This is a genomic window from Lysinibacillus sp. G1-3, from assembly GCF_056322905.1.
In genome coordinates this window covers 1-57671 of record NZ_JBWHYQ010000024.1, presented here as the reverse complement: position 1 = coordinate 57671, position 57671 = coordinate 1, and the positions used below count along the sequence as shown (strand labels likewise).

Genomic DNA, 57671 nt, shown 5'->3' with positions numbered 1-57671 from the left:
ACGATGAAGATTCGGCAAGAACATATGATTCCATTAATTATACTTTCTGCTAAATCGGAGGATCATGACAAAATACTCGGATTAAATATCGGAGCAGATGATTATATAGCCAAACCGTTTAATCCTTTAGAACTTGTGGCGAGGGTGAAATCCCAGCTAAGAAGGTATACGACATTTGGAAGTCTTGAGAAGAGTAGCACTGTATTGCAAACGGGTGGGCTTACGATTGATGATGAACAGAAAGTCATTACTGTTGATAAAGAAGAGGTTCATTTGACACCCGTGCAGTATAAAATTTTAAAGCTTCTTACAGCAAATGCTGGGCGAGTATTCACAATTGAAGAGATCTATGAAAAGGTATGGAATGAAAAAGCCATCAATCCAGAAAATACGGTTTCGGTTCATATTCGAAAGATTCGAGAAAAAATTGAAATTAATCCGAAAGAGCCAAAGTATTTAAAAGTGGTATGGGGAGTTGGGTATAAAGTTGAGAAATATTAGTCATGCACTCATTACGAAAATTATTGTGTTTTTAATTGCCGTTGTTTGTATAACGGGTACTACGAAAGTAATTATTGATTTGGAAGTAAATGAGGTTCATCTTAGTAGTATCAATCAAGAAAGTTATTTTGAAAGCCGAGCATTCGCTGATGAAAGTTACAGTATACTTTCATCCTTAGTGCAATTAATTGGAACATACAAGAGTGAAGAACATATTTTAAGCGGTAAGACCTTAAATGAAGAGGAAAATAATCGCCTCTACCAAGAAAAATATGCAGATGACATAAATCTTAAAAAAGAACAAATCAAGAAAGAACAAGTAAGAGAGTTCTATCGGTTACTCAGCACACTAGAAGCAAATGAAGGAATTGCGTTTTATGCAAGCGACGGAGAGCATGTATTCTCTAATAGTGAACTAAACAAGAAAGAGCAATTTGAATCATTTAAAGCATATATATTATTTGAGGATTACCAAGAAAAGCTTTATCCAAATGAAGTGAAAGAAAGTAATTACTTAGATTATATTACAAGCAGCATTGAAGAGTTGAATCCAAAAAAAGACGTCCTATATTTGGCGTTTAGAGAGCCGTTCATAGAACAAAAAATTGCGGAATGGGAAAAAGACAAGGCGATTGCCAAAAGTAGTTTAAATGAATTTATTGTGTTTCTAGCAGGTTTTATTGTATCTTTTGTTTATTTAATGATTGTCATTGGAAGAACGTCATTTGAAGACAAAGAAATTAATTTAAATGTCATTGACAAATTATATAATGATCTCAATATTGTAATAATGGGTTTTTCAATTTCATTGTGGATAGCAATACTTATTGAATTTGGAGTACCGAATGCTATGTATATGCTTATTACAATACCAATTTTTATCATTGCTTTACTGATGGTTTTATCGCTCGTAAAGCATATTAAAAATAAAACATTACTTCAGCATACACTCATCTATCAAATTCTAAAAAAGATTTCTCTTTGGGTAAAAAGTGTATTTGATAATGGTAGTATCGGTGTGAAAGTTGTACTGCTTGTCATTGGCTATCCAATAGTAGTTGCGGCAACGTTTTTCGTTTTTCCTATTACGATAGGCCTAGCTGCTTGGTTTACACTAAAAAAGGTAAAATCGTTTAACAGTATTAAAGAGGGCGTAGAGCAAATTAAGAACGGAGATCTTCAGCATCGAATTGAAGTAGAAGGTAAAGGGGAGTTTAGCCAATTTGCAGCGAGTATTAATAGTATTACCGATGGGTTAAAAAAGTCGGTGAATAGTGAAATTAAGAGCGAGCGTTTAAAAACAGAGCTCATTACGAATGTTTCACATGATATTAGAACACCTTTAACGTCAATAATTACGTATGTTGATTTATTAAAAATAGAAAAAGACCCTGATTTAATTGCTGAATATATAGATGTGTTAGATCAAAAATCGAAAAGACTTAAGCTTCTAACAGATGATTTATTTGAAGCAGCTAAAGCGTCAAGTGGAAGTATCCCTGTTCAATTAGAACGGATTGACATCGTGTCATTACTTACACAAGGAATAGGAGAAATGGATGAAAAAATTGAAGCGTCTGCATTAGATTTTAAGTTAGCCTACCCAACAGAAAAGGTCTATGTAAAGGCTGATGGGAAACTCCTATGGCGCTCTATCGAAAATTTATTCTCGAATATTTTTAAATACGCACAGCCTGCATCAAGGGTATATATTAGTGTTGAAGATTTAGGGAATGAAATACTCGTGACATTTAAAAATATTTCAGCATATGAATTAAATATTTCAGTCGATGAACTAATGGAACGCTTTAAACGAGGAGACGAATCCAGATCAAGTCAAGGTAGTGGATTAGGGTTGTCAATTGCTGAAAGTCTTCTTCACATCCAGCACGGAAAGTTCTTAATTCAAGTTGATGGCGATTTATTTAAGGCAATGATTTATTTACCGAAATTTCCAAATAAATAGTGTAGAAAAGGAGTAGGATATTTTGAGGATCCTATTCCTTTTTTATGTAAAGGAGGAACTTAATTATACTTCAGCGTAAATAATCAATTGGACTTTTAATATCGGTATTCAAGGTTTTCATCTGGATGATTATAGTCATATCTCTTACTAATAATAAAGGCTCTGTTATTAATGTTGTTATTAAGAGTACTTATTTAAACATATACCATCGTATGACGATTTGTTTAGTGCTTTCATCGAAGTTTGTAATATTTTTGTGCAGATATGAATGCATCAACATAATTCCATTGCTTTTTCCTCTTACTCTAATAACTTCTTTTGTTTTTCTTTTGTCAAAACTTTCACCTTAAATTAAAGTGTCCTTATTGCCGTGAACTACACTTTTAACTTTTAATCAATGTTACATAGACGTATAAATCGACTTAAAACGACCAAAATATAATTGCGTAGTGTCTCACTACTTAAAGAGCTACAGAGATTTCACTCTCTGCGGCTTCTTAATAATAGACCGCCTATCATACTCGAATGTATACATAAGATTAAGGAACCTACCGTAAAAAACATCTTGAATGTATATAAAGGTACCTGTCACACCTAGTTATTAATGTGTTTTTTTAACTTGATCACTTTCTTAAAGTAATAAAAAAATGTAAAAAGTGAATGCTATTTCTTTTTCTACTCATACTATCTTTGCTTTAGCTAAAAAAAAGAAGAGGAAGTGTTAATAATGGGTATTCTTGGTGGAAATCCAAAAGATGAACCATTGCATTATGGTGAAGTATTCAGTGTTTGGTCAAGCTTGATTGTTGATTATGGTATGATTTCTGGCTATCAAACGTTTTATAATCATGCTGGTGACGATGATCTTAAAAAAATTATTGAAGATATCATCGAAACATGTAGGGAAGAAGTAAAGCAATTAGAGAAAATTCTGAAAACAAATGGTATTGCATTACCTCCATCTTCACCTGAAAGACCTTTAGCAAGATTGGAAGATATTCCACCAGGTGCGAAGTTTAATGATCCAGAAATAAGTGCTGCTCTTACAGCAGATGTAGCTGCTGGATTAGTTGCATGTAGCCAAGCAATGGGTACTTCTACTCGTGAAGATATCGCATTAATGTATGGACAGTTCCATACAGCAAAAGCGCTACTCGGTGCCAAACTATTACGTTTGAACAAAAATAAAGGTTGGCTTGTACCACCTCCATTACATGTTAATTATCCTGAAAAATAAAATAAATTCCCCAGAATCGAGGAATATAAATGTATTACTATAAAGAAGAGCTAATTAACATTATTAAACCTGACAAACCAGATCCACAAGCAGCACGTGTTATGCAAGAAATACTAGGTGGTCATTATGGTGAAATGAGAACCATGATGCAATACTTTTTCCAAAGCTCCAACTTCAGAGGGAAAGAAATCCAATATCGTGACTTACTTCGTGGCATTTTCTTAGAAGAAATTGCACACGTAGAACTCGTACAAAACACAATTAATCAATTACTAAATGATTCTGGGGAATCTTCAGCACCTGGTAATAATGGTATGGATCAATCTCCTTTAGATGATGCGGTTAGACATGCAAACCCACACCATTATATTGTTGGAGCACAATCATCTTTACCTGTCGATGCTGCAGGTAATCCTTGGAATGGCTCGTGGGTATATGCACACGGCAACCTCATAGCAGATTTATTAGATAATCTAGTGCTTGAGTCAACTGGTGTACTTCAAAAAACACGGATTTATGAAATGAGTTCTAATCAGACCTTCAGGGAAACACTTGCCTTTCTAATAGTTCGTGACAATGCTCACCAAAATGCATTTGCAAAAGCGTTAGAAACTTTAGGTGTAGACTGGGGAAAACTATTTCCTGTACCGAACTACGATATCAACAAATATCCTGAATGTAGAAAGTTCGTTGAAATGGGTTATCATAATGCACAGTTTAACTTTAGATTAGATCCCACACGTATCGGTGAAATTTTCCAGGGTCAAACTCCAAGTAGAAATGGTGGAGAACTAAATGTGACCCCTCCACCTGAAGGATTCCCTGTACCACTTATGCCAGAGATGCCAAATGAACATAGTCCTGGTCTTAAAGATATGAATAATTAATATAAATTAACATATTTTCAGCTGTAGCGTGCAACGACGTTACAGCTTCTGTATTGTTGTATAGTCACGTTAAATTGCATACACTATCCCTATGAATATCCAATAAGAAATTAAGAATCTAATTGATTTTAGGAATAGTTTCATATATTACTCCGAAATATTTCAGGATCTCTCTAAATAAATAAAAATAATATGCTATATTCATATCTTTTCTTTCATGAAAACCCGAAAATCTCTTTGGCATTTCATTATTGTAATCGTCTTAAGATTGAATGCATATTGTTTTTTACACATTTCTGTTCCACAATCCATAATATTCCCCTCTGCTAATTAAAATCAGATTTTGATATAATATAGTTATATGAGGTTCCGCAATGTATAAAATCACCACATTAAAGATTAAAAAAATCACTCTGGTCTCTCTAAGTGTAGGTTGCATCCACCTTCTTCTTTTTCATTAAAGAGAATCTCATATAAATAAGTAAAGAGGTAAGGTTAATCAATTTGAAAACAAAAAATAAGTTTTATCAGAAAAAACGATGGAAGATCCCTGTCTATATTATTGTCATTCCTATATTGCTTATATTTATAATTGGACAGTTTACACCTATACTTAATACCTTTATTATCAAGCAGCTTTTCGAAGCGGATTCTTTTGCATCCCCTAAAAACATTGAAATAATAAAAAGACAAGTCCGTGTTGAAAAAGATATTATTTACGATAAACATGGAATTGAGAATAGTCTATTAGATATTTATTATCCGAAAAATATTAAGAATGAACTCCCTGTTATCATGTGGATACATGGTGGCGCATTTGTATCGGGTAGTAAAGAACAAACGCAAGAATATGGAATGGCATTAGCTAATGAAGGATATGTAGTAGCAAATATAAACTATGCTATTGCACCTGGACAAAAATATCCTGGACCAATCATACAAACTAACCAGGCTCTTAAATATTTACAGGATAATGTCGCTAAATATGGCGGTGATATGAATCAATTATTTATTGGAGGCGATTCAGCAGGAGCTCAAATTGCCAGTCAAACAATTGCATTAATATCTAATGAGACACTTGCAAAATCAATGGATATTCAACCTTCTGTTGATAAAGAACAATTAAAAGGTGCTCTTTTATTCTGTGGTGTTTATAATATGGACAAAATAGGGACTCAGTCATCTCCAATAATAAAAAAAGGTATCCAATCAGTATTTTGGGCATATACAGGAAAAAAAGATTTCAAGTCCTTCTCCAGACTTGATGAGATGTCTACAGTCAACCATATGACACCTAATTACCCTCCAACCTTTTTGACAGTTGGAGATGCTGATCCACTAGCACCACAATCAACAGAGCTTATTGATGTTCTCAAAAAGAATGGTGTGGAAGTAGAAAGTATTTTATTTGACGGAACAAATACTGACTTAGGCCATGAGTATCAATTTGATTTTACTACTACACATGCTGAACACACACTAGGAAAAACGCTTGCCTTCTTAAAAAAGCATAGTGGGAAATAGCCCAATTATGTACACAATGTTTGGTTATATGCTATAACGTATAATACAACTTAGTATTTCACATGGTATTTCTATCCTCGAAATAAAAGTATGCTTACCTATTTTAGTTATCAATTTAAATCAATAAAACCGATTCCCTATTTCCAAACTATATAGGGAATCGGTTTTTTATATAAAATAACTTATCCTTAGAACTCCTATTTATTAAGTACATCATCTATTGATGACCTGACCTTTCCCTTTTATATCTATCTGAAATCAATATGGAGTGAGTGAAAATTTTATTTAGAGATATAAGGAAGTTTATTTGAGTCAATAATAATTAAATAATAAGACATGTCCGTTTAGATTAGATGGCAACAAACATGGAGAGGATTGTTTGGAGGAGGTTTAAGATAAAATGAACAAAGTTATACAACCAATACATGTATATAGTTTGCTATTTTTATCCGTTAGTTTTTTAACACATTTCATTTTAATTCCAACGATTTTCACGGTAGTTGAACGAGAAGCATGGATAAGTGCCTTGGCTAGTTTAATTCCAATATTTCTTTTTGCATTATTTATTTCTAGAATTACATCTTCATTAAACCAAGTTCCATTCCTTGAGTTAAGTTCATTCCAAATTAGACCACTCTATTTTGTAATAATTACTTCATGTATATTTTATTTAATTTCATCAACTTTCGTCTCCCTCAAATTTACAATTATTTGGGCCGAGGAAAGTTTTAACTCTGATTACCCATATTTTATAACAGTTATTTTATTTATATTAATATGCTATTATTGTTCTCTAAAAGGTATCAAAACCATAGCTATACAGTCATTGATTATTTGTACACTATACATTTTTTTGTTTGTACTCCTCAATTTAGGGAACTCAATGAATAATGAATACGATCTAATATTACCAGTAAATACAAGTAATACTCCGTCCATTTTATGGGGAATATTATACATATGTATCGGTATTTTAGAAGTGGGATTTATTTTAATTCTTTTAAATGGTTATGTAAAAGCGAGGATGAATAAAGGAATAATCGTTTTCTCTATACTATTTGTATTTTTGGTTTTTATTACGATTGTAACTACTATCTCAGAATTCGGCATTTATGTAACACAGAAAATGGTTTTTCCTATAAACGAACAATGGAGGGTTTTGTCATTCGGTAAATACTTTACAAGAATGGATTCTTTATCTGTTCTCCAAATATTATCAATGGCTTTTATTCGCATATGTTTATTTATGTATCTTGTTTCTTCCTTTTTCAAAAACCGAAAATTAATATTATTCATTTTCTATCTATGTTTAACAATAGGATTATTAATCCCTTGGTCTGTTACTGATTTTTTATCATTTATAAAAAACTTTTATCTTCTTTTTATTTTTGTGTTTTTATTCTTATTCATTACAGGTATCTATGTATTAGAAAAAAAGCAAAAGGGAGTTAAAAACTTTGACTGAAGTTAGTAATAATAAGGATTTTTTTTATAAAGAATTTAGTCATCAATCAAATGTATCGATAAGTAGTAAATACTTTATTTTTAACAACGAAAAACACGAAGTAATTTTTATATACTGCCATAGTTTAATTGACAGTGTTCTTTATTTCAATTCTTTATTACCGAATATTAGACTCCTGGCTGAACAAGGAAATTTATATGATGTAGATATAATAAATCGTTATTTAGAGGTAAAGGAGATAAAAGCGTACTCAACAGATGAAATAAATAGCAAAATTTTCACAGGAATTTTATATTTTTATCATGTTCAATCAAATAAATTATATTCAACCAATATAGCTAAACTACCTGAACGATCAATTGAAGAATCAAATATGGAAGTTTCATTAAGAGGACCACGAGATGGTTTTGTTGAAAATATAGATACAAATTTTTCTTTAATAAGAATGAGATTAAAGAGTAAAAATTTATCATGCGAAAATTTCACAATTGGAGATGCGAGTAAAACAAAAGTTTTATTACTCTACATTGATAACTATATTGATCAAAACACCTTGAGAAATGTACAAAACAAACTAAATAAAATAAAAGTAGATAATATTGCAAGTAGTTATCATATTGAAGAATTACTTTATGATAAGTTGAGCCTCTTTCCCCTCCTTGATTATTCAGGAAGACCAGACTTTGTAGTAAATTCTCTCAATAAAGGTCGTTTTGTCATATTGGTAGATGGAAGTCCAAGCTGTTTAATTGGACCAGTAAATTTATTACTTATTTTGAAAGCAGCCGAAGATGATCAAACTAATTTTTTATTTGTGAGTTTTTCACGCATGTTAAGGATTACATCTTTACTAACAAGTATATTTTTACCTGGTTTTTGGATTGCATTAACTGTCCATCAACTTAACCAGATACCATTTCCCTTATTAATATCGATATCTGCATCTAAAATTGGACTGCCCGTCTCTTCTTCGTTCGAAATTCTTATAATGCTCATTTTTTTTGACCTCTTTCGAGAAGCTGGAATACGTTTACCTAAAGCTGTAGGTCAAACCGTTGCAGTCTTGGGGGGGTTAATAGTTGGTGATGCTGCCATAAGGGCAGGATTTACATCGCCATCGACGTTAGTGATTGGAGCACTTACAGTTATATCTAGCTATACATTAATTAATCAAAATATACTAGGGAACGTATTTTTAATAAGAGTCGCTACGTTAATAATTGCCTCCTTTTTTGGAATGTATGGCTTTGTTTTAAGCGTCTTATTTTTCTTAACATATATCTCTTCATTAGAAAGTTTCGGACATCCTTACCTTTCTACATTAAATAAAGTTAATATACCCAATCTTATTAAAGGTTTTTTTAAAATGCCCTTTAGAATCAAAATAAAAGACTGACTGCTTTTTAGAAGGGAGATTATAAATGTCCCATTACTATACTTCCACATTTAAAATAATATTAATTTTTCCTTTATTATTTGTTCTAGGCGGTTGTTTAGGTACCAAGGAAATACAAAGTGAAGTTTATATTACCGCGCTTGGTATAGATTTTTCTAATGATAAGTATCATTTATATTTTCAAGCTTTCGGATTTACAAATGTTGCGGGCTCAGATCCTGGCATTGCGTCTGAGCCTGCTCCAATTGTTGTTGGTCATGGAGAAGGTGAAACAATTCAGGGAGCAATTGATGATATTGAAAAGAATTCTGTGAACCCTTTGTATTATGGACATATACAAACTTTCTTTATTTCCAAAAATGTATTGGATGGTCATTTGGATGAGTTTTTTGATTTTTTTAGTAGGGATTATTATTTACGTTACAATACTTTAGCTTATGGATTTGAAGATGATATTAAAGAAATAATGAATGTACATGGTCTTTTTTATAAACCACCTATATTAACTTTTCCTTATGATCCAAACGAACAATTATTCTTTAATTCATTCATCTCAACCAGTACTGTACAAGACATGATTAAAAGATATTATGAACCAGTTGGATCAATTATGGTTCCTTCCATAAAAATTAGTGAAGATTATTGGATGGAGGATAATAAATCTAAGAATATATTAAAAATAAGTGGTGCCTATTTTCTTTCACAACAAAATTTAAATGGGTGGATAAACGAAGAAGAACTATCAGGGCTCGATTGGTTTAATAAGGATTTTAACAAAATGAAGTTATCAATAAAGGATAAGTCTGTTTCTATGTTTATTGAAAATATAGATTATCATATAAAAATTGAGGATAATACAATTCCTAAATATATTATAAATTTAGAAATAAAAGCTTCAATTAGAGAAAATCCAAAAAATATTGGAAAAGAAACAATTGAAAATGATATTAAAAATATTATTTTATCACAGTTTCAAAGTACATTTAATAAAGGGTTGGAAATAAACTCCGATATCTTCAATTTTTCAGAAAAGGCTTATCGTTTTAAATCACAGTCATGGACTATAGATGAATTAAATTCCATTACGGATAATTCTATTCAGAAATTTAATATAAATGTTTTCATAAAGGATGAAGGAGCTAAAAAATAATAAAGTGTGATTCTAATAAGATTTTAACAAATAATAAAAACCTAAATACCAATTACTAATTGTGTATCTGAATTAAATATTATACAATTTAAGTTCATGAAGTACCAAGTAGAAGATGAGGAAATGTAATGATCAAATTAGAAGAAACAACAAATGAATTACTTCAGGCAGGCTATACAATTGAGGAAATTAAAGAAGCTTTTGATGAAGCGTTTAATAAAGCTATACAATCAAAGACTAATGATGAAACAGATAACTAATATTAGTTGTCTGTTTTTTTATGGTACTTTCAGAATTTCCCTTATAACCATCCCTATTTTTGTCTATGCTAAAAGTAGCTACTTTTAAATTAAAAATACCAAAAAAGCAGGGATTTAAAATTGAAGAGAAAATTTATTTTAATCATAAGTTTAACCGTATTATTGCTCTCTGGATGCTGGGATGTTTCTGAACCGCAGAGAATGTACTATGTTCATGGAGTGGGAGTAGATTTTAAAGATGATCAGTATGAAGTTTTTTTGCAATTAATTAATTTTTCTGATGTTGCAAAATCCGAATCGATGAATACGCAAGGAACAAAGGCGGAAATTGGACGCGCTAAAGGGAAAAACTTGGAAGAAGCAATTTATAAATTATATAGATCCATTGATCAAGAAGTATTTTGGGGACATATGGCTTATCTAATTCTTACAGAAGACGCTATGAAAAGTGAACATGCTATTGCTGTAATCGATAGTTTTTTGCGTTTTAGAGAAACAAGATATCAAATGTATATACATTGTACACAAGAACCGCTAGAAGAAATTCTTTTAATATCTCCAGTATTAAATAAATCACTACCTAATGCGAAACTTACTAGTCCATTAAACACCAGATCATTGGAAGCATATATTGAACCCGTTACTTTTCGGAATCTAATTCTTGACTTAAATGAACCAAGTCATGAAGTTGCGTTACCCCTAATATCTATAAACAGGGCATGGGAACCCTCAGAAAAAGAAACCACAAATGAAACTTACTTACAGGGTATCGGCATACTTTCAAAAGATGGATTTAAAGGAACGATAAAAGGTGATAAAGCTAGAGGCGCTCAATGGTTGCAAAAAGAAACAACCCGGGGGGATTTAACCTTTAAATTAGACAATAGTGAGGAATATTTAACAGTAGATTTAAATAAACGTGGTCTTGATGTAAAAACAATTGTAAATGGTAATAAAGTGCAATTTAAAATAGATATCCAAGTTGATGCTACACTCAATGGTTTTAAAGGTAAAGTAACATCAGATGAAATAAGAAAAGGAATTATCAAGGAACTGACAAAAGAAATTAATACAACATATGAAGCAGGACTAAATTTAGACGTTGATATCTTCAGGTTATCCGAATACCTTTATCGAGACAATGTTAAAGCATGGAAGCGATTAGAGAAGGATGGAAAAGTACCTTTAAATAAAGAATCGATTAGTAAAATAAATGTAACTGTTAACAAAATAAACCCAGGTAGAAAAACATTTCAAGAAACGATTAAAGAATAAGCGCAAAAATGCCAGGTACTCACCTTTAAATGAGCGCCTGGTCATTTGTTTATATAGATTAATCAAAATCATTTTCTTCTTCTATTTTACGAATTACCCCTGTTTTTGCATTTACTTCTACCTCATATATCTTATTTTGAGAAGTTAAAATGAAAATTTCATATACTAAAGTACCGTTTTCCATATCCATACCATAATGTATGATTTGACCTGGTACTCTTTGTACAGCAATCTGCATTGCATGTTGGGGAGAAATCCTCTGATTATAAGATGGCATTACCATAAATACATCCTCCTCGTTCTACATACTTGCTCCTATATTATGCAAGAATGAAGATATAGGTTATTATTTCTATTTACTACGTCTTTGCTGAATGAAATACAATCCAATTTAACAGTCTGTGGTCATTATGCAATTCTGAGCCCCCTTTAGATGAGAAGCTAAATTAATACCCTCCCTTTCTGCCTGCCCGATTTATTTACTTCCAATAATTTATAAAATTAAGTGCAACAGTTGCTCATTAGATGCCTCGTTTGCAGTTTTCCAACCAAGACATTTTCTTGGTCCCTATAACAGAAGACTGAATTTCAGGATAACCAACACTATTAGCCTTCGTTTGTTTAATTACATTCCTTCACAATCTCTTCTAATTTCACCGAAATGGAAAAACCCTGGAAATTTAAAAGTCTTATATCTGTATCCATTACCTTTTACAGTATTTCTACATATTTTTGCTTTGTTGTAGAAATTTAGATTCCCCTGTCAGTTCCCATTCTTCCACTATCTCATATGCCTTTTCTGGAGAATATCCTTTTCCTACTAGAACCCCCTTCAGAATAAATTCCTGAAGAATGTGTGTTGGATTTATTCCTCTTTGAACATACTTTAATTCTTCATTTACCAAGAATTCCGTGTACCGCAACCATTCATCTGGAGTCTTGCCAAAAATAACGGAATTTCTATTGTTGTTATTTTCACCCTTTTATTCAGCCGTTGCTGCAGCTTTAGTAGGGTGAACTGTTCCAAACGGATGGTTAGGCGGGGCATAGATAGAATAAAGTTTTAGTGGAAAACTTCCTGTATTTGTTAAGTTATGCCATGTTCCGGCAGGGATAAAAATGACAATATCATCATGGACATTTCTTTTAAAGGTTAAATTATCTTTACTTTTGCCCATTTGAGTTACCCCTTGCCCTTGCTCTATACGTAAGAATTGATCGACATTAGGATGCATTTCTAGTCCAATATCTTCTCCGGGATTTAGACTCATTAATGTTAGCTGTAAATGCTTTCCTGTCCATAATGCTGTACGATACGTATTGTTTTGCTTTGACGCCTCGTTAATATTAATGACAAATGGGTTAGCTCCATAATCTTTTAACAGTATTTCATTATTACCATTGGAAGCATGATAAGGATTTAATTGATTTGCAGGAATTGCCCCATAAGGGTATGTCCAGTAATTCGGGTATTCCATATAATTATGCATTAATGCATTTCCATAATAAGGGGTTTGATATGGATACCCGTTGGATTGATAATACATTTATTTCATTCCCTTCACAGATTCATCGTATTATCATATGCAATCGTTTTAGAAACGTGTTTCATTGAAAATTAGTTTTATGTTTATTCGCATAAAATAAAAATTTTTTTCAAAGCAGCAATGATTACTGTTTAAAGAAAAATTTACCAATTAATCTATTAGCTCTATTTCTCCACAATCTGGTCCTTTCCATGAATAAAGACGCTTTCCTAATTTCAGAAAAGCGCCCTATTGTGGAATATAATAGCTATGTTTCTCATTTAACTAATACTAATATTTGATTAGGCCCTGTACGCTCTAGCACACGATAGCCTTGAGTTGCATTTGTTCCAATTCCCTCGTCGTTAGGTTTGCAATAGCCATTTATTTCACAGGTACCATCATCTCTAAGTAACAGTTTTCCTAATAATCCAACAGCCACCCATTCAGGTCTTTGGGTACGAGGGATATAATCTTTTTTAGCATCCCATTTTGGGTTCAGTATTGGTTCAGTCTTTGTAAATCCAGGCTGAATAACCTTGCCTTCTGTATCTTTTATTTCTGGTACTTCAACATCGAGGTATTGAACTCTCCCCCATTCATCTGTTACAAAAAGATTTTTCCATCTAAGTTCACAACTGTCCGCAAGAACCGCAGGAGTAGCACTTGTAACTCCTAAAATATAATCATCACTTGAAATAGCTTTACGAATTTTTTTACCATCTAAAGTTACAAAATAACCTACATCAATTAAACTTCCATCAATCGTCTCAAACATTTCAGCATAATCAGCTGCAGAAGGCATAAATATAGTGCCATCTAAAAATAGATTTCCTGTAGATCCTTGAATGACAGCAGAATTCAATGTTGGGCCAACTGCAAGACCATTCGCCAAATGCCATGAGAATGGGAATCTAGTAACTCCATTTTGTCCCATAATATGTGCCCCTGTATGAACTGCAGCTGTATTAACCCCTTCTGCATGACCAAAATCACTTAAGACATCCGTCATTGATCCTTCAGTATGGGAAGCAAATCCACCTGCATTGGTACTTGAACCCTCTGCATGTGATGCAAGTCCTGCAGCAATTGTCACTTGCCCTTCTGCATGGGAAGCTAGCCCACTTGCAGTTGTGAGTGTCCCTTCAGCATGAGCAAAACCTCCACTCGCGTTAGTACCAAATCCTTCTGCATGGGAGGCTACTCCCGAAGATATGGAATTTTGCCCTTCTGCATGCGCTGCTCGGTTACGTGCTTCTGTTCCTTCTCCCTCCGCATGAGAATTAGGAGCGAGAATGGAAGTGATAGTTCCCATTCCTTCAGTATGAGAGTTATCTCCTATAGCTTGGGTACCAGCTCCTTCTGCATGCGCAAGATTTCCTTGCGCTCGAGTCACTTGAACAATAGTACCTGCGGAATCTCTTATAGGTCCCCCTTCTGCATGAGACGATACTCCGCTTGCTATTGTAGAATCTCCTTCTGCATGGGATTGAGGCTGAATAGCAGATGTTCCAAAACCTTCAGTATGTGAGTTCCTCCCTAACGCTACTGTTCCTTCACCTTCTGCGTGTGCATTTGTTCCTCTTGACGGATCGAATTCATCCCCAGTTCTTGTTTGGAACCCCTCTGCATGTGAATTTACCCCAAATGCTCTTGTTCGATCTCCTTCTGCATGGGATTGAAGGCCATTAGCAAGTGTTCTAAATCCCTCTGTATGACTATTTGCTCCATTTGCTATTGTTAATTCACCTTCTGCATGGGAGGCTGGACCAGATGCTGTCGTTTGAAATCCTTCTGCATGAGCATCAGCACTTATAGCTTGAGATTGAAATCCTTCTGCATGAGATTGAGGACCGCTAGCTAAAGTACCATGTCCTTCTGCATGAGAAAAATCCCCACTAGCAACAGATCCTGGTGATGATGCAATATCTGATGTTCCCCCTTCTGCATGGGAGCCAAATCCAGATGCAATTGTCCCTACCCCTTCTGCATGAGACGCTCTTCCACTTGCTGTTGTCACTTCTCCTTGTGCATGGGAAGTGTTACCACTAGCAGTTGTACCTAATCCCTGAGCATGGGAAACATTACCACTTGCCGTAGTTCGAGAACCCTCTGCATGAGCATTCGTACCTCTTGATGAATCAGATTCAACTCCAGTAGTTGTTTGAAAACCTTCTGCATGAGAATTTACTCCAAATGACCTTGTTTCTCTTCCCTCAGCATGAGACGCTCTTCCAATTGCTGTAGTCCTAAATCCTTCTGCATGAGATCCTCTTCCACTAGCAGCTGTTCCTTCTCCTTCCGCATGAGAGATAAATCCATTAGCAATCGTATTCAACCCTTCTGCATGAGATACAAACCCACTCGCAGTAGTATTTGATCCTTCTGCATGAGAGCCCCTACCATTAGCGGTTGTTGTTTCTCCTTCCGCATGTGATGCTAATCCACCTGCTGTAGTGTTTACTCCTTCTGCATGGGAAGACCTTCCACTAGCAGTTGTACCACTTCCTTCTTCTACCGAGCATCCGTTAGTAGGATTCGTATTAATACAGCCATCACAACATTCTGCCATAAATTAATTCTCCTTTTTTTAGATTAATAAAAACTAAAAAATGCAAATAAATCCTTAATAGGAGGACTTAAATTTATGTTATGTTCCAACAACACATTGATATAGTTAAATTCATTAACTAATAGCCAGATATTTCTGGTTGATCATTTTTTTTGGGTTTTATTATAGCAGTGGCCAGGGTAGAACGTAACTACTCGTGGGGCCATTGTTTTCCTCCTCCAAGAATCGCTGAAGGATCAGCGTTGATTCTTATTTATAGGTCAATTAACTATATAAACTTAGTTATCGAATCGCTTAACATTCTCACAAAATCACTCCAATTATCATAAAATTTTAGCCGTTTCCTACCGTTGAGATGGTTCTTTTTTCATCTTTTCCACATAATTTTATAGATTTATAATCTGTTACATACATTAGATTCGGGATAGCAACCTGTAGTATGGCATCACCCCAAGTTGTTATTACATAAAGCTATCCCATCTTTACATAAATAATTTCCTCAAAGTGTGCAGTAATTGAAACAATCCATATTTTCAAATATCTCCTAATTATGTTATCCTTTTATAAGTTATTGACCTATTAGGAGTTGTTATGCATTGAAAGCACATTCTACAGTCGTATTTATTTTTGGCATCATTTTGCTTATAAGCGGATTGGGGAGATTATCTAGTTTCTTCGAATACGATTCATTTATTTCAAATAAATCTGTTGCACTAATATACATTTCTACGGGACTTTCTGTAATGTTCATTTCATACTTTTTAAAACCCCGAAAAGATGACTAATTTTACTGAACACTATCTTTCCTATGGACAGTTCATTTTGTGCAACATGCAAACTACACATATCATATCTAGAAGAGTATAAGAGAGGCATATTGTTTTTCACTCCTCGAAGGTTCGCAGAAGGACCAGCAGTAAGCTTTTTTATTTTATAGGTTAATTAACTATACAAACTTAGTTATCGAATCATATAAATTTTAGTGTTAAGCAAATACGCTTACACACTCACGATACTTTCACTCCATATTTACTATTTAGCCATTTCTTTTAAAGGAAATGGCTTCACATATGACGAGGTGTTTTTAAATGCTAGTACATGCACTTATTTCGAGATAGGAGCCTGTTGCACTGCATCGCCCCAAGCTGTTATTGCACTTCGCTATTTCACCAATCCATAATTTATCCTCCATACACATTTTATCGATTGACGACTCGGCGCCTTTTTATTGTATAGGAAACATCTATTTTCAAAAATTATTATCGAGTGTATCGCACGCACTTAATAGGTTGTGGCGTTGATTGACCGTAACATCCTCCCCTCGGTCACTTCCATCCGAGTGACCTTTTCCTAGTTTTTTTCTCATTTTGTTCATTAAGGTCTAGCAATTCTCATAACTATATATCCTTCCCTTTGTTCGTAATCTGCAAAAGTAATGACTCTTTCCATCCAAAGTCCCATCGTTTTTACACCATCAAGTTCATTAAGTAAGATAGTGTCACCAACTGAAAAATCGCGGGCATTTTTTAGTATTTCGAACATTTTAGAGCCATATACAACTGATTCAAGATATTCAGGGAGTTTTTTAAGTTCATGTTTAGCCATTTCCCTGCGCCCTTTCTATTGACATTTTTTCCGATTCAATATCAGATTGATTAACAAGTTATTTTGTCTTCAAAGTCAAACGCCCATATAAAAATACATATCACATCATAATAATAGTAGTGTATAAATCTAATCCATTCGCTTTATACCTCTAATTTTTGGTCACTGATGATTCCACTGTGACCCTTTCATAATTTCCTCATACTGTGACATCTACTTTATGAGATTTTCTTTTGTATCAATTTCAAGTCAATTAATTATTAAAATCATATGAAAAACGATATAGATTAGCAGCAGTTATTTTTTCTAGATACAATAACAACACCATATCATTAGTTTTCATACCTCCATAAATCATTGTTTTGTCATATATAAAAAATACAATTTTTACTTAAGAAGCAAATAAAAGAACGAACTCCACCAATCGGAATTCGTTCTTTTATTTTATTTTTTTTAACTCTAACAATGCGACCGTTTAATAATGTGATTTGATATCACCATTTCACTTATTTAAATTTCTAGTTATCCTTAATATTCTTTCCTTTTTCATAAAAAATTAAATATATAAATACAATTATCTATTTACCTGCAAAATAGGCAATAAACCGACCATCTTTTAACCACTTTGGAGAAAAAACAGATCTACCTATCGTAAGCTGTATTTCTTTTTTACTGCTCTATTTCATCTATAGTTGGTAGTCTTGTATAAAAGAAGCTTTAAGTGGCGAAGAGACGTGATTATCATTCGATATTCAACCATAAAATTTCCTAAATTAAAATAAAGCATATAATTTCCAAACGGAAAATTAATGCTTTACGTCACAGGATAATTAGGCTTTCTTTTAAAAATACGGAGGGAAGTGTCGAGACACGAAAGGCATATTGATCTTGTTCCATAGCTTTTTGGAAGGAGCCGCTTTGGGGTTTTCGCCGCTCGCTAATATCTAATGCCGCTGAAAATTTATAAAAGGAAATCATTCGTTCCGCAAGATTGTTTGGTAACTCCCCTGCTTGGAGTAGCTTATCATATTTGCGAAAATAAATACGGTACCGCTCACTTTCCGGAACTAAAAGTAAATCTGATGCACCGAAATGATAGGCTTTAAGTAAAAGTTGCTCACATTTTCGTTCAACAACCGTTTCAAAATTTTGCATATTCGCACCCCTCTTCTGGTTTATTCGAATATGACCGCTCTATTCGTTATGTCCTAGTATAGATAGGAACCTGTCGCAAGAAAAGCCCTTTTCTTAAAATAAAAATTTGCTATAAAATTTCCTAGCAAACATGTTTTTTGCTATAAAAATGTGGATAACGTGCTAATTTCCATTAAAGGTTCATAAAGGAATATAAACTAAGTCAGTAATTTTCTCTCTATAATTACTACATTATATTCACCAATCCAAACACATCAAACATCCTTTAAGACGAATACCAACCTCGCCATATATGTAGTCCATTCGGTAAACATCAACTTAATTTTTAATTGATTTAACATCATAATATTTTACTTTGCTTTTGCTGATAAAATGTACGAGGCTACCAAAATAATACGGTAGCCTCTTTTTATAGGTAATTATGATAGTACACACATCCAGCATATAGCAGTCTATCGTCAAATAAAATCCTATAATCTTACCCCACTATTTTTTGATTGAATTATGAGGATATTATTCGATTCTCCAGTATAAAGACCTACATTAAACTCATTTAGATTTATTAAATCCTTGTACTCTTTTGGAATGGGACAATCCCACTTTAAATTTTCTAACTTAAGAGGGAAGTTATCATCATTAGGGTTAGGGGTATGGATAAAAACCGCATCTGATCCTGCGTCTTCATCAGCTAATTCTATCCAAGATTGATAAGGTTTTTCAAATACTTGAAGATTTTCTAATAAGCTTTTGTATAAAATTATATGAGCCTTTATATGCTCTTTTCTTAACTTTAAACTATTATCTCCATAGCCATAAAAATCAAGATGAGTATGCCAGAAATCAAACCATCCTTCCTCCCCAAAATCTAAATCATAGTGCGCTACGTCTAGTTGCCTCGATAAATTATGAAAATAACGCTTTTTCCCACGAAATTTTTTCAATGATAATTTGCTCCTGTTTCTTTTATGTTTACTTATTTTGAACAATTAAAATGCAACAAATATATTTATTAGTAATTTCACCTTCAACTGTTAATGAAAAACTCTTTTATTTTTAAAATAATGTTTACTAGCAAAAACTACATTTAGAATATTTTTCGTTGATAAATAGCCGAAGTAATTCCCCATGAAATAGCATAGATTGTGATGATCGTAATTACCGCGCTCATATATAATATTTGTAAAGGTATATTGACAATAAAATCACTAATAAACGGCACAATAAGCCCTGTTACTCTAGTTAGAATAACAAAGCTAATGAGAACTACTATTGTAAAGTAACCTGTCTTGAATAGTTGGAATAACGGAAAAGTAAAAGCAACAAATAATAAAAATAATCCGCTACTGATTACAATATCTGTAATTGTAAAAGGCTTATTAAAAACAAACAGGATTAAACTCGTTACTGCAATAGATAAAAACATATAAACAATAGCACCTATATAACGAGATGTGATAATTTCTTTACGAGTGTAAGGTAAGGAATTTAATAGAATATCTGTTTCTGCTTTCTCATCGTAACCACACGTATTAAAGGGGATATAAATACTAGCAACGAGAAATACCAAAATTGGTGATGTATCAAAAATAACAAAGACTAAAATAAAGGGGATAAATACCAGCAAATGCTTCTTCTGTAATATAACATCACGTCTGATTAAATTAAGCATGGTTCAGCTCCTTAAAATAGTACATTATGTCTTCTAAAGAGGCACGTTCAATTACAACACTGTCCCCAAAAATTTCATTTACAGTCCTTCTATCTTTCGTTAAAGCTTCAAATCCCGTTGATGCACGATGAACACGCACAAATGCTTTTTCAGTGTCTCTATCTAGAAGATCTAGTCCTCCTTTCACTAAGGCATAATTTTCGACTAAATCATGACCCGAATGATTAAATACTAATTCCCCATTCTGCATAAAAGCTATATAATCTGCAATACGATCTAAATCGGTTGTAATATGTGTAGAGATAAAGATAGTACGACTACCATCAAGCATTAACTCTTGCAATAAATTTAAGAACTCTCGTCTAAAAATAGGGTCTAAACCTGCTGTCGGTTCATCCATAATAATCAGCTCTGCATGGTGTGACAAGGCTATCGCTAAAGATACCTTCATTTGCATCCCTTTTGAGAAAGTTTTTATAGGTTTATTTAATGGTAAATCGAATTTTTTTACATATTGATAAAACAGTGCATCATCCCAGCTTCTATAGGCTGGGCCAACAATTTTCCTTATATCCTTTAAGTTCAACCCTTCAAAAAATACATTTTCATCATATACAAACCCAATACGCTCTTTAATCTCTTTTTCATGTGTTTTATAGTCCAATCCAAAAAGATTAACCTCTCCGGTATCTGGCTTCAATAAATTCATTATCATTTTTATTGTTGTCGACTTTCCGGCACCATTTGCCCCGATAAACCCTGTTATGTACCCTTTCTTCACTTGCAAGTCAAGATTATCAATAGAAAAACCTTTGAATTTTTTGCTTATATTCCTTATTTCAATGACATTTTCCATTGCTTCACTCCTCATTCAAAATACTCAATAGTTCTTGCAACTCATTAAGTGACATTCCTATTTCTCTGCTATTTTTTATGACTGCACTCAACTGCTCTTCAATGACTTTTAATTTTTTCTCTTTGATTACCTCTAAATTTTGCTCTGCAATAAAAGAGCCTTTACCTACAATGGAATAAATAAAGCCAGCTTTCTCTAATTCTTCATAAGCACGCTTGGTTGTAATTACACTAATCTGTAGATCCTTTGCTAATTGACGCATAGAGGGTAATGCTGTCCCTTCCAATAGGTCACCTGTTAAAATCAATGACTTGATTTGATTTGTAATTTGTTCATAGATTGGTTCCTTTGAACTATTTGAAATAATGATTTGCATGCTAATCCCTCTTCTTCATTTGTTGATTGAGAACATACTATTAAAACCCTCAATATAACACAATATATATACACTTTATACACATTTAACACATTGCAATATACAATGCAACTATTTTATTTAATGAGCTGGGTAGAACGTTTATTTTTAAGATAACGGAATAAAGTGGCAGCGTAACTGTTAATTATATCAATCGATCAAATAAACATGTAAAACCAGCTTACTGCTCGCTACGTTTCATAATTAATACGCTTAATTAATTTGTCTTCACATGCGCCTCTAAAATGTTGAATCACCAGATTTTTACGTAAAAAAATACAAGGCACCTAATTACAGAGCCTCGTATTTACGATTGGACCCATCGAAAAATTAATGTTCATAAATTTGCGTAGCCTCGACTGACGTATTTTGATACCAGAATTTTATATTGATTTAAACCATATGTGTTGAACCTAACATTGTATTAAGCGATACTGCGGATCAAAATCCAGCTTTAGTTTATTTTTTTAAGTTTTTGAATGTAAAGTAGTATCTTGAGACAGTATAAACAAAAACTATTTCAATTATTAACCACCACGGAAAACCAAACCCAGTATTTTGCGCATTGAAAATATCAAAAATTCCCCAAATTAATAAAGTTGCGAGTACAATAGCGAGCGTACATCTCGAGCTTCCAGAATATAATCATTATTTTCATCTTTATTTGCATATTTATTATTCATGTCCGGCCCCATTCCCCATAATTCAAATATATTTCTATATTCCTTAAAAGACTTGGAATGCATTTTTATCTAAAAATTCTGTAAATTAAACCCCCTCTTCTACTTCATTCGAATATGACCGCTCTATTCGTTATTTCCTAGTATAGATAATCACCAATTATGAAAAAAGCCCTTTTCGTAAAATAAAAATTTGTTATAAAATTTCCTATCAAACGTGTTTTTTGCTATAAAAGTGTGAATAACATGCAAATTTTCACTAAAAATGAACAGTATCTTATGAAAAAGTTAATATTTATGCCTAAAGGAACTGTATCTTTTTAAATAATACAATATAATAGAATTAACATGGTTTTTTTTCTAACACTTGGTAAAATTAAATAACATTCAAAAATTACATAGAGGTGAAGTAAATGATCCATCCATTAAAAATTACTAGTACATTAGCCGATGAGACTAGATACTCTATTTATGAGTACATCCTGCAAGAGAAGAAAACCGTAACGGTCCAAAACATCGCTGATAAGTTCGGCATACATCCAAACGTTGCACGTTTACACCTAACAAAGCTATCAGAAATCAATATCATCACAGCTGATTTTGCTAAAACTGGGAAAGGCGGAAGACCTGGTCGTGTTTATAAAGCTTCAGATAAAGGTGTATCACTAACGTTCCCGAGACGTGATGAGGAGCGACTATTAAAGTGGACAATCCAATTAATTCAAGAATTCGGACCATCTGCACTAGAAAGATGCCAAGATATAAGCTACCAAGACGGTTATCAGCAAATGAAGAATTATGTAAATGCCGAATTACAATTAAATAATAGCCTTTCCTTCGAACAAAAGCTTCAGCTATTAACTGACAATGCAGCATTAATTGGCTATATTCCGCAAGTACAACAAACAGAAAACGGTAAAAAAGTGACGTTCTCCATTTTTAATTGTCCATTCCAAGGGCAGCTTACTACTCATTCAGACCTTGTTTGTTCTTTACATGAATCGTATTTAAAAGGACAGGTTGATGCGCTTTTTTCGAGCAATGATTTTATACAAATTGATAGCATGGTACATAATTGTGATTTATGTAAATATGAAATAAACGTGACAGAAATTGATAACTAACTTTTAAAATCCAATGGTTTGTCACAAAGAAGAAGAAGTTCCAGTTTACAGATACCTTTCATATCATTTATAATGAGTAAGAGATTATTGTGTCGTGGGCAAAAGGAGGGGAAATCTTCATGGATAATATGTATAAAGTTATGGCATTCTGGACAGGTATTTTTGCAGTCATGTTCTACCTTGGTGGTATGAACGAAGTATCGCTATTATTCGTAGGTAATACAGGTTTATTCTTATTATTAGGCTTCTTGAACCTTTCAGAACGTATGTACATGTACATTTTCGGAGCATATTTAACTGTATTCTTTGCTGGCTTCACGTACTATACAACATTCATTCACGTACCTGGTGGCGGTCATTAATACAAAGAAAAACGCGTGTCTCATCCAATATGAGACATGCTTTTTTTATGTAAATTTATTCATTAGAACAATAAAAAATAATCAAAGCATAGTAATATCCCCCTTTGCATTACGAAAATGCCAGGGGGATTTTTATAGTATACATTCTCCAAGTTCATCACCAAAAGTTTTGGAATGTCATTTATTAAAAACCATTCAAGAAGGGATTTGTCTCCATTTCTGCACCGACTGTTGTATAATTACCATGGCCAGGGTAGATAATAGTATCTTCAGGTAATGTCAACAGCTTATCATGAATTGATGCAAGTAATATTTTTGTTGATCCTCCTAGTAAGTCCGTTCGACCGACACCTTGTTCAAAGAGTGTATCTCCAACAATAGCGAAGCCATCATTTTCAAATATATATGAAATACTACCTGGTGAGTGTCCCGGCGTAAAAATTGCTTTAAAACCAAAATCGCTTATTTCAAATAGTTGTTCTTTTTTTATTATATTTTCTTCAGATGGAGCATCTACAATATAATCTGGTAATGCCGCATATTTACTAGAGCCATTTTTTGTTGGATCTCCTAACCAGCTTACTTCTTTTTCATGAATCCATAATGGCACATTAAAAGCTTCGCGGACAGCATTTACGGCACCGATATGATCGAAATGCGCATGTGTTAAAAAAATGGCTAATGGTTTTAGGCCGTTACTACGTATTGCCTTGATAATTCGATCTGCTTCTTCTCCTGGATCAAAAATTATGCATTCTTTATTTTTATTCGATACGATATAACAATTCGTTTGGACAGGTCCAAGTGAATAACTTCGTACGTTCATCATTACTATCACCTCAATATCAATTATACAGCCTTTACCACAATTTGACGATAAATGTTCATAGTTTAAGCTATTTTAGTTCTCGACAAAAACAGGTAGAACGTTTACAATTAAGGAGGAATATTGTTGACGACATTCATTTTCTGATGTCGAAAGGAGTGTCAATTTTTAATGAACTTATTAATGGTTATTTTTGGTCTAGTTTCAATTTTAGCTGTAGTTGGTACATTCCAAGCACTTAAAGAAAAGAACCTTTTAAGCGTTGTTTTCAACTTATTAAGTGCAGTAGTATTCGGTTGGTTCGTAATTATGACTGTAATTCACAGCGGATACCCACCAACATTACACTAAAATTCAGACAAAAAAAGAGCGGTCTCATAACGAGGCTGCTCTTTTTTCTATTTACTTCCTATTTGAGCTGTTCTTTTTGACCTTACGAACAGTGAGGATTAATTATTCACCTATTCTAACACGTTAATGTCCTCTTTCCTCTAAGCTGCTTACATGGCTTCCAGAACGTTTTAAATTATCAGCTGATAGGGATACATAAAAACCCTTCCAAACACTCCCATTTAAGTGTTTAATAAAGTTTCCAGACTATGTGGAAATAAACTCGTCACTTCTAATGAAAACTCGCTAATGGACGCTTAATATACAACAAAAAAAGAGATCTCACTAAACATGAGATCTCTTACTTTGTTTACTTAACTACTCCTTGTTTCAAATTACCTGTCTTTTGGTCATAGAAGCGGAGTAAATCACCGTTAATGATAGCATCAGAATTTTCTAGTTCTTTCGTAGCTCGTTCAGCATATGGCTCACATGGCTCACCATCGATTTCTTCACCAGTTGCTTTGTCATAGCAAGCTTCACCAACGTATACATATTTATCTGTTACAAAACGACCGTCACGGAAAACTACGAAATCTTCATGCTCTGGTGAGAATAGGTCTGCACCAAGTTGCATATCTTTTGAAGTTTCAATGCCAAGAAGGTGTAAAATTGTTGGACGTAAATCCATTTGTCCTGCAATCTCTGTCATTTCTTTACCATCTCCTGAGTTAGGGATATGGATAAATAATGGTACTTCTTGTAGCATTGCATTATCAAATGATGTAATGCTTTCTTTTCCTAAATATTGAGCCATCGCTTTGTTATGGTTTTCTGAAATACCATAATGGTCACCATACATTACAATAATAGAGTTATCATATACACCTTGATCTTTTAAACTTTGGAAGAAGTCTTTAAGAGCTTCATCCATATAACGAACTGTTTGGAAATAACGATTTAATGTACCTGAGTTTGACGTATATTCAGGAATCATTACATCTTCTGGGTCCAATGTGAATGGATAGTGGTTCGTTAAAGTAATTAGTCGAGAATAGAATGGCTGTTGCATATCTTTCATTAAAGCTGCAGATTGCTCAAGGAATGGAACATCTTTCATACCCCAGTTAACTGCTTCCCCTTCGCCAATCTTATATGAATCTATATCATAGAATTTATTAATGTGTAATGATTGATACATCATGTCACGATTCCAGAATGATTTATTATTTGGGTGCATGACATTTGTAAAGTAGCCATTATCTCCAAGGCGCTCAGCCATTGAGTTATACGTATTTCCACCATGCGTGAAGAATACCGCACCTCGACCTAAGCCGAACAATGAGTTCTCTGTAATAAACTCTGAGTCAGAAGTTTTCCCTAACCCAGTTTGGTGATAGAAGTTACTGAAATAAAACGTATCTTTATCTTTTGTTAAAGAGTTTAAGAATGGTGTAATTTCATGACCATCCATTTGATTATTAATAACAAAGTTTTGTAAAGACTCCATCGATACAAGGATCAAATTACGCCCCTTGTATTTACCAAACATTTGAGGGTTGATTGCTGCTTGATTAGAACGAATATAGTTGTTCACTTCTACTAATTCACTGCCATCCGCTAACGCACGTTGAGCAGAAGATTTTGATTGAATATAAATATCATACAAATGGTAGTTATACGTACCAATGTTTTTCACAAGTAATTCACGGTCAAAACTACGTGTTAACAATTGTGGACGCTCAGTTTCAGCTAATCCTAAGTTTAAGAATGTCATCGCAATCGCTAATACGAAGTACGCACGACGGAATTCTACGTTGACTTTTACTGCTTCCTTCATTTTTGGCAAATATTTGTTCGCTAAAATTAAAATCAGCACGTCGATGAAATATAATAAATCCCAAGGGCTGACAATCGCTGCCACTGAAGTTCCTAGATCGCCAAAGTTACTTGTTTGGAATAATACTGGTAGCGTAATAAAGTCGTTGTAGAAACGATAGAATGCCACATTTCCGTATAAAACAATCGATAAAATAACACTGATCGTAATTATATAGCGACTTTTAACTTTCGGTGATTTAAAGAATAACGAAATACCATAAGCAAATAGCACAAAGCTCAATGGATTAATAAGCAAAATAAATTGTTGCATTGCATTTTCAATTTTCATCTCAAAACTTGTGTGATAAACAATGACCGTTTTTATCCAAGTTGCTACAATTGCTAGTATCATAAATGAATGTTTAGGCCACTTTATTGATTTCATTCCTAACATCCTCCTTACTTTCTTACAAAAAAAATAATAATTTTTTACAATTTGTTACTGAAACAAAATATATCTTAATCCTTTTTTTACAGATAATCAATAGATATATTTATGGAAAACTGTTCTTCTTGTTCGCTCTGGACAATAATATATACGTTTTTAATTGTAAAAAGTTTCACAAATCATAAAAACAGTGGAAAACCACTGTTTTAAGAATATTACATACATATTACATTATTTTTACAATACCCCAAATGATTTATTTTAAATCCTTACTGACTATTTTCTTTCATACGAAGTTTTGTTGTTTCTTGTCGAATTAGTAACAATGCCATTTGGTAATCTTTAATATCTAGTACATTCGCTTTATACAACTCGCGAATTTCATCCTCCATTAACATCAAATCACCGATCGGATCTCGTGTGTAAATATAAGTGCCATATGTTTTTAGTAATTCATAAATATCTAACATTTTGTCCATTTTAGTTCGCTCCTCGTTGTGTTACACAGTCAAGACGTTTTGTCGGTGTCACAATGATATCTACTGGGCAGTCGTGCGCTTCTCTTGGGATATGTTCATATAGCTGCTCGTTAAATATGAGAGACATAAGCTTACCCTTTTTACAGTTTAATACATAGCGATCATAATAACCACCGCCGTAGCCGATTCGATAGCCGAACGGATCAAAAACAACTCCTGGAACAAGGATGACATCCATTTCATTTGCGTCAACAAACTCACACTTTTCTGGAATTGGCTCACGCAAATGCATATAAACAGTTTCAAGTTGGTCAAATGATTCAATGGTATAAAATGACATTTCTCTTGTCTTTGAATTACATTTAGGTACTGCCACTTTTTTACCAAGTTGCCACAGTTCTTCTATTAATTGAATTGTGTCGATTTCTGGCTTATTGGAAATAGTAATGCCGATTGTAGTTGCTTCTATTATATATGGTTCCTGTAACACTTTTTTTAATACAGCAAATGATTGATCGTGGTAAGCTACTTCGCTCATTTCGGCAAGAGCTTCCTTTACCTCGTTCCGTAAAGTTGATTTATCCATGTTAAGCTATCCTCCTCTTAAAAATGTAGAAAGCCAAAACCACATGTGGTTTTGGCTTAATGAGCGATTACTTAGTTTCACGGTGAAGAGTGTATTTCTTCTCGCGAGAGCAATATTTTTTAAGTTCAAGACGCTCTGGATTGTTACGCTTGTTCTTTTTAGAAATGTAGTTACGTTCGCCGCAATCTGTGCAAGCTAAAGTAATGTTTACGCGCATTATTAACCCTCCCACTCTATATCAAGAATTTAAATTTTGAGCATGATTTATACGACTAACCTATTATAACATAAACTGAAAAAAAATCTACCTTCATTTCATATTAAGTTTGCATATGGTAAAATACCTTATAATTACATACTTAATGAGGTGAAACTAGTGGATTTATCCATCATACTTATGATTGTGGGAATACTCCTAATTATCGTGTCGTTCTTTTTCAAAAATAACTCGAAAAAAGTCGAACAAGATGTAGAGGAGCTATCCATCTCTATTTTTCAAGAAACAAATAATTTAAAACGTCGTCTGAAAATTGTTGAGGAGGAGCTGTTATTAGAGCCAGAGTTTCAGGTTAAATCATCATCTGCACAAAATAACACGATACCAAATCCGAACATCCAACAGGTCTTACAAACTGTTCAACAAGCTGCTCAGACATCAAAAACAGGACAAGCTGCTACAAAAACGAAACCTATCCATCAAATTATTATAAGTCAAGTACTTGAACTTAATAAGCAGGGTCTTTCTGTAGCCGATATAAGTATTCGTTCGAATTTAACTGAAGAGCAAGTCCGCCAAGTGATTGCAAACGGAGGTCAGTAATCTATGAATAATACCGCTATCCGCGCATTTGGCATTGCACTTTTTCTTATCGGAGCATTGCTAGCTTTAGCAGTTCGTTTTGATCTCAATATCGGTCTTCCGACGAATGCTTCCAACAACACAGAAAATGTAGAGGAGCTGCAAAAAAAGCTTGATCAGGCAAATAAAGAAATTGCATTGTTAAAGGAACAAGTTAAACAAGAGCCGAAGGAAAACACACAGAAGACAGATGCACCTAAAACAACTGCTAAAGATAAAGATGATTCGGCGTCTCAAGGAAATGTTACCACTATGACACTTCAAATTTATGGCGGTATGGAACCATATACTGTAGCGCAAAAGCTTGAAGATGGTGGCGTCATCGAAAATAGTGTTGAAATGGAACTTTTACTTGCTAATCCTAAATACGCTCGAAGCTTACAAATCGGTGCCTACGATGTCAATTCTTCAATGTCATTAGAGGAAATTGCGAAATTGATTACAGGGAAAAAGCAATAATATAACCATCCTAATTGTAAAAATGGCTGTCACCAAAAATCACAACTTCTGATTTTTGATGGCAGCCTGTTTTATTTCGTTTAAGAAATTTGTTCTATAAAGGTTTGCATCATTATGCTACCCTCTTGTGTTCCAATTGATTCTGGATGAAATTGTAGCCCATAAAGTGGGTACTCCTTATGTTGAATCGCCATTATTTCACCATCACCACTAGACTTTGCTAAAATATTAAAATCATCATGTAACGTACTTGGCTCAATGACGAGGGAATGATAGCGCATTACTTCTATTTTACCGTCCAACTGAGCAAATAAACCTGTTTTTTCGTATTGAATCGTCGATAATTTTCCATGCATTATATTTTTAGCTCGAACGATACTACTCCCAAAAGCCTGCCCTATCGATTGGTGTCCAAGGCAAATGCCTAAAATCGGAAATTTCGTATAAAGTTCTTTGACAACATCTACTGTTATTCCAGCATCTATCGGCGTACCTGGTCCAGGAGATAAAATAATAGCTTCTGGTTGCATTTTCTTAATTTCTTCGATTGTCACTTCATCATTACGTACTACTTTAACTTCTTTCCCAAGCATACTTATTTGCTGAAATAAATTATATGTGAATGAATCATAATTATCGATTAGTAAAATCATTGTTTTACCTCCAATAGTGCACGAGCTTTATTTAGTGTTTCCTCGTATTCTGACAAAGGCACTGAATCGTACACAATACCGGCCCCTGCCTGAACATGCGCACGATAATCCTTGATGATCATTGTCCGAATGGCTAGCGCTAAATCCATATCACCTGTAGTAGAAATATAACCTACTGCGCCAGCGTAGACACCACGCTTCACTGGCTCTAGCTCATTGATTAGCTGCATAGCGCGAATTTTCGGCGCACCTGATACTGTACCAGCAGGGAGGCAAGCTCTAAGAACATCCAAAACATGTACATCCTCACGTAATTCACCGATAACCTCCGATACAATATGCATAACATGTTTATAACGCTCAATATTCATATATTTTATAAGCTTCACTGAACCGACTTTAGCAATACGCCCCAGATCATTACGACCTAAATCTACAAGCATACGATGTTCAGCAATTTCTTTTTCATCATTTAATAACACTTCCGCAATCGCGTTATCCTGCTCCACCGTTTTTCCTCTAGGCTTCGTTCCTGCTATTGGATTTGTCGTGACCTTTCGATCCTTCACCTTAACGAGACTTTCAGGAGATGTCCCTAAAATCGTATACGTACCAAAATCCATATAGAACATATATGGTGACGGGTTAGAAGTACGTAACTGACGATATAAAGCAAAAGGATTCCCTGTATATGGTGAAGTGAAGCGTTGTGATAAGACTATTTGAAAAATGTCACCCTTACGAATATGCTGCTTAGCCCGATCAACCATTGCTACAAAATCTTCTTTGGCAATCATTGGTCTGAAATTTAGCTCTCCAAACGTCATGGCATCAAATGTTGTTCCTGCATGAAGCTGCTTCTGCACTGTAGAAATTGCCAACTCCATCGATTCAAGAGAACGCCCTTCATTAAATAAATCGATTGCTGCTAATGTAACCTCTTGCTTTAAATGATCAAAAACAATAAATGTATCATAAAAAAAGACATGAACATCGGGCATTTCTAGATCATCCTGCAAGTATTCACCTATTTTTTCTGTATAAAATGCTGTTTCGTAACCAAAGAACCCGATTGCTCCTCCAAAAAAGGCGAAAGGGTATTTTGTCTTATGAAATGGCATAACTTGCTGTAATTTTAGCAATACATTGTCATTCGATTTTTCTGTTTCTCCTTCTTTTGTAAAAGAATAACCATCCCTATCTCCAATCAGTTCTGCAACTGGGTTGACGGCGATAAACGAGTAACGCCCGCTTTCTTCATGCTTGGCTGACGATTCGAAAAGCATTTTATGCTTCCCTTCAAGTGATTGATAAACGGAAATTGGCGTCATCATATCACCCTGTAATGCCTTCACGGCAAACTTTCTAAGCTCAACTGTCATCCTCTTTCTCTCCTTCTCTATGCTCTGCTCTTCTACACTAAAATCTATTAATTATGCACTGGCGTTTTGACACTGTCGTTCGTTAGCATTTCGCTTTCGTTTAACTAAACATTGTGTCAGGAATTTGAACTGTATAACATGGTTCAGTTCCACCAAAACATATAAAAAGGCCTTTCCATCACAAAAGGACGGAAAAGCCGTGGTGCCACCTTCATTGGTCTTAATCAATTATGCCCCGGCATAATTACATTCAGCTGATGCTTGGGTAGCCGCTGAAAGATTTAAAGACCCTCTCTATGCCCTATAACGTAGGCAGACGCTAATCCATACTTTATTCAGGATTAGAGCTCCGAAGTCCATTCGCCAAGTTTTTGTACTAGTTTCCACCGACCACTAGCTCTCTATAACAAATAATAATGGCTACTACTCTTCATCAAAGCTGATTATATATACATTCATTGTAAAACATGAAAACTAACAATTCAAATTATTTTTTATTGCTAATCCATTCCTCTTCAGCCGGATTAGCTACTTTAATATTTAGTTCTTGAAAGATTTGACGAATAGCAAACAAAATATCTTGTCGCACATTTAACATTACCGCCGTATCATTTGTTGCCACAAAGAATCGTACAAGGACTCGATAGGAAGTTGGATAAAACTCATCTATAAATACATGAATCATATCTTTTTCTGTTTGAGCATGCAAATAAATTTCCTTTTGAATGGCACTTAAAGCACTGCGTAATGTTTCTTCTTCATTTTCCGCAGCTACAAATAAAAATTGCTCACATTTTCGTTTCTCCCTTTTTGATAAATTATAGATTGGTCGATTTACTAAATAAGAGTTAGGTACATAAACAAGCCCTTTATCACCTGTTTGAATTAATGTACTTCGAAGATTAATATCCTCAATTGTTCCTTCAATTTTTTGGTCCTCTGTTGCTACCCAATCACCAATTTGAAACGGATTATCTAATGCGACTGACATCCCACCAAAAACATGGGCTAGTGTATCTCGAATACCGAAGGCAATCGCTACACCCGTTAAACCAATCCCCGTTAAAAAGCCATTCAAGTTAAAATCCCAAAATGAAGCAATCGTAAACATTGCCAATATCATGATAAGTACTTTTCCTATACGAAGAAAAAATGGTAATAGGACATTCGGTTCTTCATCATTATTCAATGTTAGTGGCTGCTTGGTATAAAAATGTAATACATCATATACGCCTTTAAAGGGAAAAAAAACAATAATGGACAAAACAAAATTCTTTGTCACTGCATTTGTAAATAAATTTTCTTTTAATAATATTGTTAAGCTGAGTACAATCACTGCAAACATGAAAGCATAGCGAATTGCTTTATTAAATTGCGCGAGCACTGTTGCCTGAAAGTTACGCTGACGATTTTTCAAAAATATAACAGTGCGATTAATCATTTTCTTTATAACAAAATGCTGAAACAGCCAACCAACAATACAAAGAGCGATGGCAATAATAACGTCCATCCATGTTGGTGCTGTAATGTTAGGTAATAACCACTTCAATGAATCCATATCATTCTCCTCTAACTACTATGTATATTCAAAATAAATGCGCTATTGCGCTCGTTTACATCCGACAAGTGCTGGAGAGCCCGAAGCAAAAGGAAACGCTCCATCACTTTTGCCCGAGGGATCGAAACGACCTCGAGGATGTAACACTTTAGCCTTGACGCCGACTATGCTTAGGTTATCCAAGGTAAAAAATCTCTAGTTTCCTTTACCACAAAAAAAGAGGCCAATCAACACTACGATCAGCTCCTTTTTATTGAATAGCGTCATCCGCAAAAAAAGCCTTGTTGGCGAACCAAAATTGCTGCTCGTTAAAATTATGTTCATGCATAGCGATAACCGAAAATTCAGCATGGTACTTACGCTTCATTTCCTCAAGTAAAGCTTTCGCTTGTTTTCCAACGAGATGCTGTCCATCGATTGGTGTACCTTCTGTAAAAATGATAATATCCGCTTCTGTACAATGCTGATTTTCTTGAAGCAAGCCTTTTACAAAATGAAGTACTGGCAGAATGGCAGCTTCTCCTTTTGCCTTATATTCAATAAAACCCTTAAAATCTGATAAATTTAAATGACCGTTTTCGAATCGATAATGCACATGAATTTGACAGTCATATGGAACGATATATAAATCGCGCTGTTCACGGTGCGCGTTCATAAATAACGGTAAAATTATGCTTTTACAAAGTTCAGAATATGCAGCCATTCCTGTTGTTTGTTCAAGACAGATAATAATTGGACCTGTTTCTTCTTTGTATTCTTCAAAAGGAACATATAGGATATTTCCTTTTTTTATTGTTTGACGACTTAGTTTTTGACGCCTAGCTATCTGCCACTTTCGCTCATTATACAAGCGTTGCTCTTTTCCATTGGTCAATCGTTCGGCTTTCTCAATAGCTGGTATAAGTTCGCAAATTTCACGCATGATATCTGCCAATTCAAGTGCAAATGCTGCCATATTTCGTAATGTTTCACTCTTGTAAAAATAGTCAATAAAAAAACTTTGTTCTTTGTCACTTAATTCCTCAAGATGTAAGTTTTCATATAGAAAACGTAAAAAGTCTCGTTGTTCTGGTGTGAATTCCAGATCAAATTTCTCTATGAGTGATTCTACAGCGTCTTTCACGAAACAGCACCACCTCAGTACATTTTTTCGGATAATGTCTATAGTATAACCAAAATAATTTTTTGACAATACAATAAAGCATACAGTATTTTGACGCTATTTTTAATAAAATGTTGCTGTTAAAGTATTAATAAAATACGGCTCTTCAGCAAGGAGAGGGGTTAATTTCACTTAGTATGTATCTTCTAGCATGACAGTAATTTTAGTAATAAAATAAAACTTCAGCATTTTTTCATGTGCGAAAATGAAGCATCAATAGCATTGGTTATATGTGCAAAAGTGGGGTGTTAACAAAGTGGCTACACCATATTTACAAAAAATCCCCTTAAGCGTTTGTTTTTCAACACTATGAAAAAAAGAGCCTATAGTTGGCTCTTATCTGACTGCACAACAAACGTTAGTCCTAATGAATAAAGTTTTATGTTTACTCATACTTTCGTTAGGAACTGTTGCTTTTTCATGGAGAGTGGCAACTCCTTCTGGATGAGCTTATTCTTATGTCGACAAACTAAAAAGAGCCTATAATTGGCTCTCCGGTTACTAATTATTTAATTCATAATGTTTTCCTTTGACTAAGTAGAATAAATGTTCAGCAATATTTGTTGCATGGTCAGCTGAGCGCTCTAAATATCGGCAAACGAATGTTAGGTGTGTGATTTGAGAAATATGTGCTGGATTTTCAGCTCCGGCACGTAGCAATAGCGTTACTGTCGCTCCATATAAATCATCAACATAATCATCTAGCTCAGCAATTTCCTTGGCATGAGAAGTATCTTCCTCTGTAAAAGCTTTAATAATACTTTCGAGCATTTCTACAGTCTTATTACACATCGTTTGCAAATTTGTTGTAGGAAAGACTAGGGGCTCTTTTCCTATACGAATCGTTTCTTTTGCAATATTAACTGCATAGTCCCCTACTCTTTCCATATCAGATGCCGCTTTGACAAGCACCATGAGACGTCGTAAATCAGTAGCTACTGGCTGCTGCTTCGCAATCATTAAAATAACATGATCATTGATTTCTTCTTCAAGACGATTGATGATTAAATCGTCCTCAAGAATTTTTAAAGATGTCTCTAAATCCTGATTTAATAATGCTTCAAATGCTAATTTAAGAGCGTTGACACTTTTATTAGCAATCTCAATAAATTGTTCTTGGACTTCTTTTAATTCCTGTTCAAAACGTTCACGCACTACCATTTACTGCTCCTCCTTAGCCGAATCGACCTGAAATATAATCTTCAGTACGTTGATCTGCTGGTGTTTGGAAGATAACGTCTGTTTTATCGTATTCAACAACCTCTCCACTCAGGAAAAATGCTGTACGATCGGAAATACGCGCTGCTTGTTGCATATTATGTGTCACAATAATAATTGAATAATCTTTTTTCAGCTCTTGTACAAGCTCCTCGACTTTTAATGTAGAAATCGGATCAAGTGCGGATGTTGGCTCATCCATTAAAATAACATCTGGTTCAATCGCTAAACAACGCGCAATACAGATTCGTTGTTGCTGTCCGCCTGAAAGGCCATATGCATTTTGATTTAAGCGATCCTTTACTTCATCCCAAATTGCCGCACCTCGTAAAGACTTTTCGACAATCTCATCAAGAATCTTCTTATTTTTAATGCCATGAATACGTGGACCATATGCAATATTATCGTAGATAGACTTTGGGAATGGATTTGGCTTCTGGAATACCATACCTACTCGGGTACGTAATTCTTCGACCGTATAGCTTTTATCTAAAATATTGCGCTCACGATAAACTATTTCCCCTGATGTTCGAACACTCGGTACAAGCTCTACCATCCTATTTAATGTTTTTAAATAAGTAGATTTCCCACAGCCAGAAGGTCCAATTATAGCTGTTACTTCATTTTCATAGATGCTTAAGTTGATGTCTTTTAAACCATGATGATCCCCATACCACAAATTCAAATTACGTGTATCGTATACTATTTTTTTAGCGAAATCAGCAGATGGCTTTGTAGCCGTATGAACGGATTTGACAATTGATTTTTCCTCTTTAATACCCAGTACCATAAGGTCACCTCATTAATAACGTTTTTGGAATTTATTTCGAATAAAGATGGCAATAGAGTTCATCAGTAACAGCACTGTCATAAGGACTAAAATACCGGCTGCCGCTACATATTGAAATGCCTCTTGCGGACGTTTTGCCCAATCGTATATTTGCATTGGCAAAGCTGTGAATTGACTTAATAACCCGTTAGGTAAAAATTGTAAAATAACTGGAATACCTATAACTACTAGTGGTGCTGTTTCACCAATCGCACGAGACATTGCTAATATACTTCCCGTTAAAATCCCAGGAATGGCTGCTGGTAGCACAACATTCACGATTGTTTGCCATTTTGTCGCACCCATACCATAAGAAGCTTCTCGTTGTTCATTCGGTACTGCACGAATCGCCTCCTGCGCGGCAACAATGATCACTGGCAAAATTAACAAACTCATTGTTAAGCCGGCAGCTAAAACACTTTTTCCTAGTCCCAGCATTCGAACAAAAATTGTTAACCCAAGTAAACCAAAAACAATGGAAGGAACACCTGCTAAGTTCGAGATATTCATACGAATAAAATCATTTAGTCTATTTTTCTTTGCATACTCCTCTAAATAAATCGCAGTCCCTACACCTAATAGTATCGATACTGGAGCGACGACTGCCATCAGCCAAAGTGAGCCTATTAAAGCTGCCTTAACGCCCGCTTTATCTGCAAAACGTGAAGCAAAATTTGTTAAAAAATCGATGGATAAATAGTCAACACCTTGTGTTACTATGCGGTAAAGCAAAATAACAAGCGTCACTAAAGCAAAGGTTGTTGCTAAGAAGAAAAATGACTTCCAAACTTTATTGAATGTAATACGCTTTGTCATTCGTTTCATGACGACCCTGTCATTCATATAGCGCATGCTAGTAAACCTCCCTGAAGCGTTTCGAAATATAGTGGGCTAGTAAATTCATCACTAAAGTAAAGATAAATAATGTGAATCCGACTGAATAAATAGAATAATAAATTGTCGTACCATAACCAGCGTCTCCGGTTGCAACTTGCACAATATACGCAGTCATCGTTTGAATCGAATCGGTCACATTTAAATCAAATTTAGGCGTTGATCCACCTGCTAGCGACACAATCATAGTTTCTCCAATTGCCCGGGAAATGGCGAGAACAACTGAAGCGACAATACCTGATAATGCTGCAGGTAATACTACTTTTATAGCTACTTCAAACTTTGTTGCTCCAAGAGCTAAAGCACCTTCACGCATACTATTTGGGACCGATGACATCGCATCCTCAGAAAGTGACGTAATCATTGGCAAAATCATAATCCCTACAACAATCCCTGGACTAAGTGCATTAAAAAGTTTTAATCCTGGAATAATTTGCTGTAACATCGGCGTTACAAATGTTAATGCAAAGAAGCCATAAACGATTGTTGGTACTCCCGCTAACACTTCTAAAATAGGCTTAACTGTACGTCTTACTTTTTCACTTGCATATTCACTTAAATAAATAGCTGAAGCTATGCCAAACGGAACTGCTACGGCAACTGCAATAAGTGTGACTTTCAATGTTCCAGCGATTAAAGGTAATATCCCAAATAACGGTTCCTTTCCTGAAAACGGTAGCCACTGTGTACCAAATAGGAAATCCGTAATCGAAACACGTTTAAAGAATTCAAACGTTTCAAAAATAAGGGTGAAAACAATGCCAAATGTCGTCAATATTGAGATAAGAGCTGCAGAAAATAATAGTGCTGGCATTGCTTTTTCCACTATTTTCTTCGTTTTTTGATTGCGCGAATTTGCAATTAATTGCTGCACAGATGATGTCTTGTTTTCTTTTTGAGAAACCATTGGGTGCTCCTTTCAAATAAGAGAGGGAAAGAGCATACATCTCTTTCCCTCTATGCATGTCTACTTATTTTAAGCCTTCTAATGTTTTTAAAGCTTCACTATATTTATCTTCTGGTAGACTGACATAACCTACTGCTTCTGCCATATCTCCTGCGTTTTCAAGTGTAAATTTGACGAAATCGTATGCTGCTTCGTTATCTTTCATCGCGCTATTTTTCACATAGACAAATAATGGTCGTGAAAGCGGTTCGTATTCACCAGATTCAATTGATTCATTTGTTGGCTCAACACCATTTATATTTACAATGCCTAATTTATCTTTATTTTCTAGGTAATAAGCGTAGCCAAAGAAGCCGATTGCGTTTTTGTCACCTGCTACACCTTGAACTAGCATGTTATCATCCTCTGATAATGTTGCTGATTTTGCTAGATCAGCGCCGTCTAAAATGACTTCATCAAAATAATCGTACGTCCCTGAGTCAGTACCAGGTGAGTAGTAGACTATTTTTTCATTTGGCCACGATGGATCGATATCAGACCATTTTTTCTCTTTCCCATCCTCAACCCAAATTTTCTTTAATTGGTCTACTGTTAAATCCTTTGCCCAATCATTTTCAGGATTCACGACTACTGATAAACCATCATATGCTACAGGAAGCTCTGTAAAAGCAATTCCTGCTTTCTCTAGTTTTGCTTTCTCTTCATCTTTTACTGGACGAGATGCATTTGAAAAGTCTGTCTCACCTGCGATGAATTTTTCAAAGCCACCACCAGTACCCGAAACACCTACCGATACTTTGACATTCGGTTGAGTCCCTGCATATTCTTCAACAACTGCTTCAATAATAGGTGCGACTGTTGATGAACCATCTCCAGATACAGCCCCTTGCAGTTTTTCATCTGCAGCGTCTTGTCCTGAGCTCGCTGGTGCGTTTGTTTCTGCATTGTTACCTTTTTGTGCAGAGTCGCTACCACATGCGCCAAGCATTAATGCTGACCCCATTACCGCTGTCATCGTTAAGTACTTCCACTTTTTCATCTCATTTGCCCCCGTCATTAACATTTTATAGTTGTTTGTCTTACAATCTTTACTATAATGACTAATTGTTGAAGTCGTATAAACAGTTCGTAAAAGAGACGTAAAGGAATGTAATGTTTTGTAAATGATTGTAAAGATAGATTTACAATTGACTTATTTGTGCTGTCGTTATAGATAAATTGCCACGGTATGGGACCTACTTAGACTGGGTTCCTCTATTTACTTAGGTGCTTGCTCCCCTCTGAAAGGAACCACAGCTGTATGAAACTCACTACCTTCAGAGGTAGGAGCATTCTTCAAAGTGAGGATAAACTTGCGTCCTAATGGAAAGATGCTATAATAAGCAATTGCGTCAGGAAATAATTTAAGAGGAGTTTGACTTTGTGATTAAACATGCAAAAGTACAAAATGCCAATTACTTCAAAACATATTTAACACTTATTATGGATCATCGGGAATATACTCTACAGGAAGCCGTTGATTTTATGGTAGAGTCTTATTTTTGTAATAATATAGAGCTTTATGGAATAAAACCGAAACAACAATTTGAAATTGCAATTCAACAATTATCTGTACAATAAGTCTTCCATTGAAGAATAAATAAACCACGGTATGAAAGTTATGATTTTTTCATACCGTGGTTTTTTCGCGGGTATTCAATAATACTCTGAAACTGTAAAAAAACCGCTAGGCATTGAAATGCACTAGCGGTTTTCTCTTATTTTTGCTCATCTTCACCAATTTTGTCTTGTGTAATAGCAGGTAAAATTGGTTGTTTTACATTACTATCTGTCACTTTTTCAGTGTTATATTTTGCTTTTAACTCAAAATATTTATCTACAGCTCTTCTTGCAATCTCATTATTAGCCGAAAAAGGTTGTCTAGGGTTTGTTGAAGCCCAAGGAATAACTACGGCATAGGCAATTTCAGGATTCTCATAAGGGGCAAAGCCTACATGTGTATAAGTAAGTGAATACTGACCCCTATACTGTCGTAAATCCCCGTAATACATTACTTCAGCTGTTCCTGTTTTTCCTGCTGCTGTATATGGTGCATTTGCAAAATATCTTTTTGCTGTACCATTTGCGCCTGTATAAACACGACGTAACCCTTGTTTTACATAGTTAATTTCATCTGATGAGTTATTAATCTGATTTAAAACTGTTGGTCCTATTTCTGTTACTAATTGGCCTAGCGATTGCCCATCAGTTGATGGTTCACGTACCTCCTTCACAACATGTGGCTGAATGCGATAGCCACCATTTGCAATTGTCGAGATATACTGTGCCAATTGTAACGGTGTATACGTATCATACTGTCCAATAGCTAAGTCGAGTGCTTTACCCCCATAGGTTGGACCAGTCGGACCTTGTACCCCAGTAACTTCATTTGGTAAATCAATTCCTGTTTTTACACCTAACCCGAATTGTGCATAAGAATTACGCATTTTTGGGAATGTATCGTCATTTAAACGAAGTGGCATCTTATAGCTATATGGTGTTCCATTAATAAGCAAAGCTGTTTTAAACATATAAACGTTAGAAGATTGCTCCAAGGCTCTTAAACCATCCATTGAAATATAACCACCCTGGTTAAAAACAGATTTTTTTACTGGTGTATTTAATAATTGGATTGGTTCATCGCCTAATACAGTACTTGGTGTTATTACTCCTTGGCTATAACCAGTTAGCAATGTTGCTGCCTTAACTGCAGAACCTGCCTCATAAGCTGTTGTAAACGTTCCATACGAATAATCAACGACTTCATTCTTACCTGTTTCAGGATTTTTTTCGATTTTTTTACCATTCATTGATATAACATCGCCTGTATTTGGGTCCATCATAACTAAAAAGGCACGATCAAGTAAAGCTGAAGCTCCTTGTGATTTTGCTTTAAGCAATTCTTCCTCAACAATTTTGTCAATTTCAGCTGTTAACTCGCTATCCAGTGTTAAGACTAAATCATTACCAGGTTTACCCTCATAAGTCGTAACGGTATCGACTACTTGCCCTTTTTTATTCGTAATATTTTTAACAACGGTTTTTTGTCCTTGCAGTAAATCTTCATATTGCGCTTCAATATAACTTTCACCAACACGGTCATTTCGTGAATAATCTCGAGCTAAATAATAATTCAGCTTTTCTTTCGGAATCCCTTTTGCTGGTACGGTTGTGCGTCCTAAAATAGCGAGTGATGATAATTTCAAACGCTTCCAGTCCGTTGTTGTGTTAACACCTGGTAGTTCAGTTAAACGCTCAGAGACAATTGCAAATTCACTATCTGATACATTTTCACTCTTAATAATTTGCGGTGATAAATTGTAGCCTGATACCATCTCTCGGAAAATTGCTAATACTTCCATATCCTTGTCTGTCAGTTGTAATAATTCTTCGTTTGTAATTCGTTCACGAACAAGTTTATCTATCTCTCCATTGATTTGACTTGTCGAAATATTTTCTTGGGCTCTAATTTTCTTTTCTTCTGCATCTGTTACTTTTTCATAGGCAGCGTCATGATTTTTAATAATCCAAAAATCCTGCTTATCACGTAAAGTGACACGGTTTATAGGCTGCTCAATCAATTGTGCCAGCTTTTCCGCTATTTCCAGCATTTCTTCAGTTGTTGTCGTCGGCATTTTCGTATACGTAATAGCATTTTCTGGTTGGTTATCCACTAAAATACGTCCGTATCGATCATACATACGTCCCCTTGGCACACTTGTATTAACAGGTACCTCTTCTTTACGCTCTAATTCGCGTACATAATCTTCCCCTTTTACAATCTGCATATAGCCAAGCCTAAAAATTAGCAACGAAAATACGATAAATATAGCAAAGAAAAGGACATTCATACGAAATGTTAAATTAGAGTGATGTTTTGCTTTAACATTCGTCGCGCGGTTTTTTCCCGGTGCTTTGCGCATATGTATTCCCCTCCTCATCTAATTACAATTTAAATACACGATACTTAGTATACCATTCGAAGGTACGTCAGGAAAGCATGTACTTGTGAATTTTTGTTTGAAAACATCATTTATTTGACGGCATTTTAAGATGAAAAGTTTCTGTTTTTTATTGATTACTTGAAAAATGTTTTTACATAAATTATTGGAAGGGTGAGGCACAATATAAAACTTCTTCAAACAGTTTTGATGAACGCCCCTTTCAATTAACCGACTGGCTGCCAATTTTTTAGCGAGCGTATTGGAACTTCCCCAACCAGTATAGAACCTAAAAAACAGCAAAAAAGGCTATGTCTCGGTGATACAACACCGTGGCATAGCCTTTTAACTAAATAGAGATTATTTTGCAGCTTGGAATTTAGCTTCTACTACATCCCAGTTTACTACGTTCCAGAATGCGCCGATGTAATCTGGACGACGGTTTTGGTAGTTTAAGTAGTAAGCATGCTCCCAAACATCTAAACCTAGGACTGGCTTTTTACCTTCCATAACTGGAGAGTCTTGGTTTGGAGTAGATGTAACAGCAACTGAGTTACCATCAACGATTAACCAAGCCCAACCTGAACCGAAGCGAGTTGTAGCAGCTTTTGCAAACTCTTCTTTGAATGCATCGAAAGAACCGAATTTAGCATCGATTGCTTTTGCTACTTCGCCAACTGGAGTGTTTGAACCGCCTGGAGCGATTACTTCCCAGAATAATGTATGGTTAGCATGTCCGCCACCATTGTTACGAACAGCAGTTTGTTTGTCAGCTGGAAGAGCATCCATGTTTGCGATAAGTTCGTTAATGTCTTTTTCAGCAAACTCTGTGCCTTCTACTGCTGCGTTTAAGTTTGTTACATAAGTATTGTGGTGTTTTGAATGGTGAATTTCCATTGTTTTTGCATCGATATGTGGTTCTAATGCGTCATAAGCGTAAGCTAATTGTGGTAATACATAAGCCATTGTTAAGTTCCTCCTAAAGTAAAGAAATAATTAATACATTCTTAGATTATCAAAATTGGTCAAACCATTCAACGAAAAATACTTCAAATTAAAGATTTCAGCCTTTTGACTGAAAAGCCAATACGATTACTATCCTAACCTGTTTCTTTAATTGTTAAACGTCTTAGGGAAGAAAATCATATCGCTATAAAGAACACAACAATCATGACGATTTGAATCACAGCTTTTGCAAGTGTCGATGTTAAGAAGCCAACGAGAGAGCCAACACCGCTTTTTATAGCCTCTCCAAATGGACGACGCTCTACCATTAACTCTGCAATTACCGCTCCTAAAAATGGACCTACTATTATTCCTAGAACCGGAATGACGAACGGGCCAATCAATAAACCAATAGTACTGCCCCACATACCTGCAGTGGAGCCACCGAATTTCTTAATACCAAAGGCATTTGCTACAGAATCAGCAACAAATAATATGACAACAAAAATAATTTCACTCGCCCAGAACAACCAGCTTAACTCTGCAAATGAAAAAAATAATCCATATACTAAAAAACCACCAAGTAAAAAAAGCACCCCTGGAATGATTGGGTATACCAATCCAACAAATGAAATGATAAAGCAGGCAATCACTAATATCCAGCCTACAACTTCCATAAAAAACCTCTCCTTTTGTCGTGCATCCAGTTAGATAATTAGAAGTCCTGATTTCCTCTATGCGCGATAGAGTTGGGCTGTTTCCTCGTAACTAATAAAGGCATAGATAGCTCATTCTCAACAAAGAAATCCTCAAATTTCTATTTAACCTGCCGGATTGCGCAGTGCCTTTCATACGGATTTACTAAGCTGAAGGTTTCATTTATCTTCATTCAGCAGTTGTATTTGTATCGTAAATGCAACGTCAGTTACAAATGTTTTTGTAGCGAAAGTAATGTGGCAGCTACATATGATTCCCACCTATAGATGGGGATACGGGTCCTTTTCAGTGAGTGTCCAAACACCTACTGAAATAGAGGAACTCAGTCTAAGAACGCCACATCCTGTGGCGACGACTGAGTGACCAACATCGTGTTGGCCTCCGGCGGATGACATGTCTTTTGAAAGGAATGAATTGTGCGGGCACAATTCAAAACCCAGACGCAATTACGCCAGAGCGAAATTGATCTAATTTCTAATTCCTAAAATAGAGTCAGCTATATTTACAGCATGATCTCCTATTCGCTCTAAATTGCTAACGATATCCGTATAGACGATTCCCGCAGCTCCATTACACTCATTTGTATTTAAGCGTGCAATATGCTTTTGTCTAAGCTTATCTTCCATATCATCTATCAAACTTTCGAGCTCTGTTACTTCCTGCGCCAAGCTCAAACTAGCTGTATCCAGTGCCGCAATGCTCTTTCGTACAGCTTCAATCGCTAAGCTAAACATCCCTATTAAATCTTGTCGTGCTGACTTACTTAAAGTTACCTCATGATGATCTTTATATTGTAAAAGCTCTAAAATATTTTCAAAATGATCGCCAATACGCTCAATGTCCCGTACATTTGTTAGAAGTGTATGGTGTCTTACTGAGTCTGCGCGAGAAAGTGGCTGCTTAGACACCATTACTAAATAATTTGTAATTTCCTTGTCTAAATGATTGAGCGCTACTTCTAGTTGTAAAACTGTAGGAATATAAGTAGCCTCACCTGTTTTCATATATAAAAATGTTTCTTCTAAACCACGAAGCGCGTGCTCCCCCATACGTAGTACTTCCTCCTTCGCTTGACCAAGTGCAATCGCTGGAGAGGAATCGATGAATGACGGATCTAAATGTTTCGTTGTCACATCAATATTGCCATCACTCCCAGGTACTATCTTCGTGACAAGTGCAGCCAATCCTCCGATAAATGGCAGCTGGATCATCATATTAATAATGTTGAATGAGCCATGCGCTATCGCTATTTGCATTTTCGGCTCTAAATGGAATAGCCCACTAATCCATAGAACGTACTGCATAAAAGGTGTAAAGAACAACATGAAAATGATTGTACCTATAATATTAAATAACACATGTGCCGCTGCCGCACGTTTAGCATATATAGAAGCACCTATTGAAGCTAATACTGCTGTAACGGTCGTGCCTATATTTTCACCAAATAAAATAGGTAGAGCACTATCTAAGCCAATTAAATGCTCAGCGTATAAGCCCTGTAGCACACCAACAGTCGCTGTTGAGCTTTGAACAAGCAATGTAAAAATTGCGCCTAAAAAAATTCCTACAACGGGCAGATTGCTTAGCTGAAGCGTTAATGATTTAAAATCAGCTAATTGATGTAGTGACTGCATGCTTGCACTCATTAACTCTAATCCTAAAAATAATCCCCCGAAGCCAAATAATATTTGTCCGATATACTGAAAGGTAGCTTTCTTAAAGAAAAATAACATCCCTGCACCAATCGCTAATAACGGATAAAAATAAATGCCGATATTTATACCAATAATAAATGCGGTAATTGTCGTGCCAATATTAGCTCCCATAATGACACCGATTGCTTGTCGTAATGTTAAAAACCCTGCACTCACTAGCCCAACCGTAATCACCGTCGTTGCAGAGCTCGACTGGATACAAATCGTTACAACTATACCCACTAACACGCCCATTAGAGGATTTGTTGTAAATCGATTCAACCATTCACGCAGTCGATCATCTGCCGATTTTTGGAGCCCATCCCCCATGAATTTAATGGAAAATAAAAAGACTCCTAAACCGCCTAAAAATTGAAATAGTATACTTTGCCAATCTATTGTCAATTGTATTCGCTCCAATTCCTACATCTCTACTACCCTATTCATAATCTTTAAATGATAATAAAGAAAAAGTAAAGATAACCTTTAACTTCTTTACACAATATTAACATTTCAATAAATCATCACCAAAACGTGTGGTTGATTTCCGTTCCGACTGGGCGCTTTCCGCTGTCGCTACGCTTTCGCACAGAGCAAAGCTTCCTGGAGTCACCCAGTCAGAACGAAGATCAACTTATTTACATAGTATATGTTTTAACAAAAGTCATCCACAACTTTCGGTGATGAACCATTTCAATATCGTACTCTCAGTTATTATTTCTATTTTCATATCTTGTCAAAGTTGAACATGGTAAAATAGCGATTGGAGGAGATATGTTTATGAAACACTCACAACTACTTATCGATAGCTTAATTCATCCAAAAAAACTTGCTGCCTATCGTTTATTACCTATCGGGAAAGTCATTCAATATACTTTTCTGCTAATTACTGTTGTTACAGTATACTCTTTTGGTCGTTTTACGGCTGGTATGTCTGTTGATACATTTGATATGAATAGTTTAAATGGAATAACTGAATACATAGAAGATGTTAAATGGGTTTTATATCCCGTGACAATCATCATGCTTTTTGTTTTTACAACGATGCTTATTTTTGCACAAATTGCTCTCTACGCCTTTGCGGGTCTGCTGATTTTGAATGTCATGAAGCGTCGCGGAGAATACCGTCACATTTGGCGTACGACAACATTTGCTATGACTTGGGCAACTCTACTAAGTATGCTATCAGATTATCTACCAATCAACAGTACGATTATCTCTGCTTTTTCTGTACTTTTAACAGTAACTCTACTTATCGTAGCCATCACAAAATACCCAAAACAACCAATTACAAAATAATGTGCATGATTCCCCTCTCTGCTAAATATAGTGTAGAAAAGGAGGGGATTTTTTGCGTGCTTTAGTGTTAACCGCTATCATTATTATTTTTGCTTTTGTTATAAAAGTAGATTTAACTGAAGGATCATTACAACTTGCTGCCTTTTCTCAGAAAAAAACAGAAAACGCCCTGTGTGAGAAGGAGCGAGAGCCAAATTATATCACTGTACAGACTATTCAAGGCGATAGCATTCACAGTTTATTTGCACTACATCCTGCAAAAGTACCCATGACCTTTCCTGAACGTTTACAGCTTTTTTATGAATTGAATCCACACTTACAATTACAGGCTCCTGTTCCTGGTGAAAAAATTAAGCTTCCGCTATCATTTGAAATTGAAAATAAATGCGGAAAATGAAAAGTTAGCGTTTCTTCCTTGTCCTTATTTTCTTACACTGCTAAAATAAATGTCAGTGACGGTCGAAAGTATGGCCCGAAAAGGAGAGAAATTTAATGAGTGAAATTTGTCACCGTACAAATACACGTCCCGTACGTGTCGGTAACTTAACAATAGGTGGTAGTAATGAATTATTCATTCAAAGTATGTGTACAACAAAAACACATGATGTCGAAGCAACAGTAGCTGAAATTCTTCGTCTTGAGGAAGCTGGTTGTCAAATTGTTCGTGTCGCAGTACCAGATGAGCGTGCAGCTGATGCGATTGCAGATATTAAAAAACGTATCAATATTCCATTAGTAGCTGATATTCACTTTGACTATAAATTAGCATTAAAAGCAATTGAAAATGGTATCGATAAAGTTCGTATTAACCCAGGTAATATTGGGCGTAAGGAAAAAGTAGAGGCTGTTGTTAATGCGGCAAAAGCAAAAGGTATTCCTATCCGTATTGGGGTAAACGCGGGTTCATTAGAGCGTCATATTTTAGAAAAATACGGTTACCCTACTGCAGACGGTATGGTAGAATCTGCACTTCACCATATTAAAATTTTGGAAGACTTGGACTTCCACGACATTATCGTATCTATGAAGGCATCAGATGTAAATCTAGCAATTGAAGCCTATGAAAAAGCAGCTAAAGCCTTTGATTACCCTCTACACTTAGGTATTACTGAATCAGGTACATTATTTGCTGGTACAGTAAAATCAGCGGCTGGCCTTGGTGCAATTTTATCAAAAGGTATTGGTAATACATTACGTATTTCACTATCTGCAGACCCTGTTGAAGAAGTGAAAGTAGCACGTGAGCTATTAAAATCATTTGGTCTTGCTTCTAATATGGCAACCCTTATTTCTTGCCCAACATGTGGTCGTATCGAAATTGATTTAATTTCAATTGCCAATGAAGTAGAAGAATATATTTCTAAACTTAATGTACCGTTAAAAGTAGCTGTGCTTGGTTGTGCGGTAAACGGTCCTGGTGAAGCACGTGAAGCCGACATCGGTATTGCTGGTGCTCGTGGCGAAGGTTTACTATTTATGAAGGGTAAAACAGTTCGTAAAGTGCCTGAAGAAACAATGGTAGAAGAGTTGAAAAAAGAAATCGATAAATTAGCTGCTGAAATGGCAGAAAAACGCGCAGCTGAAGAAGCAGAAAAAGCGAACGCCTAAGGAGGTGCTAGCATGAAAAAGCCCCGCTTTGGGATTGATATCGATGGAACAGTAACATGTCCAAGTACACTAATCCCACATATTAATAAACAATATAAAGTTAACATTACGCTTGACGATGTGTGCGAATATGATTTTTTATCAGCATTTCCACATCCCGTTGATCGTGTAGCATTTAATACATGGTTTAAAGAGAATGAGCCGTTTATGTACGAAGTATCTGAAGCAGCTAAAGATGCAAAAGATATTTTAAACACATGGAAAGAAAACTACGAACTTTTTTACATTTCTGCTCGTGGTGAGAATGTATCAGATGTTACGGTAAATTGGTTTAAATCACAGTCTATTCCATACGACCATATTGAGCTGATTGGCAGTCACGATAAGATTTCCGCAGCGAAAAAGTATGGCGTTGAGGCATTTTTTGAGGATAAGCATGATAATGCGGTTATGCTTGCGGAGGAATTAAAAATACCTGTCGTATTATTTGACACTCCATATAACCGCCTTGCTGTTCCGGACAATGTCGTACGCGTTTATAATTGGCAAGAAGCCAACCAATTCATCACAAACTATTTTAAATAAATCAATTATGCCTCGGCATAATTGCGTCCGGAATCGGCTTTGTGCTTAGGCCTGCACTATGCAGGTCAGTTAGCCGTTATCGCATGGATACGATGATCTTAGGGGCTAATATCCTATATTAAACTCCTTTCCGATTTCCGTGACATCCGCCGGAGGCTTTAACTTCTTTCAGTGGATGTTTGAAAAGTAACGAATAATCGCATTCAACTCAACCACTATTGAAGTGGTAGACTTCTTCTGAAATAAGTTAAAAGGGTCGTGTTCTTGCATTGAACACGACTCTTCTTCTTTTATATCACAAGTATCCCCCGTAACCAACGCTCTACAAAATTTTCAAAGGTAATGCCATAATTTTCATAAACAGCATGATACACGAAATAAGTTCCTAATCTCTCAAGTAATTCATCATTAATCTTCATCACAAACCGCTCCCTTTCGTTGATTTATTCACCGAATTTTCAGATATCTAAACTTCCAATTTCTCGCACATTCTAGTGGAGGTTGCATCGTTGCAAAACCGTCACAATCTCCAGCTTTCATGCCCTTTTTTCATAGTTTTCTTTTCGTTACTATAGTAGTATCAACTTGCAATACTGGAGGGACTACATGTGAGATGGATGACAAAGGTAACTTGTATAACATGTCTTTGCGCGCTGCTAGCTGGATGTAGTGATCGATTATCTGATGTTAAAGAAGCGGTTTCAGGCATCAATTCAGCAGCCGAAACTGCAGCCAGTGCAGTTGGTCGTGATGTACATGCTATACGAGCAATTGCTATTGACTATAAAGATACATCCTTTACAGTTAATGACCTATTTAAAACTATTTTACGTGACGTGCGCTGGGATTATGACGCTGAAAAAAGTGAGCTTCATGTGAGAGGCACATGGTTGGCACCACTATTTTCTGAGCAACCATGGGATGATGCAATGAAAAAACAACTAGCAGAAACAGGTGTAGTAAAGGTTACGTGCACTATTAAGAATGATAAAATTGATAGCGCTCGCACAAATGTAACACTTATTTTCAATGACAAAACAATTGTAGAAATGGCTGGTGAAGAGGCACTTCAACACCTATATGATACATATTTACAAAAAGAAACTCCGTAGCTTTTAAGCAATAATTTTGTCTCTTCGGCAAAACGCGGGGTTGATTTCCGTTCCGACTGGGCGCTTTGCTGCTGACGCTTCGCTTTCGCGCAGTTAAAAACATTTGTTGCTGCCGCTTTGCTTTCGCTACAGAAAACATTTGTTGTTGCTGCCGCTTCGCTTTCGCAAATAAATAGTCATAACGTTTACTTTTAAAATACATAAAATTTATATAAGTTCTCTGCTATTGTTGATTGGAGTGGAAGGCTACTCGACTCCCGTGGGAAAGCGAGACAGACGAGACCCTGCACGAAGCGAAGCGGAGGAAGCGGCTCGGCGCTCGCCCACAGGAAGCTCTGCTCTGCGCGAAAGCGAAGCGTCAGCGACAAAGCGAGTAGCCTGGAACGGAAATCAACCCTCGCACTGCCGAAGTGCCGTATTTTGTATAACATGACTATTTCATTAACTTATTAGTTTTTCAAGAACATATAACTTTTCTAACATTTAGTCGTTAGAAAAGTTTTTTTATGTTCATGATATTAATAATCCTCCCGGTAAGAAATCTTACAATTTAGAAATATTAGGCTCTTCTATTTGAAAACGACGATACGAGCAAGTTATAATAAAGTATCACGTGATGGTTTGGAGGTGTTTATATTGGGACAGAGAAATTAAAAATTGGCGAGCTTGCAGAAAAAACTGGCATTACAAAAAGAACAATCGATTATTATACAAACATCGGCTTATTAAAGGCTGAACGTTCTGCATCCAATTATCGCTACTATGCCCCTACAATGATTGAACGACTTCACTATATTGAACAACGCAAACAGCAAGGTCTTTCACTCATAGAAATACAACATGAACTAAACATCACTCCGTACGAAGAAATCGATGTACAGATGCTACGTGTAAAAATGCAGGACTTAGAGCAGGATGTAACTACTCTACTTGAACAAATAAACAAACAAGGCAATAAAGATATCGAAAAGATTAAAAAAAATGTTTCCCCCGAAAGTATTGCACTCATGCAATCTTTACTTTTACTTATTCATAATTAGGAGGTGACGTTCTGTTCATACAGAACGACTATTTGGAGACCATACTCAACTTATCGATTTTCACCATTTTATTAGCTTTAACTGGGTTTTTCGTGGCAACAGAGTTTGCCATTGTAAAAGTACGTGCCTCAAGGCTTGATCAATTGATTGCAGAGGGCAATAAAAAAGCCATTTCTGCAAAGTATGTTGTCAATCATTTAGACGAATACTTATCTGCCTGTCAGCTCGGTATAACTGTAACAGCACTTGGTATCGGGATGGTCGGTGAAAAAACCTTTGAATTTATATTACATCCTCTTTTTGATTTGGTTGGTATTTCAGATAAATATATGACGATTTTTACAATCGGTAGTGCCTTTGCCATTGCAACATTTTTACATGTTGTTGTCGGGGAGTTGGCACCAAAAACTGCTGCCATTCAAAAGGCTGAAGCGATTACACTTCTTTTTGCCAAACCTATTATGATATTTTATAAAATGATGTATCCCTTTATTTGGTTCTTGAACGGCTCAGCACGAGTATTAGTTGGTATATTTGGTATGAAGCCTGCTTCTGAGCACGAGCTATCACATACAGAGGAAGAAATACGATTACTGCTATCTGAAAGCTTTAAAAATGGTGAAATCAATAAAACAGAGCTAAAATTTGTGAATAATGTCTTTGAATTTGATGAGCGTATTGCTCGTGAAATTATGGTTCCTCGAACAGAAATTGCTGGAATTGAAAAAAATGAATCTTTTACAAACATGATTCATTTCATCGCAGCTGAAAAATATACTCGTTACCCTATTTATGATGGTGATCGTGATAATATTTTAGGATTCATCAATGCCAAGGAGTTATTTACACACGGTTTGCTTGAGCAACTTACAGACGATTCATTAATCCTTGAAGATTTCATTAACCCTGTTATACGAGTAATTGAAACGATCCCTATTCAGGAGTTACTTGTGCGTATGCAAAAAGAGCGCATTCATATGGCCATTTTAATGGATGAATATGGCGGGACATCTGGGCTTGTAACAGTCGAGGATATTTTAGAAGAAATTGTAGGTGAGATTCGCGATGAGTTCGACGATGATGAAATTGCAGAAATCCGAAAAGTAAATGACAATCACTATATATTAAACGCAAAAATGCTTATTGAAGATGTTGAAAAACTATTAAAAGTAACGCTTGAAGCAGAAGAAGTTGAAACATTGGGTGGTTGGTTTTTAACAGTGAACAACGGCATTAAAGCAACTAAAAACATTGAATTAACCCCATATATATTTAGCATATATGAGCAGCAAGGTCATCGTATTCATTACATCGAGGTTCGTCCCCTTCGCAATATTTTACCTACCGTATTAGAAGCGTAATACGGATAATACGATTTTATTAATAGTTTATAACAAATTTAGCTATAGAATTAACATTCAACAGGGCTTTTCTAGTTTTTCCAAATACTTTTTTCTCATACCATTATTAGGCATATCCATATATAATAAATATATGGATATGATTCTATTTTCAGGGGGCATTACATATGAAATTGTTTAAACTATATCATTCGGACGGTATTCATATTATTACCGACGTCAAAAAACACAAAACGAATATTGAATTAAAAACAATTACAGGTGAAGTATTATATATTATCGTAGTAACGGATGAAAACTACACGGTGTACGATGATCGTTTTGCTGGTGCTTCAAAGCAATTAAATTCTGTGGAGGCATTTGATATTGACGGAAACTTCCGTAGCCTAGATTTTGATAATATGCGTACACTCTTTAAAGAGGCATTTACGAAGCTATTACAAGAGATTGCAGAATGTGTCAATGATAATGATGAGTTAGTAGATATTGATACACTTCGTCATAAAGTAAGTGCTCAAATTAAAGGTATCCATTTCCGTGTTATTTCTGACACGAAAAAATACGAGATTTAAACACCTAACAGGCTGTCCAATGAATCGATGATGGGACAGTCTGTTTTTTTATGTTTCAATTGTTAATTAGGTAACGCTAATTTTTATCACAGTCACCAGCGAAACAAAACATCTCTTACTACTTTCATGTATAATAGTATTAACTATCTGAAAGAAAGGGTGTTTTGGATTTGAATCGTGAACAATTAATCACACTTATTTCAGAAAAACTGAAATTAATCCGGACCGAAAGAGATTTAACACAGGATCAGATGAGCGATTTCCTTGGACTTTCTAAAAAAACACTTGTTCAAATTGAAAAGGGCCGTATTCAAACTGGCTGGACTACAACGATTGCGGTTTGTGCATTATGCCGAGATAGCACGATTTTACAGCATGAGCTTGGCGGAGATCCACTTGAAGTTGTCGATTTAATCGCTAATAACGGAACCTTACAACCTAAGGAAAAAACAATGGGAGGATACATATGGTGGAAAAATCTTAGCGAGTATAATGGCTATTGCCTACAACAAAATGTCATTAGTCAGCATTTTCGAATTTTAAATACAGACAACTATCGACTACTTTCAACGTTCGACGAGTCAATAGCTAAGCAAGCATGGGAAAATCTTCAAGAATAATTAAATACTGTACTCGCGCATACATACCAAATACTCCTACGTTATGCGCGAGGAGTATAAAAAGTTTGCAAGAACAAGTGTAGTTGCTACTATACTTGCGCTACTAACTTTCTCCATTAGCTCATTTTCTTCATTTGTATGTTCCTTTTGCATTTGTTGGATTATTTTCTTAACTAGCTTTCCCCTCACCTCTCACGCTTTTCATACAAAATAAAAGCACTAGAAAATGAACCGACTATAGCCAATACTCTCCCCTAGCTATTTTCCATCAAGATAGACGAATGAATAAGATAATGAATTCACTTCGTCATATGATAAAAGGTAACTAGAAAACAATCGTTAAAAGTGATATCTTTACAATCAATCTTTTGGTTGAAAGTTACATTAGTAGAATTTTACAACACCACTCTCTATACTTTATAGTAGCTTCTCTAATACTGGAAAGGATGCTTTTTTATGGATCGAATACTAGCAATTAGTGATATACATGGGGAATTAGAACTTTTTGAGGAATTATTATTGAAAGCTAATTATGATACTTTGCAAGATCGATTATTTTTACTTGGAGACTATATTGACCGAGGACCAGCATCTTGTGGCGTTTTAAACTTAGTGGCAGAATTACAGACAAAAGGTGCACGTGTTCTATTAGGAAATCATGAAGCCATCATGCTTAAAGCTTGTCGTTCTGGTCACCCTAAGCCGTGGAATCATTGGGTTGGACTTTGCGGTGGAGATGCAACACTTGCAAGCTATGGCTATCAATTAGAAGATTTTAAGGAAGCCATTGAAAACGATACATTACCTAGCTTTATTCAAACCTTACCAAAGCTCGAAGAACATTTACAACTTATCGAAACCTTTGATATTTACATCGAATTAGAGGATGCCATTTTTGTACATGGCGGTGTTGTACCTGGTGTAGCTATGGCAGATACAGATCCTATGGAGTTTTTATGGATACGTGAAGAATTTCACGCAGGTTATCAAGGGAGGAAAACCGTAATCTTTGGCCATACACCTACCTATAAACTTCACCAAAATCCAACAGATTACAATGTCTACTTTGGAGAAAATAATATAATTGGCATTGATGGTGGGGCTGTTTTTGGGGGGCAGTTACATGCATTAGAATGGCCAAGTCGTCAAATAATCTCGGTGGAAAAAGAAAAGCCAACAAGTTAGATTAACCTGTTGGCTTTTCTGCTAATTGAAAGCTTTAATATAATTTAAAAATAACACCTACTAAAGAGTAGACAATAACTGTTGTAAATAAAATTGTCATATGAATAAGTGAGAAAACAAACATTTTTGTTGCCCACTTTGTTTGATCCTTATTACTGCGATAACCGTAAATACTCATAACAAGCCATGCAATGCTTAACAATAGTGCAACAAGCATAATGCCAACACTTAAAGTGCCAAATAAGAAGCTTGATAAGATCAATAAAATTAAATAAAAGTTCGTTTGATAATAAGTACGGCGCATCCCTTTTGCAACTGGAAGCATTGGAACGTTGGCTGCTTCGTAATCAGCATGCTTACGAATAGCAATGGCATAGAAGTGTGGCATCTGCCAAATGACCATAACTAAAAATAGGCCAAGTATCGCAGGATGTGTAATATCATAAGAAACAGCCGTCCAGCCAATGTACGCTGGAATCGCCCCTCCTATACTCCCAACTTCCGTGTTATAAATCGTATGTCGTTTTGTCCACATTGTATAAGGTACTACATATAAAAACACCCCTAAGAGACCAAATGCTGCAGCAAGTGGTGAAGCAAGTGCCAACACAGATGCCCCGATAATGAGCATGGCAAAAGCTAAAATTAACGCTGATTTAGCTGACATTTCACCTGTTACAGTTGGTCGACTTTGCGTACGAGGCATTACAGCATCGATGTCGCGATCATACACATTATTAAATGCTCCAGCGGCACCAATAACAAGTGCAGAGCCAATTGTCGCGAAAATAATTTCAGGTATATTTTCTACAAAAGTCATTTTATTTTTGTACATACCTAGCGTTAATCCAGCCCACATAGGAATTAAATTGGATTTAATGATTCCCGTTTTCACTGTCTGCGCTAAAATAGTAGAGCGTGTGGACTTCTCCATTGACTTCTTGGAAGACTGTAGTTTAGGCTCCGTTTTTAGATTTTGTTCCATTCATCTTAATTCCTTTTCTCTCTTAATTTCTCACGCTTTACCATTAGAAAGCGACAAATTATTAAAACAATTATACCTCGGCCTATTTGCTTCATAGGCTTTAAGCCAATTGATGTTAGGTCAATTAGGCGTTTTCAAAGGATCTGAAGGTCTTAGCCTAAGTTCCTCTATTCAGCGGATGCCTTGACACCCTTCACAAAGTAACTTAAAACCACATTCATCTCACCACCTATAGCGGTAGTAGATTTTTAGCAGGTGCTTTGCTTATGTTACCCAAAACATTTGTAACTGCCGTTTCACTTTCGTTACCTAAAACATTTGTAACTGCCGTTTCACTTTCGTTACCTAAAACATTTGTAACTGCCGTTTCACTTTCGTTACCTAAAACACATGTAACTGCCGTTTCACTTTCGTTACCTAAAACACATGTAACTGCCGCTTCACTTTCGTTACGAAAAATATGTGCTGAAAAAAGTAAACATATCAAAATATTATTCTACCTCTTCTAGATAAAGTCTGTCTCAATGTTCACATAAAGTACATGATTTTCTTTACTCTTTTTATTTTCATATAGAGATATACGTTCATTCACAGCATCTTCTATGATACCACCGACTGACATGAATTTGAACCTAATTGACTTGATTCTTAGCATATTACTATTCAAGTAAAACAATCTACTCTATACTAAGGTGTATGTTTTAACAATATGAAGGAGTGTCTAACACGTGAAATACGGATTTATCGGCCTTGGAAATATGACTACAGCTATTATTAAAGGAATGTGTAAAAGCGGTGATTTTGATCCTACTTTTATTTATGGCTATAATCGTACCAAAGCAAAAACAACAAAATTAACAACCTCTTACGGTATTCAAGCCGCAAGCTCTATTGAAGATATTATGTCAAAATGTGACGTTATTATCCTTGGTGTCAAACCCCAAATGTTACCAGATGTTTTACCAGAGGTGAAAAAGCATTTACAAGATAACCACGTAATTGTTTCCATCGCTGCTGGTAAAAATATAACATATTTACAAGGTTACCTATCTGAAGTTACCCCTATTGTTCGTGTAATGCCAAATATTAATGCGCTTATCGGTGCCTCTACAAGCTGTTTTACAGCGAGTGAACAAGTATCAGATGTGCAACTTCAGCTTGTCAATTCCCTATTTGAAACAGTTGGTACAATTATCGAGGTGCCTGAAAACTTATTTTCAATATTTACAACGATTGGTGGTGCTTCACCAGCATTCACCTATATGTATATTGACGCTTTAGCACGTGCTGCTGTACGTGAAGGGATGCCAAAAGACATGGCGCTTGATATTGCGGCAAATGCAGTCCTCGGCAGTGCAAAAATGATTTTACAATCACAAGAACACCCTTGGGCACTTGTAGATCAAGTATGCTCTCCAGGTGGGACTACTATCCAAGGTGTATCTTCATTACAAAGCAATCATTTTGAAACAACGATTCACGATGCAGTAACGGCCGTGACTAACAAAGATCGAAGCTTATCAAAATAATATTGATTGCTAAAATAAAACGAAACCGAGACATCTTTAAATGTCTCGGTTTTCATTTTGTTGAAAAAATAATTCTATCAATGGAATTAAGGGTAATTTTAATTAAAGTATAGCTCTTCGGCATAGCGAGAGGTTGATTACCTTTCCTCTATTGCTGATCCCCAAGGAGTCGCTCAGTCTCCACTCCAATCAACCACTTCACGTAACACGAACTTACTATCATGTAACTATAATTTATATAAAACGAAACTTTAACATCATCGTTTTGTCTGCATAAAAGCGAAGCGTCAGCAACAAATTGTTTTCTGTGCGAAAGCGAAGCGTCAGCAACAAATTGTTTTCTGTGCGAAAGCGAAGCGTCAGCAACAAATTGTTTTCTGTGCGAAAGCGAAGCGTCAGCAAC

The 57671-nt window shown here is 35.4% G+C and carries 58 protein-coding genes and 1 other annotated feature (1 of these 59 running past the window's edge); of the genes, 27 read left to right on the top strand and 31 right to left on the bottom strand.

Annotation, left to right across the window (positions count from 1 at the left end; translation table 11 throughout):
• The 10 genes from ACVYAD_RS21740 to ACVYAD_RS21695 all read left to right on the top strand — a co-directional run.
• Positions 1-501 carry the 3' portion of a response regulator transcription factor gene (locus ACVYAD_RS21740; RefSeq protein WP_476427920.1) on the top strand. 186 nt of this gene lie to the left of the window's left edge, so only the last 501 of its 687 coding nucleotides appear in the window; its start codon lies beyond the left edge, outside the window; its stop codon occupies positions 499-501.
• Positions 488-2467, top strand: coding sequence for a HAMP domain-containing sensor histidine kinase (locus ACVYAD_RS21735; RefSeq protein ID WP_476427919.1), 1980 nt, complete (start codon positions 488-490; stop codon positions 2465-2467). The genes ACVYAD_RS21740 and ACVYAD_RS21735 overlap by 14 nt, the downstream gene beginning before the upstream one ends.
• A gap of 727 nt (positions 2468-3194) precedes the next feature.
• A complete protein-coding gene (locus tag ACVYAD_RS21730) occupies positions 3195-3704 on the top strand; it encodes a DUF3231 family protein (RefSeq protein WP_476427918.1) in 510 nt (169 codons plus the stop codon).
• Between the two features lie 29 nt (positions 3705-3733).
• A complete protein-coding gene (locus tag ACVYAD_RS21725; protein ID WP_476427917.1) occupies positions 3734-4591 on the top strand; it encodes a manganese catalase family protein in 858 nt (285 codons plus the stop codon).
• A gap of 504 nt (positions 4592-5095) precedes the next feature.
• Positions 5096-6115 carry an alpha/beta hydrolase gene (locus ACVYAD_RS21720; protein ID WP_476427916.1) on the top strand — a complete coding sequence of 340 codons (1020 nt, stop codon included), beginning with the start codon at positions 5096-5098 and terminating at the stop codon, positions 6113-6115.
• 400 nt (positions 6116-6515) lie between these two features.
• Positions 6516-7580: a GerAB/ArcD/ProY family transporter gene (locus ACVYAD_RS21715; protein WP_476427915.1), complete on the top strand. Its 1065-nt coding sequence runs from the start codon at positions 6516-6518 to the stop codon at positions 7578-7580.
• On the top strand, positions 7573-8976 hold the full coding sequence (locus ACVYAD_RS21710; protein ID WP_476427914.1) for a spore germination protein: 1404 nt from the start codon (positions 7573-7575) through the stop codon (positions 8974-8976). The genes ACVYAD_RS21715 and ACVYAD_RS21710 overlap by 8 nt, the downstream gene beginning before the upstream one ends.
• Before the next feature lie 25 nt (positions 8977-9001).
• Positions 9002-10126 (top strand): Ger(x)C family spore germination protein, encoded by a 1125-nt coding sequence (locus tag ACVYAD_RS21705; protein WP_476427913.1) that lies wholly within the window; start codon positions 9002-9004, stop codon positions 10124-10126.
• Positions 10127-10254: 128 nt separating this feature from the next.
• Positions 10255-10386 (top strand): hypothetical protein, encoded by a 132-nt coding sequence (locus tag ACVYAD_RS21700; protein WP_476427912.1) that lies wholly within the window; start codon positions 10255-10257, stop codon positions 10384-10386.
• A gap of 120 nt (positions 10387-10506) precedes the next feature.
• A complete protein-coding gene (locus ACVYAD_RS21695; protein ID WP_476427911.1) occupies positions 10507-11661 on the top strand; it encodes a Ger(x)C family spore germination protein in 1155 nt (384 codons plus the stop codon).
• A 58-nt stretch (positions 11662-11719) separates the two neighbouring features.
• Here ACVYAD_RS21695 and ACVYAD_RS21690 read toward each other — a convergent pair whose 3' ends face one another.
• The 10 genes from ACVYAD_RS21690 to ACVYAD_RS21645 form a co-directional block, all read right to left on the bottom strand.
• A complete protein-coding gene (locus tag ACVYAD_RS21690; RefSeq protein ID WP_476427910.1) occupies positions 11720-11944 on the bottom strand; it encodes a PepSY domain-containing protein in 225 nt (74 codons plus the stop codon).
• 700 nt (positions 11945-12644) lie between these two features.
• Positions 12645-13208, bottom strand: coding sequence for a cupin domain-containing protein (locus tag ACVYAD_RS21685; RefSeq protein WP_476427909.1), 564 nt, complete (start codon positions 13206-13208; stop codon positions 12645-12647).
• Between the two features lie 256 nt (positions 13209-13464).
• Complete coding sequence (locus ACVYAD_RS21680) at positions 13465-15759, bottom strand: peptidase G2 autoproteolytic cleavage domain-containing protein (RefSeq protein ID WP_476427908.1); 2295 nt, start codon at positions 15757-15759, stop codon at positions 13465-13467.
• 589 nt (positions 15760-16348) lie between these two features.
• Positions 16349-16510, bottom strand: a complete 162-nt coding sequence (locus ACVYAD_RS21675) for a hypothetical protein (RefSeq protein WP_476427907.1) — start codon at positions 16508-16510, stop codon at positions 16349-16351.
• A 623-nt stretch (positions 16511-17133) separates the two neighbouring features.
• Complete coding sequence (locus tag ACVYAD_RS21670) at positions 17134-17364, bottom strand: DUF3850 domain-containing protein (RefSeq protein WP_476427906.1); 231 nt, start codon at positions 17362-17364, stop codon at positions 17134-17136.
• An 819-nt stretch (positions 17365-18183) separates the two neighbouring features.
• Positions 18184-18519 carry an ATPase, T2SS/T4P/T4SS family gene (locus ACVYAD_RS21665; RefSeq protein ID WP_476427905.1) on the bottom strand — a complete coding sequence of 112 codons (336 nt, stop codon included), beginning with the start codon at positions 18517-18519 and terminating at the stop codon, positions 18184-18186.
• 470 nt (positions 18520-18989) lie between these two features.
• The gene (locus ACVYAD_RS21660) at positions 18990-19460 is read right to left on the bottom strand and encodes a hypothetical protein (protein ID WP_349660313.1); all 471 of its coding nucleotides are present in this window, start codon (positions 19458-19460) and stop codon (positions 18990-18992) included.
• 143 nt (positions 19461-19603) lie between these two features.
• On the bottom strand, positions 19604-20188 hold the full coding sequence (locus ACVYAD_RS21655; protein WP_476427904.1) for an ABC-2 transporter permease: 585 nt from the start codon (positions 20186-20188) through the stop codon (positions 19604-19606).
• Positions 20181-21044: an ABC transporter ATP-binding protein gene (locus ACVYAD_RS21650; RefSeq protein WP_476427903.1), complete on the bottom strand. Its 864-nt coding sequence runs from the start codon at positions 21042-21044 to the stop codon at positions 20181-20183. Before ACVYAD_RS21650 ends, ACVYAD_RS21655 begins: the two co-directional genes overlap by 8 nt.
• A 4-nt stretch (positions 21045-21048) precedes the next feature.
• Positions 21049-21420, bottom strand: a complete 372-nt coding sequence (locus ACVYAD_RS21645) for a GntR family transcriptional regulator (protein WP_349660316.1) — start codon at positions 21418-21420, stop codon at positions 21049-21051.
• A 1132-nt stretch (positions 21421-22552) separates the two neighbouring features.
• On the opposite strand from ACVYAD_RS21645, the gene ACVYAD_RS21640 reads away from it, so the two are divergent.
• Positions 22553-23263: a helix-turn-helix transcriptional regulator gene (locus ACVYAD_RS21640; RefSeq protein ID WP_349660318.1), complete on the top strand. Its 711-nt coding sequence runs from the start codon at positions 22553-22555 to the stop codon at positions 23261-23263.
• A 119-nt stretch (positions 23264-23382) separates the two neighbouring features.
• Complete coding sequence (locus tag ACVYAD_RS21635) at positions 23383-23625, top strand: DUF2626 family protein (protein ID WP_024361272.1); 243 nt, start codon at positions 23383-23385, stop codon at positions 23623-23625.
• A gap of 184 nt (positions 23626-23809) precedes the next feature.
• Here the strand turns inward: ACVYAD_RS21635 and ACVYAD_RS21630 are convergent, their stop codons facing one another.
• Positions 23810-24454 (bottom strand): MBL fold metallo-hydrolase, encoded by a 645-nt coding sequence (locus ACVYAD_RS21630; protein WP_349660319.1) that lies wholly within the window; start codon positions 24452-24454, stop codon positions 23810-23812.
• 168 nt (positions 24455-24622) lie between these two features.
• Between ACVYAD_RS21630 and ACVYAD_RS21625 the strand changes: the two genes are divergently transcribed.
• Positions 24623-24802, top strand: a complete 180-nt coding sequence (locus ACVYAD_RS21625) for a DUF2759 domain-containing protein (protein ID WP_079563420.1) — start codon at positions 24623-24625, stop codon at positions 24800-24802.
• Between the two features lie 349 nt (positions 24803-25151).
• Here ACVYAD_RS21625 and ACVYAD_RS21620 read toward each other — a convergent pair whose 3' ends face one another.
• The 4 genes from ACVYAD_RS21620 to rpmG all read right to left on the bottom strand — a co-directional run bounded on the left by ACVYAD_RS21620 (position 25152) and on the right by rpmG (position 28332).
• Positions 25152-27047 (bottom strand): LTA synthase family protein, encoded by a 1896-nt coding sequence (locus ACVYAD_RS21620; protein WP_349660320.1) that lies wholly within the window; start codon positions 27045-27047, stop codon positions 25152-25154.
• A gap of 272 nt (positions 27048-27319) precedes the next feature.
• On the bottom strand, positions 27320-27529 hold the full coding sequence (locus ACVYAD_RS21615) for a YqgQ family protein (RefSeq protein ID WP_079563422.1): 210 nt from the start codon (positions 27527-27529) through the stop codon (positions 27320-27322).
• A 1-nt stretch (position 27530) separates the two neighbouring features.
• Complete coding sequence (locus ACVYAD_RS21610; protein WP_476427902.1) at positions 27531-28115, bottom strand: 5-formyltetrahydrofolate cyclo-ligase; 585 nt, start codon at positions 28113-28115, stop codon at positions 27531-27533.
• A gap of 67 nt (positions 28116-28182) precedes the next feature.
• Positions 28183-28332: a 50S ribosomal protein L33 gene (rpmG, locus tag ACVYAD_RS21605; protein WP_008408521.1), complete on the bottom strand. Its 150-nt coding sequence runs from the start codon at positions 28330-28332 to the stop codon at positions 28183-28185.
• Between the two features lie 159 nt (positions 28333-28491).
• Between rpmG and ACVYAD_RS21600 the strand changes: the two genes are divergently transcribed.
• Positions 28492-28935: a hypothetical protein gene (locus ACVYAD_RS21600; RefSeq protein WP_349660322.1), complete on the top strand. Its 444-nt coding sequence runs from the start codon at positions 28492-28494 to the stop codon at positions 28933-28935.
• A 3-nt stretch (positions 28936-28938) separates the two neighbouring features.
• Positions 28939-29433 (top strand): hypothetical protein, encoded by a 495-nt coding sequence (locus tag ACVYAD_RS21595; protein WP_476427901.1) that lies wholly within the window; start codon positions 28939-28941, stop codon positions 29431-29433.
• A gap of 80 nt (positions 29434-29513) precedes the next feature.
• Here ACVYAD_RS21595 and ACVYAD_RS21590 read toward each other — a convergent pair whose 3' ends face one another.
• The 9 genes from ACVYAD_RS21590 to ACVYAD_RS21550 form a co-directional block, all read right to left on the bottom strand.
• Positions 29514-30086 (bottom strand): anthranilate synthase component II, encoded by a 573-nt coding sequence (locus ACVYAD_RS21590; RefSeq protein WP_386827509.1) that lies wholly within the window; start codon positions 30084-30086, stop codon positions 29514-29516.
• Complete coding sequence (trpE, locus tag ACVYAD_RS21585; protein ID WP_476427900.1) at positions 30083-31468, bottom strand: anthranilate synthase component I; 1386 nt, start codon at positions 31466-31468, stop codon at positions 30083-30085. Before trpE ends, ACVYAD_RS21590 begins: the two co-directional genes overlap by 4 nt.
• A gap of 181 nt (positions 31469-31649) precedes the next feature.
• Positions 31650-31914: a binding site (T-box leader), on the bottom strand.
• Between the two features lie 41 nt (positions 31915-31955).
• Positions 31956-33026, bottom strand: a complete 1071-nt coding sequence (locus ACVYAD_RS21580) for a mechanosensitive ion channel family protein (RefSeq protein WP_476427899.1) — start codon at positions 33024-33026, stop codon at positions 31956-31958.
• Between the two features lie 250 nt (positions 33027-33276).
• Positions 33277-34149 (bottom strand): vWA domain-containing protein, encoded by an 873-nt coding sequence (locus tag ACVYAD_RS21575; protein WP_349660327.1) that lies wholly within the window; start codon positions 34147-34149, stop codon positions 33277-33279.
• Between the two features lie 540 nt (positions 34150-34689).
• The gene (gene phoU, locus ACVYAD_RS21570; RefSeq protein ID WP_349660328.1) at positions 34690-35349 is read right to left on the bottom strand and encodes a phosphate signaling complex protein PhoU; all 660 of its coding nucleotides are present in this window, start codon (positions 35347-35349) and stop codon (positions 34690-34692) included.
• A gap of 13 nt (positions 35350-35362) precedes the next feature.
• A complete protein-coding gene (gene pstB, locus ACVYAD_RS21565; RefSeq protein WP_349660329.1) occupies positions 35363-36196 on the bottom strand; it encodes a phosphate ABC transporter ATP-binding protein PstB in 834 nt (277 codons plus the stop codon).
• A 12-nt stretch (positions 36197-36208) separates the two neighbouring features.
• The gene (pstA, locus tag ACVYAD_RS21560) at positions 36209-37087 is read right to left on the bottom strand and encodes a phosphate ABC transporter permease PstA (RefSeq protein WP_476427898.1); all 879 of its coding nucleotides are present in this window, start codon (positions 37085-37087) and stop codon (positions 36209-36211) included.
• Position 37088: 1 nt separating this feature from the next.
• A complete protein-coding gene (gene pstC, locus ACVYAD_RS21555; protein WP_349660331.1) occupies positions 37089-38036 on the bottom strand; it encodes a phosphate ABC transporter permease subunit PstC in 948 nt (315 codons plus the stop codon).
• A gap of 64 nt (positions 38037-38100) precedes the next feature.
• Positions 38101-39075 carry a PstS family phosphate ABC transporter substrate-binding protein gene (locus ACVYAD_RS21550; protein ID WP_349660332.1) on the bottom strand — a complete coding sequence of 325 codons (975 nt, stop codon included), beginning with the start codon at positions 39073-39075 and terminating at the stop codon, positions 38101-38103.
• A gap of 383 nt (positions 39076-39458) precedes the next feature.
• Between ACVYAD_RS21550 and ACVYAD_RS21545 the strand changes: the two genes are divergently transcribed.
• Positions 39459-39656 carry a hypothetical protein gene (locus tag ACVYAD_RS21545; RefSeq protein ID WP_349660333.1) on the top strand — a complete coding sequence of 66 codons (198 nt, stop codon included), beginning with the start codon at positions 39459-39461 and terminating at the stop codon, positions 39654-39656.
• Between the two features lie 137 nt (positions 39657-39793).
• Here the strand turns inward: ACVYAD_RS21545 and ACVYAD_RS21540 are convergent, their stop codons facing one another.
• From ACVYAD_RS21540 to ACVYAD_RS21525, 4 genes are all read right to left on the bottom strand, one after another.
• A complete protein-coding gene (locus tag ACVYAD_RS21540; protein ID WP_476427897.1) occupies positions 39794-41998 on the bottom strand; it encodes a peptidoglycan D,D-transpeptidase FtsI family protein in 2205 nt (734 codons plus the stop codon).
• 378 nt (positions 41999-42376) lie between these two features.
• Positions 42377-42982: a superoxide dismutase gene (locus tag ACVYAD_RS21535; RefSeq protein ID WP_476427896.1), complete on the bottom strand. Its 606-nt coding sequence runs from the start codon at positions 42980-42982 to the stop codon at positions 42377-42379.
• Between the two features lie 176 nt (positions 42983-43158).
• Positions 43159-43638: a DUF456 domain-containing protein gene (locus ACVYAD_RS21530; protein WP_476427895.1), complete on the bottom strand. Its 480-nt coding sequence runs from the start codon at positions 43636-43638 to the stop codon at positions 43159-43161.
• Positions 43639-44145: 507 nt separating this feature from the next.
• Positions 44146-45777 (bottom strand): Na/Pi cotransporter family protein, encoded by a 1632-nt coding sequence (locus ACVYAD_RS21525; RefSeq protein ID WP_476427894.1) that lies wholly within the window; start codon positions 45775-45777, stop codon positions 44146-44148.
• A 375-nt stretch (positions 45778-46152) separates the two neighbouring features.
• On the opposite strand from ACVYAD_RS21525, the gene ACVYAD_RS21520 reads away from it, so the two are divergent.
• The 4 genes from ACVYAD_RS21520 (at position 46153) to ACVYAD_RS21505 (ending at position 48864) form a co-directional block, all read left to right on the top strand.
• Positions 46153-46671, top strand: a complete 519-nt coding sequence (locus ACVYAD_RS21520) for a DUF1189 family protein (protein WP_476427893.1) — start codon at positions 46153-46155, stop codon at positions 46669-46671.
• Between the two features lie 52 nt (positions 46672-46723).
• Complete coding sequence (locus ACVYAD_RS21515; protein ID WP_349660339.1) at positions 46724-47068, top strand: hypothetical protein; 345 nt, start codon at positions 46724-46726, stop codon at positions 47066-47068.
• Positions 47069-47163: 95 nt separating this feature from the next.
• Complete coding sequence (ispG, locus tag ACVYAD_RS21510) at positions 47164-48279, top strand: flavodoxin-dependent (E)-4-hydroxy-3-methylbut-2-enyl-diphosphate synthase (protein ID WP_349660340.1); 1116 nt, start codon at positions 47164-47166, stop codon at positions 48277-48279.
• A gap of 12 nt (positions 48280-48291) precedes the next feature.
• Complete coding sequence (locus ACVYAD_RS21505; RefSeq protein WP_349660341.1) at positions 48292-48864, top strand: 5' nucleotidase, NT5C type; 573 nt, start codon at positions 48292-48294, stop codon at positions 48862-48864.
• A 290-nt stretch (positions 48865-49154) separates the two neighbouring features.
• Here ACVYAD_RS21505 and ACVYAD_RS21500 read toward each other — a convergent pair whose 3' ends face one another.
• Positions 49155-49283 (bottom strand): hypothetical protein, encoded by a 129-nt coding sequence (locus tag ACVYAD_RS21500; RefSeq protein ID WP_276207774.1) that lies wholly within the window; start codon positions 49281-49283, stop codon positions 49155-49157.
• Between the two features lie 198 nt (positions 49284-49481).
• On the opposite strand from ACVYAD_RS21500, the gene ACVYAD_RS21495 reads away from it, so the two are divergent.
• The 6 genes from ACVYAD_RS21495 (at position 49482) to ACVYAD_RS21470 (ending at position 54754) form a co-directional block, all read left to right on the top strand.
• Positions 49482-49976 carry a hypothetical protein gene (locus ACVYAD_RS21495; RefSeq protein WP_476427930.1) on the top strand — a complete coding sequence of 165 codons (495 nt, stop codon included), beginning with the start codon at positions 49482-49484 and terminating at the stop codon, positions 49974-49976.
• Positions 49977-50611: 635 nt separating this feature from the next.
• A complete protein-coding gene (locus tag ACVYAD_RS21490; RefSeq protein ID WP_476427929.1) occupies positions 50612-51016 on the top strand; it encodes a MerR family transcriptional regulator in 405 nt (134 codons plus the stop codon).
• 32 nt (positions 51017-51048) lie between these two features.
• Complete coding sequence (locus ACVYAD_RS21485) at positions 51049-52377, top strand: hemolysin family protein (RefSeq protein WP_349660342.1); 1329 nt, start codon at positions 51049-51051, stop codon at positions 52375-52377.
• Between the two features lie 167 nt (positions 52378-52544).
• Positions 52545-52949, top strand: coding sequence for a hypothetical protein (locus tag ACVYAD_RS21480; protein ID WP_349660343.1), 405 nt, complete (start codon positions 52545-52547; stop codon positions 52947-52949).
• 170 nt (positions 52950-53119) lie between these two features.
• Positions 53120-53569, top strand: coding sequence for a helix-turn-helix transcriptional regulator (locus tag ACVYAD_RS21475; RefSeq protein ID WP_349660344.1), 450 nt, complete (start codon positions 53120-53122; stop codon positions 53567-53569).
• A 456-nt stretch (positions 53570-54025) separates the two neighbouring features.
• A complete protein-coding gene (locus ACVYAD_RS21470; RefSeq protein ID WP_386827521.1) occupies positions 54026-54754 on the top strand; it encodes a metallophosphoesterase in 729 nt (242 codons plus the stop codon).
• Between the two features lie 34 nt (positions 54755-54788).
• On the opposite strand, the gene cyoE is transcribed toward ACVYAD_RS21470, so the two are convergent.
• Together cyoE and ACVYAD_RS21460 are read right to left on the bottom strand one after the other, a co-directional pair.
• Positions 54789-55739, bottom strand: a complete 951-nt coding sequence (cyoE, locus tag ACVYAD_RS21465; RefSeq protein WP_476427892.1) for a heme o synthase — start codon at positions 55737-55739, stop codon at positions 54789-54791.
• 229 nt (positions 55740-55968) lie between these two features.
• On the bottom strand, positions 55969-56226 hold the full coding sequence (locus ACVYAD_RS21460; RefSeq protein WP_476427891.1) for a hypothetical protein: 258 nt from the start codon (positions 56224-56226) through the stop codon (positions 55969-55971).
• A gap of 241 nt (positions 56227-56467) precedes the next feature.
• On the opposite strand from ACVYAD_RS21460, the gene proC reads away from it, so the two are divergent.
• Positions 56468-57268: a pyrroline-5-carboxylate reductase gene (gene proC / locus ACVYAD_RS21455; protein ID WP_349660348.1), complete on the top strand. Its 801-nt coding sequence runs from the start codon at positions 56468-56470 to the stop codon at positions 57266-57268.
• The last annotated feature ends 403 nt before the right edge of the window (positions 57269-57671 follow it).

Coding starts and splice junctions, on each gene's coding strand:
- ACVYAD_RS21730 (WP_476427918.1), top strand. CDS start 3,195: ATGGGTATTCTTGGTGGAAATCCAAAAGATGAACCATTGCATTATGGT.
- ACVYAD_RS21725 (WP_476427917.1), top strand. CDS start 3,734: ATGTATTACTATAAAGAAGAGCTAATTAACATTATTAAACCTGACAAA.
- ACVYAD_RS21715 (WP_476427915.1), top strand. CDS start 6,516: ATGAACAAAGTTATACAACCAATACATGTATATAGTTTGCTATTTTTA.
- ACVYAD_RS21705 (WP_476427913.1), top strand. CDS start 9,002: ATGTCCCATTACTATACTTCCACATTTAAAATAATATTAATTTTTCCT.
- ACVYAD_RS21700 (WP_476427912.1), top strand. CDS start 10,255: ATGATCAAATTAGAAGAAACAACAAATGAATTACTTCAGGCAGGCTAT.
- ACVYAD_RS21690 (WP_476427910.1), bottom strand. CDS start 11,944: ATGGTAATGCCATCTTATAATCAGAGGATTTCTCCCCAACATGCAATG.
- ACVYAD_RS21685 (WP_476427909.1), bottom strand. CDS start 13,208: ATGTATTATCAATCCAACGGGTATCCATATCAAACCCCTTATTATGGA.
- ACVYAD_RS21680 (WP_476427908.1), bottom strand. CDS start 15,759: ATGGCAGAATGTTGTGATGGCTGTATTAATACGAATCCTACTAACGGA.
- ACVYAD_RS21675 (WP_476427907.1), bottom strand. CDS start 16,510: ATGAACATTACAGAAAGTCCCGTAGAAATGTATATTAGTGCAACAGAT.
- ACVYAD_RS21670 (WP_476427906.1), bottom strand. CDS start 17,364: ATGGCTAAACATGAACTTAAAAAACTCCCTGAATATCTTGAATCAGTT.
- ACVYAD_RS21665 (WP_476427905.1), bottom strand. CDS start 18,519: ATGCAAAATTTTGAAACGGTTGTTGAACGAAAATGTGAGCAACTTTTA.
- ACVYAD_RS21655 (WP_476427904.1), bottom strand. CDS start 20,188: ATGCTTAATTTAATCAGACGTGATGTTATATTACAGAAGAAGCATTTG.
- ACVYAD_RS21650 (WP_476427903.1), bottom strand. CDS start 21,044: ATGGAAAATGTCATTGAAATAAGGAATATAAGCAAAAAATTCAAAGGT.
- ACVYAD_RS21645 (WP_349660316.1), bottom strand. CDS start 21,420: ATGCAAATCATTATTTCAAATAGTTCAAAGGAACCAATCTATGAACAA.
- ACVYAD_RS21640 (WP_349660318.1), top strand. CDS start 22,553: ATGATCCATCCATTAAAAATTACTAGTACATTAGCCGATGAGACTAGA.
- ACVYAD_RS21635 (WP_024361272.1), top strand. CDS start 23,383: ATGGATAATATGTATAAAGTTATGGCATTCTGGACAGGTATTTTTGCA.
- ACVYAD_RS21630 (WP_349660319.1), bottom strand. CDS start 24,454: ATGATGAACGTACGAAGTTATTCACTTGGACCTGTCCAAACGAATTGT.
- ACVYAD_RS21625 (WP_079563420.1), top strand. CDS start 24,623: ATGAACTTATTAATGGTTATTTTTGGTCTAGTTTCAATTTTAGCTGTA.
- ACVYAD_RS21620 (WP_349660320.1), bottom strand. CDS start 27,047: ATGAAATCAATAAAGTGGCCTAAACATTCATTTATGATACTAGCAATT.
- ACVYAD_RS21615 (WP_079563422.1), bottom strand. CDS start 27,529: ATGGACAAAATGTTAGATATTTATGAATTACTAAAAACATATGGCACT.
- ACVYAD_RS21610 (WP_476427902.1), bottom strand. CDS start 28,115: ATGGATAAATCAACTTTACGGAACGAGGTAAAGGAAGCTCTTGCCGAA.
- rpmG (WP_008408521.1), bottom strand. CDS start 28,332: ATGCGCGTAAACATTACTTTAGCTTGCACAGATTGCGGCGAACGTAAC.
- ACVYAD_RS21595 (WP_476427901.1), top strand. CDS start 28,939: ATGAATAATACCGCTATCCGCGCATTTGGCATTGCACTTTTTCTTATC.
- ACVYAD_RS21590 (WP_386827509.1), bottom strand. CDS start 30,086: ATGATTTTACTAATCGATAATTATGATTCATTCACATATAATTTATTT.
- trpE (WP_476427900.1), bottom strand. CDS start 31,468: ATGACAGTTGAGCTTAGAAAGTTTGCCGTGAAGGCATTACAGGGTGAT.
- ACVYAD_RS21580 (WP_476427899.1), bottom strand. CDS start 33,026: ATGGATTCATTGAAGTGGTTATTACCTAACATTACAGCACCAACATGG.
- phoU (WP_349660328.1), bottom strand. CDS start 35,349: ATGGTAGTGCGTGAACGTTTTGAACAGGAATTAAAAGAAGTCCAAGAA.
- pstB (WP_349660329.1), bottom strand. CDS start 36,196: ATGGTACTGGGTATTAAAGAGGAAAAATCAATTGTCAAATCCGTTCAT.
- pstA (WP_476427898.1), bottom strand. CDS start 37,087: ATGCGCTATATGAATGACAGGGTCGTCATGAAACGAATGACAAAGCGT.
- pstC (WP_349660331.1), bottom strand. CDS start 38,036: ATGGTTTCTCAAAAAGAAAACAAGACATCATCTGTGCAGCAATTAATT.
- ACVYAD_RS21550 (WP_349660332.1), bottom strand. CDS start 39,075: ATGAAAAAGTGGAAGTACTTAACGATGACAGCGGTAATGGGGTCAGCA.
- ACVYAD_RS21540 (WP_476427897.1), bottom strand. CDS start 41,998: ATGCGCAAAGCACCGGGAAAAAACCGCGCGACGAATGTTAAAGCAAAA.
- ACVYAD_RS21535 (WP_476427896.1), bottom strand. CDS start 42,982: ATGGCTTATGTATTACCACAATTAGCTTACGCTTATGACGCATTAGAA.
- ACVYAD_RS21530 (WP_476427895.1), bottom strand. CDS start 43,638: ATGGAAGTTGTAGGCTGGATATTAGTGATTGCCTGCTTTATCATTTCA.
- ACVYAD_RS21520 (WP_476427893.1), top strand. CDS start 46,153: ATGAAACACTCACAACTACTTATCGATAGCTTAATTCATCCAAAAAAA.
- ispG (WP_349660340.1), top strand. CDS start 47,164: ATGAGTGAAATTTGTCACCGTACAAATACACGTCCCGTACGTGTCGGT.
- ACVYAD_RS21505 (WP_349660341.1), top strand. CDS start 48,292: ATGAAAAAGCCCCGCTTTGGGATTGATATCGATGGAACAGTAACATGT.
- ACVYAD_RS21500 (WP_276207774.1), bottom strand. CDS start 49,283: ATGAAGATTAATGATGAATTACTTGAGAGATTAGGAACTTATTTCGTG.
- ACVYAD_RS21495 (WP_476427930.1), top strand. CDS start 49,482: ATGACAAAGGTAACTTGTATAACATGTCTTTGCGCGCTGCTAGCTGGA.
- ACVYAD_RS21480 (WP_349660343.1), top strand. CDS start 52,545: ATGAAATTGTTTAAACTATATCATTCGGACGGTATTCATATTATTACC.
- ACVYAD_RS21470 (WP_386827521.1), top strand. CDS start 54,026: ATGGATCGAATACTAGCAATTAGTGATATACATGGGGAATTAGAACTT.
- cyoE (WP_476427892.1), bottom strand. CDS start 55,739: ATGGAACAAAATCTAAAAACGGAGCCTAAACTACAGTCTTCCAAGAAG.